This window comes from Corynebacterium accolens, assembly GCF_023520795.1.
Classification (GTDB): Bacteria; Actinomycetota; Actinomycetes; order Mycobacteriales; family Mycobacteriaceae; genus Corynebacterium; species Corynebacterium accolens.
The window spans coordinates 1,728,191-1,785,615 of the sequence record NZ_CP046605.1 but is presented as its reverse complement, the minus strand read 5'-3'; the positions used below and the strand labels follow the sequence as shown (position 1 = coordinate 1,785,615).

50 protein-coding genes, 2 tRNA genes, 1 other RNA gene and 1 CRISPR repeat array (1 of these 54 cut by a window edge) are annotated in these 57,425 nt (G+C 59.3%); of the genes, 33 read left to right on the top strand and 20 right to left on the bottom strand.

Features of this window, described 5'->3' with window-relative positions:
* Positions 1-15 precede the first annotated feature (15 nt).
* The 10 genes from casA (at position 16) to CACC_RS08445 (ending at position 13,306) form a co-directional block, all read left to right on the top strand.
* Entirely contained in the window at positions 16-1,761 is a 1,746-nt protein-coding gene (gene casA / locus CACC_RS08490; protein WP_005278169.1) for a type I-E CRISPR-associated protein Cse1/CasA, read from the top strand.
* A complete protein-coding gene (casB, locus tag CACC_RS08485) occupies positions 1,754-2,425 on the top strand; it encodes a type I-E CRISPR-associated protein Cse2/CasB (RefSeq protein WP_005278170.1) in 672 nt (223 codons plus the stop codon). The genes casA and casB overlap by 8 nt, the downstream gene beginning before the upstream one ends.
* A 35-nt stretch (positions 2,426-2,460) precedes the next feature.
* Positions 2,461-3,603, top strand: a complete 1,143-nt coding sequence (gene cas7e / locus CACC_RS08480) for a type I-E CRISPR-associated protein Cas7/Cse4/CasC (protein ID WP_005278171.1) — start codon at positions 2,461-2,463, stop codon at positions 3,601-3,603.
* Positions 3,604-3,616: 13 nt separating this feature from the next.
* On the top strand, positions 3,617-4,333 hold the full coding sequence (cas5e, locus tag CACC_RS08475; protein WP_035108424.1) for a type I-E CRISPR-associated protein Cas5/CasD: 717 nt from the start codon (positions 3,617-3,619) through the stop codon (positions 4,331-4,333).
* On the top strand, positions 4,330-5,028 hold the full coding sequence (gene cas6e / locus CACC_RS08470; protein ID WP_081445472.1) for a type I-E CRISPR-associated protein Cas6/Cse3/CasE: 699 nt from the start codon (positions 4,330-4,332) through the stop codon (positions 5,026-5,028). The genes cas5e and cas6e overlap by 4 nt, the downstream gene beginning before the upstream one ends.
* A 47-nt stretch (positions 5,029-5,075) precedes the next feature.
* Entirely contained in the window at positions 5,076-5,966 is an 891-nt protein-coding gene (gene cas1e / locus CACC_RS08465; RefSeq protein ID WP_005278176.1) for a type I-E CRISPR-associated endonuclease Cas1e, read from the top strand.
* Entirely contained in the window at positions 5,963-6,319 is a 357-nt protein-coding gene (cas2e, locus tag CACC_RS08460; RefSeq protein WP_050755822.1) for a type I-E CRISPR-associated endoribonuclease Cas2e, read from the top strand. The genes cas1e and cas2e overlap by 4 nt, the downstream gene beginning before the upstream one ends.
* Positions 6,320-6,408: 89 nt before the next feature.
* A CRISPR array of direct repeats spans positions 6,409-12,355; the repeat unit is 28 nt; unit sequence GTGCTCCCCGCGTGAGCGGGGATGAGCC.
* Positions 12,356-12,443: 88 nt separating this feature from the next.
* Positions 12,444-12,593: a hypothetical protein gene (locus tag CACC_RS08455; protein WP_005284058.1), complete on the top strand. Its 150-nt coding sequence runs from the start codon at positions 12,444-12,446 to the stop codon at positions 12,591-12,593.
* 87 nt (positions 12,594-12,680) lie between these two features.
* Entirely contained in the window at positions 12,681-12,839 is a 159-nt protein-coding gene (locus CACC_RS08450; protein WP_167530822.1) for a hypothetical protein, read from the top strand.
* A gap of 393 nt (positions 12,840-13,232) precedes the next feature.
* Positions 13,233-13,306, top strand: a tRNA-Ile gene (locus CACC_RS08445).
* A gap of 42 nt (positions 13,307-13,348) precedes the next feature.
* On the opposite strand, the gene CACC_RS08440 is transcribed toward CACC_RS08445, so the two are convergent.
* A complete protein-coding gene (locus CACC_RS08440; RefSeq protein ID WP_005278197.1) occupies positions 13,349-13,900 on the bottom strand; it encodes a hypothetical protein in 552 nt (183 codons plus the stop codon).
* Between the two features lie 111 nt (positions 13,901-14,011).
* On the opposite strand from CACC_RS08440, the gene CACC_RS08435 reads away from it, so the two are divergent.
* From CACC_RS08435 to CACC_RS08415, 5 genes are all read left to right on the top strand, one after another.
* Entirely contained in the window at positions 14,012-15,067 is a 1,056-nt protein-coding gene (locus CACC_RS08435; protein WP_034658255.1) for a trimeric intracellular cation channel family protein, read from the top strand.
* 101 nt (positions 15,068-15,168) lie between these two features.
* On the top strand, positions 15,169-16,767 hold the full coding sequence (locus tag CACC_RS08430; RefSeq protein ID WP_005278199.1) for a mechanosensitive ion channel family protein: 1,599 nt from the start codon (positions 15,169-15,171) through the stop codon (positions 16,765-16,767).
* A gap of 171 nt (positions 16,768-16,938) precedes the next feature.
* Entirely contained in the window at positions 16,939-18,030 is a 1,092-nt protein-coding gene (locus tag CACC_RS08425) for an alkene reductase (RefSeq protein WP_035108426.1), read from the top strand.
* Positions 18,031-18,242: 212 nt separating this feature from the next.
* Positions 18,243-19,037, top strand: a complete 795-nt coding sequence (locus tag CACC_RS08420; protein ID WP_035108427.1) for a serine hydrolase domain-containing protein — start codon at positions 18,243-18,245, stop codon at positions 19,035-19,037.
* A gap of 817 nt (positions 19,038-19,854) precedes the next feature.
* The gene (locus CACC_RS08415; protein ID WP_005278204.1) at positions 19,855-20,271 is read left to right on the top strand and encodes a hypothetical protein; all 417 of its coding nucleotides are present in this window, start codon (positions 19,855-19,857) and stop codon (positions 20,269-20,271) included.
* Between the two features lie 76 nt (positions 20,272-20,347).
* Here CACC_RS08415 and CACC_RS08410 read toward each other — a convergent pair whose 3' ends face one another.
* From CACC_RS08410 to aceE, 3 genes are all read right to left on the bottom strand, one after another.
* Complete coding sequence (locus tag CACC_RS08410) at positions 20,348-21,136, bottom strand: HAD-IIA family hydrolase (RefSeq protein ID WP_005278205.1); 789 nt, start codon at positions 21,134-21,136, stop codon at positions 20,348-20,350.
* Positions 21,133-21,432 (bottom strand): acyl carrier protein, encoded by a 300-nt coding sequence (locus tag CACC_RS08405; protein ID WP_005278206.1) that lies wholly within the window; start codon positions 21,430-21,432, stop codon positions 21,133-21,135. The genes CACC_RS08410 and CACC_RS08405 overlap by 4 nt, the downstream gene beginning before the upstream one ends.
* A 153-nt stretch (positions 21,433-21,585) precedes the next feature.
* Positions 21,586-24,330 (bottom strand): pyruvate dehydrogenase (acetyl-transferring), homodimeric type, encoded by a 2,745-nt coding sequence (gene aceE / locus CACC_RS08400; protein WP_005278207.1) that lies wholly within the window; start codon positions 24,328-24,330, stop codon positions 21,586-21,588.
* 358 nt (positions 24,331-24,688) lie between these two features.
* On the opposite strand from aceE, the gene CACC_RS08395 reads away from it, so the two are divergent.
* Positions 24,689-25,087 carry a DUF3052 domain-containing protein gene (locus tag CACC_RS08395; RefSeq protein WP_005278208.1) on the top strand — a complete coding sequence of 133 codons (399 nt, stop codon included), beginning with the start codon at positions 24,689-24,691 and terminating at the stop codon, positions 25,085-25,087.
* Positions 25,088-25,154: 67 nt separating this feature from the next.
* A tRNA-Val gene (locus CACC_RS08390) sits at positions 25,155-25,230 on the top strand.
* Between the two features lie 106 nt (positions 25,231-25,336).
* On the opposite strand, the gene CACC_RS08385 is transcribed toward CACC_RS08390, so the two are convergent.
* Together CACC_RS08385 and CACC_RS08380 are read right to left on the bottom strand one after the other, a co-directional pair.
* Positions 25,337-26,308: an SURF1 family cytochrome oxidase biogenesis protein gene (locus tag CACC_RS08385; protein ID WP_005278209.1), complete on the bottom strand. Its 972-nt coding sequence runs from the start codon at positions 26,306-26,308 to the stop codon at positions 25,337-25,339.
* Positions 26,309-26,318: 10 nt separating this feature from the next.
* The gene (locus CACC_RS08380) at positions 26,319-26,810 is read right to left on the bottom strand and encodes a low molecular weight protein-tyrosine-phosphatase (protein WP_005278211.1); all 492 of its coding nucleotides are present in this window, start codon (positions 26,808-26,810) and stop codon (positions 26,319-26,321) included.
* 93 nt (positions 26,811-26,903) lie between these two features.
* Here CACC_RS08380 and CACC_RS08375 point away from each other — a divergent pair, with 93 nt between their 5' ends.
* The 5 genes from CACC_RS08375 (at position 26,904) to rnpB (ending at position 31,880) form a co-directional block, all read left to right on the top strand.
* Positions 26,904-28,046 carry a Nif3-like dinuclear metal center hexameric protein gene (locus CACC_RS08375; RefSeq protein ID WP_005278215.1) on the top strand — a complete coding sequence of 381 codons (1,143 nt, stop codon included), beginning with the start codon at positions 26,904-26,906 and terminating at the stop codon, positions 28,044-28,046.
* Positions 28,047-28,766, top strand: a complete 720-nt coding sequence (locus CACC_RS08370) for a zinc ribbon domain-containing protein (protein WP_005278217.1) — start codon at positions 28,047-28,049, stop codon at positions 28,764-28,766.
* Positions 28,763-29,959, top strand: coding sequence for a bifunctional RNase H/acid phosphatase (locus CACC_RS08365; RefSeq protein ID WP_005278218.1), 1,197 nt, complete (start codon positions 28,763-28,765; stop codon positions 29,957-29,959). The genes CACC_RS08370 and CACC_RS08365 overlap by 4 nt, the downstream gene beginning before the upstream one ends.
* A 332-nt stretch (positions 29,960-30,291) precedes the next feature.
* Positions 30,292-31,356, top strand: coding sequence for an alcohol dehydrogenase AdhP (adhP, locus tag CACC_RS08360; RefSeq protein WP_005278221.1), 1,065 nt, complete (start codon positions 30,292-30,294; stop codon positions 31,354-31,356).
* Positions 31,357-31,424: 68 nt separating this feature from the next.
* Positions 31,425-31,880: RNase P RNA component class A (gene rnpB, locus CACC_RS08355), an RNA gene on the top strand.
* 3 nt (positions 31,881-31,883) lie between these two features.
* Here rnpB and CACC_RS08350 read toward each other — a convergent pair.
* The gene (locus CACC_RS08350; RefSeq protein ID WP_005278225.1) at positions 31,884-33,158 is read right to left on the bottom strand and encodes a galactokinase family protein; all 1,275 of its coding nucleotides are present in this window, start codon (positions 33,156-33,158) and stop codon (positions 31,884-31,886) included.
* 251 nt (positions 33,159-33,409) lie between these two features.
* On the opposite strand from CACC_RS08350, the gene CACC_RS08345 reads away from it, so the two are divergent.
* A complete protein-coding gene (locus CACC_RS08345; protein WP_005278227.1) occupies positions 33,410-33,604 on the top strand; it encodes a hypothetical protein in 195 nt (64 codons plus the stop codon).
* A 69-nt stretch (positions 33,605-33,673) separates the two neighbouring features.
* Here CACC_RS08345 and CACC_RS08340 read toward each other — a convergent pair whose 3' ends face one another.
* Positions 33,674-35,431, bottom strand: coding sequence for a CYTH and CHAD domain-containing protein (locus CACC_RS08340; RefSeq protein WP_005278229.1), 1,758 nt, complete (start codon positions 35,429-35,431; stop codon positions 33,674-33,676).
* 174 nt (positions 35,432-35,605) lie between these two features.
* Entirely contained in the window at positions 35,606-36,646 is a 1,041-nt protein-coding gene (locus tag CACC_RS08335; protein ID WP_005278233.1) for a DUF2786 domain-containing protein, read from the bottom strand.
* Between the two features lie 195 nt (positions 36,647-36,841).
* Here CACC_RS08335 and CACC_RS08330 point away from each other — a divergent pair, with 195 nt between their 5' ends.
* From CACC_RS08330 to CACC_RS08310, 5 genes are all read left to right on the top strand, one after another.
* Entirely contained in the window at positions 36,842-38,179 is a 1,338-nt protein-coding gene (locus tag CACC_RS08330; RefSeq protein WP_005278236.1) for a glutamine synthetase family protein, read from the top strand.
* Positions 38,180-38,186: 7 nt separating this feature from the next.
* Entirely contained in the window at positions 38,187-41,246 is a 3,060-nt protein-coding gene (locus CACC_RS08325; protein ID WP_005278238.1) for a bifunctional [glutamine synthetase] adenylyltransferase/[glutamine synthetase]-adenylyl-L-tyrosine phosphorylase, read from the top strand.
* A gap of 96 nt (positions 41,247-41,342) precedes the next feature.
* Positions 41,343-41,705 (top strand): hypothetical protein, encoded by a 363-nt coding sequence (locus tag CACC_RS08320; protein WP_005278240.1) that lies wholly within the window; start codon positions 41,343-41,345, stop codon positions 41,703-41,705.
* A gap of 1 nt (position 41,706) precedes the next feature.
* The gene (locus CACC_RS08315; RefSeq protein WP_005278242.1) at positions 41,707-42,174 is read left to right on the top strand and encodes a hypothetical protein; all 468 of its coding nucleotides are present in this window, start codon (positions 41,707-41,709) and stop codon (positions 42,172-42,174) included.
* 403 nt (positions 42,175-42,577) lie between these two features.
* Positions 42,578-43,339 carry an AAA family ATPase gene (locus CACC_RS08310; protein ID WP_005278254.1) on the top strand — a complete coding sequence of 254 codons (762 nt, stop codon included), beginning with the start codon at positions 42,578-42,580 and terminating at the stop codon, positions 43,337-43,339.
* 4 nt (positions 43,340-43,343) lie between these two features.
* On the opposite strand, the gene CACC_RS08305 is transcribed toward CACC_RS08310, so the two are convergent.
* The gene (locus CACC_RS08305; protein WP_005278265.1) at positions 43,344-44,651 is read right to left on the bottom strand and encodes an MFS transporter; all 1,308 of its coding nucleotides are present in this window, start codon (positions 44,649-44,651) and stop codon (positions 43,344-43,346) included.
* 38 nt (positions 44,652-44,689) lie between these two features.
* Here CACC_RS08305 and thrC point away from each other — a divergent pair, with 38 nt between their 5' ends.
* Genes thrC through CACC_RS08285 form a run of 4 tightly spaced genes read left to right on the top strand, consistent with a single transcriptional unit; the run spans position 44,690 to position 47,682 of the window.
* A complete protein-coding gene (gene thrC, locus CACC_RS08300; RefSeq protein ID WP_005278277.1) occupies positions 44,690-46,132 on the top strand; it encodes a threonine synthase in 1,443 nt (480 codons plus the stop codon).
* Positions 46,133-46,139: 7 nt separating this feature from the next.
* Positions 46,140-46,286 (top strand): hypothetical protein, encoded by a 147-nt coding sequence (locus CACC_RS08295; RefSeq protein ID WP_005278279.1) that lies wholly within the window; start codon positions 46,140-46,142, stop codon positions 46,284-46,286.
* Positions 46,261-47,106 (top strand): trypsin-like serine protease, encoded by an 846-nt coding sequence (locus tag CACC_RS08290; RefSeq protein ID WP_244262141.1) that lies wholly within the window; start codon positions 46,261-46,263, stop codon positions 47,104-47,106. The genes CACC_RS08295 and CACC_RS08290 overlap by 26 nt, the downstream gene beginning before the upstream one ends.
* A gap of 30 nt (positions 47,107-47,136) precedes the next feature.
* On the top strand, positions 47,137-47,682 hold the full coding sequence (locus CACC_RS08285) for an NUDIX hydrolase (RefSeq protein WP_005278283.1): 546 nt from the start codon (positions 47,137-47,139) through the stop codon (positions 47,680-47,682).
* On the opposite strand, the gene CACC_RS08280 is transcribed toward CACC_RS08285, so the two are convergent.
* From CACC_RS08280 to glnA, 4 genes are all read right to left on the bottom strand, one after another.
* A complete protein-coding gene (locus CACC_RS08280; RefSeq protein ID WP_005278284.1) occupies positions 47,679-48,053 on the bottom strand; it encodes a hypothetical protein in 375 nt (124 codons plus the stop codon). The genes CACC_RS08285 and CACC_RS08280 overlap by 4 nt on opposite strands.
* 30 nt (positions 48,054-48,083) lie before the next feature.
* Positions 48,084-49,028, bottom strand: a complete 945-nt coding sequence (locus CACC_RS08275; protein WP_005278286.1) for a TDT family transporter — start codon at positions 49,026-49,028, stop codon at positions 48,084-48,086.
* A 150-nt stretch (positions 49,029-49,178) separates the two neighbouring features.
* Positions 49,179-49,856: a hypothetical protein gene (locus CACC_RS08270; RefSeq protein ID WP_155802713.1), complete on the bottom strand. Its 678-nt coding sequence runs from the start codon at positions 49,854-49,856 to the stop codon at positions 49,179-49,181.
* 150 nt (positions 49,857-50,006) lie between these two features.
* A complete protein-coding gene (glnA, locus tag CACC_RS08265) occupies positions 50,007-51,440 on the bottom strand; it encodes a type I glutamate--ammonia ligase (protein ID WP_005278291.1) in 1,434 nt (477 codons plus the stop codon).
* 118 nt (positions 51,441-51,558) lie between these two features.
* On the opposite strand from glnA, the gene CACC_RS08260 reads away from it, so the two are divergent.
* On the top strand, positions 51,559-52,032 hold the full coding sequence (locus tag CACC_RS08260; RefSeq protein ID WP_005278294.1) for an RDD family protein: 474 nt from the start codon (positions 51,559-51,561) through the stop codon (positions 52,030-52,032).
* A 153-nt stretch (positions 52,033-52,185) separates the two neighbouring features.
* Here CACC_RS08260 and CACC_RS08255 read toward each other — a convergent pair whose 3' ends face one another.
* The 6 genes from CACC_RS08255 to gcvP all read right to left on the bottom strand — a co-directional run.
* Positions 52,186-52,971 carry a DUF4191 domain-containing protein gene (locus CACC_RS08255; protein WP_005278297.1) on the bottom strand — a complete coding sequence of 262 codons (786 nt, stop codon included), beginning with the start codon at positions 52,969-52,971 and terminating at the stop codon, positions 52,186-52,188.
* Between the two features lie 82 nt (positions 52,972-53,053).
* On the bottom strand, positions 53,054-54,118 hold the full coding sequence (gene lipA, locus CACC_RS08250; protein ID WP_005278301.1) for a lipoyl synthase: 1,065 nt from the start codon (positions 54,116-54,118) through the stop codon (positions 53,054-53,056).
* Positions 54,119-54,254: 136 nt separating this feature from the next.
* Complete coding sequence (gene lipB, locus CACC_RS08245; protein ID WP_005278305.1) at positions 54,255-55,058, bottom strand: lipoyl(octanoyl) transferase LipB; 804 nt, start codon at positions 55,056-55,058, stop codon at positions 54,255-54,257.
* Between the two features lie 103 nt (positions 55,059-55,161).
* The gene (gene gcvH / locus CACC_RS08240; protein ID WP_005278306.1) at positions 55,162-55,554 is read right to left on the bottom strand and encodes a glycine cleavage system protein GcvH; all 393 of its coding nucleotides are present in this window, start codon (positions 55,552-55,554) and stop codon (positions 55,162-55,164) included.
* 45 nt (positions 55,555-55,599) lie between these two features.
* A complete protein-coding gene (gene gcvT, locus CACC_RS08235; protein ID WP_005278308.1) occupies positions 55,600-56,712 on the bottom strand; it encodes a glycine cleavage system aminomethyltransferase GcvT in 1,113 nt (370 codons plus the stop codon).
* A 2-nt stretch (positions 56,713-56,714) separates the two neighbouring features.
* A protein-coding gene (gene gcvP / locus CACC_RS08230; protein ID WP_035108429.1) for an aminomethyl-transferring glycine dehydrogenase crosses the window boundary here: on the bottom strand, positions 56,715-57,425 show its 3' end. 2,133 nt of this gene lie beyond the right edge of the window; 711 of the gene's 2,844 nt are visible here — the last part of the coding sequence; its start codon lies off the right edge, out of view; its stop codon occupies positions 56,715-56,717.

Here is a 57,425-nt window from a genome sequence, read left to right as displayed (position 1 = left end):
AGGAGGCGAAAGATAATGACTGATACAGAAACCTTTAACCTGCTCGATGAGCCATGGATTTTGTGCATGGACAGTGCGGACAATCGCAAGGCGTTGAGCATCCGGGACATATTTTCTGGACAGGGCGATGCCCATAAAATTGTGGGCGATTCACCGACCCAGGATTATGCGGTCATAAGGCTGTTATTGGCTATATTTTGGCGTGCTCATGCGCAAGAATTAGCGGAAGCAGCAGGCGGAAGGCGGAAACGCGCCAGCTTTGACTGGGGCGAATGGTTCGCGGAAAAGCGTGAAGAATTGTGCGAGACGAAGCGGGACCAAGTTGTTTTAGATTATCTTGATGCCTTTAGAGACCGATTCGATTTACTTTCTGACACCGTTCCCTTCATGCAGGTGGCAGATCTTCACTCGAAGAATATGGAAACACGGCCCATAGTCCACATCGTTCCGGAAGCGGCTGATGATCATTTCACCATGCGCACAGCTAAAGGGCGACAATCGGTTTCCTTTGCTGAAGCAGCCCGTTGGCTCGTTCACTTGCAAGCTTATGATTACTCCGGCATTAAAACCGGCGCGGTAGGGGACCCCCGAGTGAAAGGCGGAAAAGGTTATCCCATCGGCACCGGTTGGACTGGTCGAACGGGCGGAACTTTAGTACTTGGAACTGAAGGCCTCCTAGAAACACTTTTGCTTAATACTCCTATGGCAGCTGTTATGACGGAGCAGGGAACTAACCCAATTGAGCTGGATAAACCGGTATGGGAAAGAGAACCTGATACCGCTGCGCAGCGCCGTGGATCGGATGACAAGCTTGGTGCTGTGCCCCAAGGAGCGGCTGATTTGGCAACTTGGCAGGCACGACGAGTGCGCCTAGTAGCTGAAGAAGGCCAGATTACTCGTGTCCTCGTATCGAATGGTGATCGCATTCCGGATGCGGGAAAGAATGTCATGGGTGATCCCATGACGCCGTATCGGTATAGCCCTAACCAGTCGAAGGCCGGCCAAGATGCTTACTACGCGCGTCCCTACGATTCCACTCAGACTATGTGGCGCGCACTTGATGCGTTGGTTGCTGTCGAAGACGACCCAGGTTTCGACCAAAAAAAGGCAAAAGCTCCGAAGAGACCCGCCAATCTCAGCAATCTCGCTGCGCTTGACGTTGATGGATACCTAAACCAAAGCGCCTTTGATATTGCCTTGGTTTCGATGGAATACGGACCGCAGGAATCTTCAGTAGCCACCACTTTCAGCACCACGATCGGGCTTCCCCTAGTGGTATTGCGCGAAGATGATCTCGGCAGGCAAGCGCGTAACGCTGTCCGCACTGCCGCCCAAAAGACCTATGAAACAGCCGTGAGCTTGGGCTGGTTTGAAGGTCAACTGCGGGTAGCCGCGGGCGATGATTATGAATTCGGCGTTAAGTCTAAGGACAGGTTTTATGCCCAGTTGGAGCCGGAGTTTATTGCGTGGATGCAGACCATTTCTGCTGAAAATGCAGACAGCGCTCAAATCAACTGGCAGGAACGAGTTCGAACAGTAGCTGTCTCTCACGCAATGGAACTGCTGCGCGGCGCCGGGATGAAGGCGATCGTTGGCAGGGAAGTAGATACAGGAGAAGACGGAAAGGGCCGAATCGTCTCAGCTGGATCCCTTTTCCAGCAGCTACAGCGGCGTTTTGATAAGAACCTGCCGTTAACAGGCAAGTCCACACGAAATCAGAGTCCTAGCTCACCTATGAAGGAAGGTGTTGCCCATGCATGACACCAGTCATCCGCAGGCAGGAACTACTGCGGAGTACACGGGCCCGCGTTTGCGAACCTCCGTGGCGCGTACCGCAGAGGCGCTGCAGAATGATTATTTGCATTCGCCACAGCACAATAAACAAGCGCGAGCACGCGCAGTCCTAGCCCAATTGCGAAAGTATTCTGCGGTACGTCTTGAACAACACCCCGTGGCACTTGAAGAGGTCCTCCTTTTATTGGAGCCTGCATTGAGTGAACAAGAGATGGGAAAGGGTGCCGCACCGTCCGCATCAGAGCTCGCGGCCTTTCAAGCCATGACGATGCTAGGTATCCATCTACAAAGCGCTAGCACTGAAGCACATATTAAAGGCCAAAGCTTCGCACGGGCCTGCGGTCGTTTCTATGCGCACAGTCAGTCACAATCCACGAAACCGCGGTTTGATGCGATGCTCGTATCTTCCGATGAGGCTTCCCGCCTTATACATATTCGTTCCTTGGTAACGCTATTGCGCGGGGAAAATTTGGGGTTTGACTACGGTGCATTTGCTCAGGACCTGCGGGTTCTAGGCAGCAAAAACGCTACTCAAAAAGCTCATACACAGCGACAAGGCGTGCTATTGAAATGGGCACGTGACTTCGCACTCGGTTCTTATGCGTCTTCTCAGACCGAACCGACTTCTTAAAATCAATTTTCATATTCTAGAAAGGAATTTTCGCAATGGCTTTGACCATCGATATCCACGCTCTGCAGACTCTTCCGCCTTCTCTGATCAATCGTGACGACACCGGGGCGCCTAAGTCTGCCGTTTACGGCGGCGTACCGCGTCAGCGAGTCTCTTCACAGGCATGGAAGCGTGCAATCCGCAAGTACTTTGAATCTGAAATCGACCCTGAATCCGTGGGTGACCGGTCGAAGCGGCTTCCAGAGAAGATCGCACGTAAGGTTCAAGAACACGAAGGCTGGGATGCGGAGCGAGCTCAAAAGGAAGTTGCTGAGCTTTTCAAAGCTGCAGGAATTAAGACGGAAGTGGACGCGAAGCGTATCAAGGCGCTGAAAGATTCCGAGGAAACCACCGAAGAAGAACTAGCAGCAGCGCAGTATCCGCAGACCAAATACTTGTTGTTCTTGAGCCCGCACCAGATTGAACGTGCCGCAGAGGCGATTATTGCGGCCGACGGTGAAAAGATTAAGAAGAAAGATGCACTGGAGATCCTTGATACCCAGCACTCGGTAGATATGGCGCTGTTTGGGCGCATGGTTGCCGATGATGCTGCGTATAACGTCGATGCTGCGGTACAAGTCGCGCACGCACTGGGAATTCACGCCAGCGCTCCTGAATTCGACTATTTCACCGCGGTCGATGACTTGGCCGAGGAAGGCGAAGAAACTGGTGCAGGCATGATTGGCACTGTACAAATGATGTCTTCTACCTTGTACCGCTATGCCACGGTGAATCTAGATGGATTGACGCAGAATCTCGACTCGGCAGAAAACGCAAAGCAAGCCGCAGTGAATTTCGTTGATGCATTCATCAAGTCTATGCCCACGGGCAAAATCAATACCTTTGCCAACCAAACAATGCCTGAGCTCATCTATATCGCAGTTCGCGATACCCGCCCGGTGAGCCTAGTTACGGCCTTCGAAGAACCAGTAGAGCCAACCGCCGGTCAGAGCTTGCGCGTCGCCGGTGCCGAAGCATTGGCGAAAGAAGAAACCGAGTTTGAAGAAAACTATGGGCTGCAGCCTAAGGCAGCCTTTGTGGTTGGGTTGAGCGAGGCCCGTCAGGCTTTCGCACAAATCGCTGACGAAGTGACGCTGCCAGAGCTTTCGCAGCGTTTGTCTTCCGCGCTTTCGGAGTAGGAGGCTTAAAACGATGACAGCATCATTGTTGTTGCTGCTTAAAGGGCCGATGCAGTCGTGGGGAACGGAATCTCGCTACGCTACCCGTGCAACTTCGTCCTTGCCCTCAAAGTCAGGAGTTCTTGGCATGCTAGCCGCAGCTGAAGGACGCAGGCGCGATGAAGATATGGCTGACTTGGCTGGACTCAAGTTCGCGGTGCGCGTCGATCAATCCGGTAGCCTTTTGCGGGATTATCAAACCGCGCAAAACTGGCAAAAGGATCCGCAGGCATCCGCAAAACTCATTACCCGCTATTTCCTATCAGATGCCGCATTCGTTGCGGCAATCGAAAGTGAGGATCGCGAGCAACTCGAGAATTTTGCAGAGAATCTAAACCGGCCGGTATTTCCGCTCTATTTGGGCCGGCGTTCGTGCCCGGCTCCGCCCAATGTGGTGCTTGGTGTGGTTGAAAAGCCTGCGGTTACGGCATTACAAGAGCACGGCACGTGGCACGCTACCAAGGAGTATATGAAATCCAGTGGTGGGGAAGTATCGCTGCCGATTTACCGGGACTCCCTCCCAGGAGAATCCGGCGTGGCTTGCCAGGATGTACCGAACTCTTTTGATCCGCAGCACCGCAAGTATTCATGGCGCACCGTGGTGCAAAAGGAATTTGCGGATGTGGACAACCCCTTAGATAGCGCAGAGCGGCGCCCGGATCCGTTTTTGGAGGCGGTGATGAATGTATGAGTACGTTAACCAAAATTCTTATCAATCCTCAGCGGCGTCAAGGGCGAAAGCTACTTGCTAATCCACAAGCAATGCACGCGGCGGTCGCCGCATCATTTCCACCGGATGTGGATCAAGAGTCTGGGCGTATTCTATGGCGCCTTGATGAAGGCGCTCATCACCACTCCCTCTATGTGGTGGGGCCTGAAAAGCCAACTGACCATGTGATTGTGGAACAAGCAGGGTGGGATACACGGCCGGGGCAATCGGTTGAGTATGACCGTCTGCTGAATTCACTCACTAAGGGGCAAAGATGGATCTTTGAACTGGTAGCCAACCCAACGTATTCGCAAGCTAATGGAGGCAAGCGAGGAAAAGTGAAGGCTCATGTGTCTGTGGAACACCAGTTGGAGTGGTTGTATCGACGAGCAGAAAATGCCGGATTTGAACTAGCCCCCCGAGCAGGGGATGATGTCAGCGATGATGAGCGTTCTCGGTGGTCCGTGGAAGAAGAAACCGCGATTATTGAGCGAAAAACGTTGGATTTCCGGAAAGGAAATGGCAATAGGCGTGTGCGTATCGCCACAGCCCGATACCGCGGAACCTTGGAGGTCAAAGATCCTGAGGCTCTTCGGCACACCCTTACTCATGGGATAGGAAGAGCTCGTGGTTATGGTTGTGGCTTAATGACCCTAGCCCGGCCGATGGGGTCCTGATGTCAAATCCGAGCGAAGTCCCTGTCACTCGCCAAGCTTTGTCCCGGATGGGAGACCGAATCAGTTTCCTGTACGCCGAGCGCTGCGTGATCAATCGAGATGGTAATTCTCTAACGATCACGGACCAGCGCGGCGTCGCACATGTGCCAGCCACGCAGTTGGCGGCACTGCTGCTTGGTCCAGGAACGAGGATTACTTACGCGGGCATGGCTTTGCTTGGCGATGCCGGGGTTACCACCCTCTGGGTAGGTGAGCGCGGCGTTAGGTACTATGCGCACGGTCGGCCCCCAGCGAAATCGTCCCGCATGGCTGAAATTCATGCGCAGGTAGTGTCTCACCAGCGGAAGCGTTTGGACGTGGCTCGCAGAATGTATGCCATGCGGTTTCCAGGAGAAGACGTTTCTCAGCTGACGATGTCCCAGCTGCGTGGCCGCGAAGGTGCACGCATGAAGCGAATCTATGCGGCTGAAGCCGAGCGTAGTGGAGTCTATTGGAATCGGAGGTCTTATGATCCCAATGATTTCGATTCTTCTGACCCAATTAACCAGGCTCTGACTGCGGGCAGCGCCGCGCTATATGGAGTTGCTCATGCTGTCGTTGCAGCGCTCGGCTTCATTCCTGCCTTGGGGATAGTACATACAGGCACCGATAGGTCATTTGTCTACGACATTGCTGACCTTTACAAAGCAGAGATTTCTATCCCAGCGGCATTCGATGCTGTCGCAGCACAACAGGGTAATCCCTCTGTGGAAGTGCGTCGCTTCGTGCGGGATCAAGTTGTCTCACGTCGCCTCATGCCGCGGATGGTTCAAGACCTTAAAGCACTTTTTGATGTTCCTGATGACGAGCTTGTCAGTGACGCCGAGTTAATGCTGTGGAGTGAACTTGAAGTCATCGCTTCTGGTCTTAACTGGGCAGAAGAGGAAACGTTGTCATGATGGTGCTGGTTATTACTGCTTGTCCCGCTGGACTACGCGGCGATCTGTCCAAGTGGCTCATTGAACTGACTCCCGGTGTATTCGTGGGACGTCCCTCTGCTCGTATACGAGATTTGCTCTGGGATCGCACAACCGAGCTTTGTAAAGATGGCCGCGCACTTTTGGTGTATTCAGCCGCGAATGAGCAGGGAATGGAGTTCAAGACTCACAGACATCATTGGGAACCTACGGATTTTGACGGGATTACCTTGATGACGCGACCGACTAAGTCTAGGCAACCACAGCGAAGGACTGGATGGTCTCAAGCCCGACGTAACCGTATTTCTTATAAGAAACAGAAGGGAGGATATTAGACCGCGTGGAGCTTCGAGGGTAGCTTTCCCCAAAATACAAGTCGTATGTAAAATACGTTTAAGGCTCGAATTTCTGCTGTTCAGCAAGTGTGCTCCCCGCGTGAGCGGGGATGAGCCTTGCCGTTTTGGCCATCGTCATGCCTCACTTTGGTGCTCCCCGCGTGAGCGGGGATGAGCCCTTCGAACTCATCCTCACCCACGACCAACGCTTGTGCTCCCCGCGTGAGCGGGGATGAGCCCGACGAAAAGGCCCCCGCCCCGTGTAGGGTGGGGTGCTCCCCGCGTGAGCGGGGATGAGCCGTAGATATTGTCGATACCGCTACCGGCCGCTTTGTGCTCCCCGCGTGAGCGGGGATGAGCCGCTACTGGGGTTCGACTCCCCGGCAGGCCACTGGTGCTCCCCGCGTGAGCGGGGATGAGCCCCAAAAAAGACGGCGCCTACAAAGACACCATCGGTGCTCCCCGCGTGAGCGGGGATGAGCCCCAGCCCAAAACACAATAGCCCGACTAGCAGGCGTGCTCCCCGCGTGAGCGGGGATGAGCCGCCGCCCGCCGCTCCGGCCTCTCCGAATCATGGGTGCTCCCCGCGTGAGCGGGGATGAGCCCGGCGTGGAATCATTCAGCGAGATGGGCACTAGGTGCTCCCCGCGTGAGCGGGGATGAGCCCGCCGGATTTGCGGACGGTTCGCTACAGCAATTGTGCTCCCCGCGTGAGCGGGGATGAGCCCCGACGTAGATGCGCTGAAATTCCTCATCAACAGTGCTCCCCGCGTGAGCGGGGATGAGCCCCTCAATTGCTTGTAGAGGGCCGCACCATGGCCGTGCTCCCCGCGTGAGCGGGGATGAGCCCCCAAGCAAAAATAGCCACATTCCCAGACCACGGTGCTCCCCGCGTGAGCGGGGATGAGCCCTCGACCAAGCTGTCAGGGACGCCGGGTGTTCCGTGCTCCCCGCGTGAGCGGGGATGAGCCGTCAGCGCCCGGCACAGCACCATAGGCGTCGGCGTGCTCCCCGCGTGAGCGGGGATGAGCCCCGCCTGGTGCTTGTGACCCTAGCCGATAGGTAGTGCTCCCCGCGTGAGCGGGGATGAGCCCCCGCGCCGCGTCAGCACACTTCCAGACCGAATGTGCTCCCCGCGTGAGCGGGGATGAGCCCCGCGCCGAGCCCGGTGTAGATGACAGCTGGGAGTGCTCCCCGCGTGAGCGGGGATGAGCCGTTGCTGGACGAGTAAGGGGATAATGAATGTTTGTGTGCTCCCCGCGTGAGCGGGGATGAGCCCCTCGGCCAATTCGGCCTGCTGCGTATCCCCTTGTGCTCCCCGCGTGAGCGGGGATGAGCCCCAGCCCACCAGCACCCACATCGTCACCATCAGGTGCTCCCCGCGTGAGCGGGGATGAGCCCGCACCGCCCCCGCCGCCGGATTCCAGCGCCCCGTGCTCCCCGCGTGAGCGGGGATGAGCCTCTAAGAAACATGCTCGCGGGGCCAGTATCATCGTGCTCCCCGCGTGAGCGGGGATGAGCCCCCGCGTTGCCTTCCCCGCCACTACCAATAGTCGTGCTCCCCGCGTGAGCGGGGATGAGCCGTCAGCCGGCGCCACGGCAGGCCAAAAGGCATCGTGCTCCCCGCGTGAGCGGGGATGAGCCGCACACAATTTCCTTCCCACCAGTAGTAGGTGAGTGCTCCCCGCGTGAGCGGGGATGAGCCCTACAGCCCGGCGACAAACGCACCGTCACCAACGTGCTCCCCGCGTGAGCGGGGATGAGCCGCAGCTGCAGAATCGTGCCAGCCACGGCCGCGAGTGCTCCCCGCGTGAGCGGGGATGAGCCGGCCGTTTAAGCCTGCTATCGCCGCAGGGGTGAGTGCTCCCCGCGTGAGCGGGGATGAGCCGAATCTAGCGCCCCTGCTTCACGTTGATGTGAAGTGCTCCCCGCGTGAGCGGGGATGAGCCCTGACTGCCCACATGAAGTGAATGCCGATACCCGTGCTCCCCGCGTGAGCGGGGATGAGCCGTCCGTGAGCTCAATCAATCTACCCGTGATGCCGTGCTCCCCGCGTGAGCGGGGATGAGCCTCAATGAGCTTTTCGCGCAATTCCTCCAGCGTGGTGCTCCCCGCGTGAGCGGGGATGAGCCGCCACGCGTACAAGGCCAGAGCGCGGGAATCGCGTGCTCCCCGCGTGAGCGGGGATGAGCCCTCGCAGCCACGTTCCGAGACCGGTGGTTTCGGGTGCTCCCCGCGTGAGCGGGGATGAGCCGCGATGCTGGACGAGCATCGTGAGGCGCGGCGTGTGCTCCCCGCGTGAGCGGGGATGAGCCGTGACCTTCCTGCCGGGCATTGTTCCGCATCGTGTGCTCCCCGCGTGAGCGGGGATGAGCCGTGGTGGACATCGCAGCGTGCCCATATGTATCGGTGCTCCCCGCGTGAGCGGGGATGAGCCCGGCTCCTCCATCACGCTGGACTATTCAGAGGCGTGCTCCCCGCGTGAGCGGGGATGAGCCCAGCAGCCCAATACTTCCGGCGGGTAGTCTCCAGTGCTCCCCGCGTGAGCGGGGATGAGCCGACCAGGCAGTCCCCGGTGGTCACTACTCGTGCGTGCTCCCCGCGTGAGCGGGGATGAGCCGAAATGTGCACAACATATCGCATATAAAGCTTGGTGCTCCCCGCGTGAGCGGGGATGAGCCCGGCGCGGACTACGCGCCACTAGAATCGCCGTGGTGCTCCCCGCGTGAGCGGGGATGAGCCCAATTCTTTCAGCGGAACGCGCCGGTCTCGATGTGCTCCCCGCGTGAGCGGGGATGAGCCCGTTCTTCCCCTCCTCCATGGTGTACGGGTTCAGTGCTCCCCGCGTGAGCGGGGATGAGCCCCGGCGTCAATATCCGCGATGGCAAACGCATTCGTGCTCCCCGCGTGAGCGGGGATGAGCCCACCCGCAGGCCAACAGTTTCAGTACTCGAGGTGTGCTCCCCGCGTGAGCGGGGATGAGCCGTCGCAGGAGTCCTTAAAATCACGCGCAAAACCGTGCTCCCCGCGTGAGCGGGGATGAGCCGATTTTTCGGATGTCGCCGCGGTCATCTTCGATGTGCTCCCCGCGTGAGCGGGGATGAGCCCTACTCCAGCAAGCCCGCGAACACAGCGGCCTAGTGCTCCCCGCGTGAGCGGGGATGAGCCGACCCGCAAAACCACCAAGACCACTGAGGAGATGTGCTCCCCGCGTGAGCGGGGATGAGCCCGCTGCGAATCGGTTAGGGCGTAGGCACCGGTCGTGCTCCCCGCGTGAGCGGGGATGAGCCGTTACGTATCTACCCAGGCGCAGGGCCTGATGGGTGCTCCCCGCGTGAGCGGGGATGAGCCCGGGCTCGCGATTGCATTCGGGTGATAGAGCGCGTGCTCCCCGCGTGAGCGGGGATGAGCCCCTCGGCCAATTCGGCCTGTTGGCCATCCTCCCGTGCTCCCCGCGTGAGCGGGGATGAGCCCGGCCACCAAGAGTGCTGTTAAGCACACCACCGGTGCTCCCCGCGTGAGCGGGGATGAGCCCGAGACTAATCGCACTATCCGCAATTCCATCAAGTGCTCCCCGCGTGAGCGGGGATGAGCCGTTTTCCTCATTGTCCAGGCCCGCGGTGGTGTTGTGCTCCCCGCGTGAGCGGGGATGAGCCCCACGATTGGGCGCGCAAGGCGTTTGCTACAGAGTGCTCCCCGCGTGAGCGGGGATGAGCCGCTCGACCGCGTTCATTTCGAGCTGACCCACCGGTGCTCCCCGCGTGAGCGGGGATGAGCCCCGAAGAGGAAGCACACACCATGAACGAGACTAGTGCTCCCCGCGTGAGCGGGGATGAGCCTCAGTACCCGCAGCAGACTAACCCCCAGCAGCAGTGCTCCCCGCGTGAGCGGGGATGAGCCGCGCATCCGAAAGCGAAGAGTCCTAGTCATGGCGTGCTCCCCGCGTGAGCGGGGATGAGCCCCGAAGAGGAAGCACACACCATGAACGAGACTAGTGCTCCCCGCGTGAGCGGGGATGAGCCCCCGGCTGGACACCTGTAGGCAAGGCAATTTCCGTGCTCCCCGCGTGAGCGGGGATGAGCCTCAGCCCGCGCCGCTGGTGACCTAGGACAAAAAGTGCTCCCCGCGTGAGCGGGGATGAGCCCCAGATTCCATTCATTACGTGGAGACTCCTCCAGTGCTCCCCGCGTGAGCGGGGATGAGCCCGCACACCACTTAAGCGCACCCCGATGAAACGCGTGCTCCCCGCGTGAGCGGGGATGAGCCCCGCAGCACCACTCCCATTACCACCACCGATGGGTGCTCCCCGCGTGAGCGGGGATGAGCCCCGAGGAAAGCTGAATAATCCGCCAGTGCCCGCGTGCTCCCCGCGTGAGCGGGGATGAGCCCCGCAGCAGAATGGTTCACCTGGCTCGAAGAGGGTGCTCCCCGCGTGAGCGGGGATGAGCCGCGCACGATTCCTCCCCACCAGTAGTAGGTGAAGTGCTCCCCGCGTGAGCGGGGATGAGCCACGCGGGCGACGATGACACCATCGGTCTAGCCCCGTGCTCCCCGCGTGAGCGGGGATGAGCCCCCCCACCTCCGAGGACTGCCACGCCGAAATCGGTGCTCCCCGCGTGAGCGGGGATGAGCCCACCTTGTCTGCGAGGTGCTTTTCATCCGCCTTGTGCTCCCCGCGTGAGCGGGGATGAGCCCCGGCCCGGGCTGACGAGGTATGTCTAATCCCCGTGCTCCCCGCGTGAGCGGGGATGAGCCCAGCAACGGTTAATGCTGGGTCAAGCACGCGCTGTGCTCCCCGCGTGAGCGGGGATGAGCCCGCCTAATGCGCTACCACACCTACACCCCTCCGGTGCTCCCCGCGTGAGCGGGGATGAGCCGGCACGCCCGACCGGCAAACTGAACCTCAGAGCGTGCTCCCCGCGTGAGCGGGGATGAGCCGTCCAATCGCAGGAAGCGCAGGATACCGTAAAGGTGCTCCCCGCGTGAGCGGGGATGAGCCGCGTGGGGATCTAATCATCCAGTGGGATGAAGGGTGCTCCCCGCGTGAGCGGGGATGAGCCGGTGACGTGGTTGACCGCAATGAATACCGCGCCGTGCTCCCCGCGTGAGCGGGGATGAGCCCCCAAGCCGCCGAAATCGTCCTCGTAGACAACAGTGCTCCCCGCGTGAGCGGGGATGAGCCCTCGTCACCGCGATGGACGATAAGGGCAATCCGGTGCTCCCCGCGTGAGCGGGGATGAGCCGGGCGGCCGCCGGTGGAGTATCGACGTGTATGCGTGCTCCCCGCGTGAGCGGGGATGAGCCTGATGGCAAAACCGTCACCACCTGCGCCAGAAGGTGCTCCCCGCGTGAGCGGGGATGAGCCTGATGGCAAAACCGTCACCACCTGCGCCAGAAGGTGCTCCCCGCGTGAGCGGGGATGAGCCCATTCTCGTTATCCGTGCGCCAGTACTCTGCCCGTGCTCCCCGCGTGAGCGGGGATGAGCCCCCGCCCAAGGAAGACGCGCCGGAAGCCCCGACGTGCTCCCCGCGTGAGCGGGGATGAGCCGCTCTCGTGAGATTCCTCTAATACCAGTGCCAGGTGCTCCCCGCGTGAGCGGGGATGAGCCCGCGGTCGCCGCTCGACTGTCACAGAACGACATGTGCTCCCCGCGTGAGCGGGGATGAGCCCGCGGTCGCCGCTCGACTGTCACAGAACGACATGTGCTCCCCGCGTGAGCGGGGATGAGCCGAACACGCCGTTAAGCACGAGAAAGCCCTTGAAGTGCTCCCCGCGTGAGCGGGGATGAGCCCGCCGTCCATGCAGCCGGGCGCATCGGACAGCAGTGCTCCCCGCGTGAGCGGGGATGAGCCTACGACGGGTGCATCGGCCGGAATCATCTTCTCGTGCTCCCCGCGTGAGCGGGGATGAGCCCGACGCCCGTACCCTGGGGGAGTGACCCGACTCGTGCTCCCCGCGTGAGCGGGGATGAGCCGTGCGGGCGGTGAGCACGAGCACCAGGTCCGCCGTGCTCCCCGCGTGAGCGGGGATGAGCCCCATGCTGCTCGCAATCTTGCCCACTGACAGCAGTACTCTCCCCTTGAGCGGGGAGGCCGCCCTCAAAGTACAGAAAGGAACCAAAAGATGACAATCGTCGTCGCGCTTATCAGCGCATCATTCATCATCACTAAAGCACCAGCATGGGCTACTACCACTGCGCTAGTAGCCATGATCGTTTGCTTAGCTCTGGACACACGCGAGCAATGGCTAGAAAGAAAAAATCATGCAGCTTAAAATCATTGGCGCAGGCACAGAGAAAGGTGCTCCTCGCATGAGCACGGATGAGCCTACCAACCCTCGAAAGGACTTATCATGGACATCATGTCTAAAATTTCAAGCGCACTAATAGTGATCGCCGTGCTTATCGCGCTTACTCTAGGGGATACCCCAATATTCTGGGTAGTCATGTCCCTCACTGCGGTTACGCTCACAGTTGAGACCGTCCAACTCGTGCAGAAGTGGCGGAAAAACGCAGCCTAAAATTGTTGGCCTAGATACTGGTGATGAATGCGCGCTCCCCGCGTGAGCGGGGATGAGCCGTCTTGGATGACATATATGGGAACGCCGACATCGTGCTCCCCGCGTGAGCGGGGATAATTTTTTCTTGATTTAATGCCTCAAATTTCCTGCTACCCAATAATCAAAACATCGAAAGGACATCCAACAACGACGAGCAGCACTTCGGCTATGAGGGGCAGAATTCAACTTCGCTGAGGCTCTAACGTGGGTTCCAGTCGCAGCACGGACATCCACTGTTGGGCGTCGCGCACTCAACTGGGGTTATTCTATGAGGGGCCGAGAATTGGTCTTTTGGGAGCTATTGACTAATCTTTTGGGAGCGGAGTGTCGTAATATACGACATGGCATCCGTGTGGGGCTATAGCTCAGTCGGTTAGAGCTCCGGACTCATAATCCGTCGGTCCCGGGTTCGAGCCCCGGTGGCCCCACGGTAGAAGGAGGCGTCGGCAAGCAATGCTGGCGCCTCCTTTTTAGTATTCGGTGCGCACGCGCTCGGAGAAAATCGGCCTGGCGGTCAGCTCGATGCGGGTGCCGATATTCTCGTCTTCTTGGGACCTGCAATGGACGGATTTTTGATTCGTGGCCATGATGCAGTGGAGATCGTAGCTCTCACCAGAGCTCGGGTTCTTTACAGTAATGTCGCTCTGCCAGGCTGCAGTAACGGTTGGATCAGGAGTTTCGAGCCTGTATGTGGCATCCATTGCGTGCTTATAAATGTCCAGGGCAAAGGCGCAATCGGTGGCGTCGTCGGCGATGATTTGTGCGTAATCGCGAATGCCGCACATGCCGTCTACCTGCGCAGCGAGTGCGGAATCATCGTCTTTCTCCGCTTTCTGCGGCTTGGAAAGCTTGGCAGTTGCGGAAGGCGCGGAATCGGTATCGAAGTCGGCATCGGCAAGCGCACCGCTGTCTGAATTGGTGCTGTGCGGGCTGGTATCGGTGAAATTGGGCTCGTCGTCAGCGGGGGCGGACGAGCACCCAACCAGCAGGAGCGCCGGCAAGAGCGAGAGAATCTTTTTCATGCGGAATATTGGGGGGAGATAGGAGGGCCGTAGAACAGGAAAAGTGTAGCACCGCAGCGCATGTGGGCAGGCGAATTGCGCGCGGGTGAGCAGTGCAGTCTAATAAACGGCATGACAGAAGTAGATCCGCTCATTGAATCCCTCTATCGCTGGTCCGATGTCAGCGGTGTATTGCTGATGGGAATTATCGGCGGCACCATTGCGCGCAAGCGCGGGTACGACATCATCGGGTTTTTCTTCATCGCGATGTTTTCTTCCCTGGGCGGGGGCATGGTGCGCGATGTACTTATTAATCGCGGCACCGTGGCGGCGATGAGCGAGCCGGAGTACCTGTACCTGGCGTTTACTGGCGCGTTGATTGCGCGCTTTGTCTACTTTAAGGGCAAGACCTGGGATTATATCCAGGCGCATGGCGATGCCGTGGTTTCCGGCCTATGGGCCGGCACCGGCGCCGTGAAGGCCATTACCTATGGGCTTCCGCCGATTCCGTGCATCATGATGGGTGTGTTTACCGCTACTGGCGGTTCCATGATTCGTGATATTGCTATGGGGCGCGAGCCCGCGGTCTTTGGCGATAATCAGCCGACGGTAATTCCGGCCATCGCTTGTGCGGTGATCGTGCTGGTGGGAAACCACTTCGATATGTTGGCCGTCGGCATGATCGTGGGGCCATTGGTGTCTATTTTCTTGGCGCTGCTGGGCATTTGGGCCGGTTGGCGCGTGCCCGCGAAACAGGAGTGGGCGCCGATTAATGATACGGCTGCGCAGGTTAAGGCGCTGGCGAAAAAGGCTGAGAATAAGAGCCGCGCGGTCGGGCGCAAGCTGGAGCCGCACCGCGTGCGCTCTTGGCGCCACCGGCAGATGGAAGAGGCGCTGCAGCGGCGCATCGAAAAGGAAGTGCGTTCCGGCAAGCGCCGCCAGGATGCGGCGGAAGAGGCCAGCGAGTTTTTGCAGTCCTTTGAATCGGACGTCGATCAGTTCAGCTCGGCGCCAGCGGAGTCCGAGGACATGGACTTTGGCGTGGACTTCAGCGGCGATTCCTATGAGGAAGAGGAGCAGACCTCAAGCGAGGAATCCCAGCGGCTGCTCGATACGATTTTGGAAGATGACAAGCTTACTGATGAGCTGATTGATCGCCTGATGGACCGCTACCAATCGCGCGACTAGGTTTCTAAGCAGCTGCTTTCCGATGCCCCCTAAATTCCGGGTCTGGATTTCTGGCAGAAAACTGGCATCAATTTTTCAGCTAGGTGCCATATCCTAGAACCATGAACTTGAGGTACTTCTTTTTTGAGCTGTGGGGCCTCATCGTTGACCACGGCTTGCCGCTCATCGCATTCGTGATAATCGGCATTCTCCTGCCCCGCATGGGGCGCCTAGCCATCCGGATTATTGAACATAATTTGGATGAGCAAGAAGAATCCACGAAGGCGCGGCTGGCGCTGACCGGCGCATTGGTCTACATCGTCCAGGCGGTTGCGTACTTCCTATTGGTCGCGGCCGCGCTGACTAATCTCGGCGTTCCGGCGCTGGGCGCTGCGGTGCCTGCGACGATAGTGTCTGCCGCGGTAGGTTTTGGCGCCCAGTCCGTGATTTCGGATTTCCTCTCCGGATTTTTCATCCTTACGGAAAAGCAGTTCGGCGTGGGAGACTACGTCTCCTTTGCCGGCATCCCAGGGGTAGAAGGCGATGTGGTGACGCTGACCCTGCGCACCACGAAGGTGCGCACCCCAAGCGGCGAGTTGGTGACCATCCCCAATAGCTCCGCCGGCGTGGTGACCAACTATTCTAAGGAATGGTCCCGCGCGGTGGTCAATATCAATGTCCCGGTGCATGAGGGCGAGTCCCTGCCGGAGATTACGAGTCGCGTCAAAGAGATTTCGGGGCACGCTATTGAAGCCCCTGAGATCTCCGTCGACGTCGCCGGCGAGCTCACAGTCCTTCCCGCTACGCAATTGGTCAGCCCGCAGGTAGCCGGCCAGCCGTGGCAGGTGGGCTACCGCATCATGGTGACGGTGAATCCCGCCCGCCAGTGGTCCGTGGAGCGCGCCATCCGCTCGGCGCTGCTCTCGGAATTCTGGGATCACTACGGTTCCGCCATCGACTTTGATGAACTGCAGGAACAGAAAAAGAAGAAACCTGCGGACCCAAAGCATGCCGCGGCGCAGTCAGCCAAAGACGCCTTGGACGCCGGGGAAGGTTCTCGTCCCAATACGCCAGTGGATGACCCCACGGTGGAAGAGGAACTGGTCCCAGAGGAAGTCGAGCTTGCTGAGACTAAGCTCGATGAACAAGCGGTCACGGATGAAGCCAGCGAAGAGGCTGCGGAAGACGATGAGAAATCGCGCCGGAAGATCTGGCGCACCATCCCGACCAGTACCCAATTCCAAAAGGTTTCCACCATCGGCGGGCGCGTGCGCGCCTCCACCACAGGCCTCGTGGCGGCCCTGCTTGTCGTTGGCCTGCTCATCCTCGCGGCAAGCAACCCAGAGGAAGGGGAAGCCGGCTGGCTGTCGCCGGACTATTGGAAGGATCGCGATACGCAATCCTCTTCTGAGGCTCCAACGGAATCTGGGGAGAATGTGCCTTCGGAAGACCCCCTTACTACCGGCGCTCCAACGGAACCGACGGACGCTGACTCAACGCCCACGACCACCAATACGCCGACCGTTCCTAGCTATCCCAGCCAGGCGCCCAACTCCACGCCTAATTCCGGGGACGGGCACGGTAGCAGTCAGGATGGGCCCGCTGACTCAAACGGCGATGCTGGCGATGGCCAGGGGAATGGAGATGGAGACTCCGGTGCAGACGGAAATAGCGGGGCGGCGAATAGCCAGCAGACCGCGATTCCTTCAGAACCCCACTAAGCATCCCCACTAGGAGCTCATAGACGCCGCCTCATAGTCCGAGGCGGTGTCTTTTTCATTGACCTTTAACGGGTGCGGTGACCTCTAGTTTCTTTATTATTTCTATCGCAGGTGGGGCAACAACAGAATAAAAGGTGGAACAAATTTCAACCGCGAGCTGTTTCAGTAGACATGACATCATTATTTACACCTTTGGAACTTGGCCGTTATACGTTGAATAACCGCGTGACCATGGCGCCGCTAACGCGTCAGCGTGCAGGTCACAGCGGTGTGCCCAGCGAGCTACACAAGAAGTACTATTCCCAGCGAGCTAGCGCCGGGCTCGTGGTGACGGAGGGAACCTTCCCCGCTTGGACCAACCGCGCGTTCCCGGGGCAGGCGGGCATCGTTGATGATGAGCAGGCAGCTGGTTGGAGCGAGGTAGCCAACGAAGTGCACGACAAGGGCGGCGTCTTGTTCATGCAAATCATGCATGGCGGCCGCACCAGCCACCCAGATCTCATTGATGGCGCCCAGGCAGAGGCCCCGAGCGCGCTGGATTGGGACGGCCAGGTTCGCGGCTTTGCCGGCAAGATGGATGCACCGGTACCGCGTGCACTAGAAGCCGATGAGCTTCCACGAATCGTTGAGGAATTCCGCGCCGCCGCACGCCGAGCCGTCGACGCGGGCGTTGATGGTGTAGAGATCCACAATGCGAATGGCTATCTGCTGCACGAATTCATGGCACCGTCTGCTAACCAGCGCGACGATGAATTTGGCGGCAGCCCCGAAAACCGGTGGCGCCTGCCAGAGATGGTGATCCGTGCCGTCGTGGATGAAATCGGTGCAGACCGCGTAGGTGTTCGTTTTTCTCCGGCCCACGTCGTACAGGGCATTGTCGAAGACGATGAGACAGACATGTTGGCCACCTACGGCGGCCTGCTGGACGCCATCGCCCCGCTGAACCTGGCTTATGTCTCCTTCTTGCACGCAGAGCCGGAAGGCGAGCTCATCTCGGCCTTGGCACAGAAGGCCCGCGCCAATGGCGAAACCAAGGTTTTGATGAATGACGGTTTTGGCACCGTGACCACTAAGGAAGATGCACAGCGCGAGCTGGACCTCGACTATGTGGATGCCATCGTGGTGGGCCGCCAGCTCATTGCTAACCCGGACTTGGTGCGCCGGTGGGAAGAGAACCTGGAGCTCAATGAGCCTGACCAGGCAACGTTCTACGTCGGCGGCGAGCGCGGCTACATTGATTACAAGACTGCCGCGGACCAGTAAATAGTCCGCGGCAGCTGTAGGGAGAGAGAAGGGGGAAGTAGAGAACGCGAGTGATAGGGAAGGGGCGAAATATCCTTGAAAAGAACCTTTCACTTTATATATCGATCGTGCACGCATAGATCGTTAACAAGCACTCGCTAATTTTTTAAAAACTACTTCCTTCTTCTCCCACCGCAGCCATGCCCATGCTTGGTCCCAGTAGGCTAGTGGGCATGAGCGAGTTAGAACTTTTACGCCAGTGGCCAGTAGACAATGTCGCCGGCGCGTTATTGAAATGCGGCGATGTCCTCGATGAGATAGGAGATGTTACCCGGGAATTTCCGGTGGCATCAGTAACCAAGCTCGTCTCCGCCTACGCCATTATGTTGGCGGTCGAAGAAGGCGCGGTAGAACTAGAGCAACCTGCTGGTCCCGAAGGCGCGACGCTAGAGCACTTGCTCGCGCACGCTTCAGGTGTGAAATTCGATTCGCGCGAGCAACAAAAGCCGGTAGGCGAGCGGCGCATCTATTCCTCTGCCGGTTATGAATGGGCCGCAGAGATTGTTGAAAAGGCCACCGGCATCGAGTTTGCGGAGTACCTGCGCGAAGGCGTGTGCGAGCCGCTTGGCATGTCCTCCACGCGCTTAGAGGGCTCGGCAGGGCACGGGCTGGTTTCTACCGTGCAGGATCTCGCGGCATTTTCGGCCGAGGTCCAGGACCCGCAGCTCCTGCACCCCAGCACCGTGGCCGATATGCGCCGCGTTCATTTCGGTGGCTTGCGCGGCATCGTGCCAGGCTACGGAAGCTTTAAGGATTGCACCTGGGGCCTTGGCTTTGAGATCCGCGGCGAGAAAGACCACTGGATGGGTGCCCTGCCTGCCGATGCCACCGGGCACTTCGGCATGTCCGGTACCTACCTCTGGCTGGCCGGCGACTACGCCATGGTCGCATTGACGGACCGAGAGTTTGGCGATTGGGCTAAACCGCTGTGGAATGAAACCAATACGAAGATCTGGCAGGCGCTGTAAGAGGCTCCTTCGAAGATTTCCCTTAATAGGAAAATGGGAAAAGCTCCCCATTCCAATGGAGTGGGGAGCTTAAGTTGTTCTATTTAGAACAGGGTCAGACCCGTGATCTGCTCGATGATCATAGCGCCGTAGGAGAGGACACTGGAAACGACGGACAGGAGACCGAGACCGAGATCGGTCAAAGAGGACAGACCAGACATGGTTGTACCTTTCTTTTTTGGGGATGGGTTCAAACCGGATTGTTTGAATTTATCTCAGTATAGGCATAGCTCAGGGATCGTGTCAAACTATTTCTTACCCTAAATTAAATTTATATTAACTGCCTGTTCGCGGGTGACGATCTGCTCCTGGAGAGGGTGAGATGCGGGTGTGGGTATATGGCGGCTGGCTACCCCCACAGGGGTCTTTGCGGGCAGGATTTTTCGGAGCTCTTCGTTCCTAGAGGGGTGGGGCGCGATTTTCTTCTGCGAGTGTTGAATGTGGGCATTGAGGTCACTGTTTCTGCTGGTAGCTGCCCCGTGCGTAATTCTTGTCAAGAAGTCGCTTCAGAAAAACAGTTTAAGCGAGAAAACCTCACAAATTTCACTGTTGTAACTCCAATTTCTTCGGACACTTTAATCACAGTCTGGACTTTGGGTTGAGGTTTAGAACTTGGGGGTTGAAGTGAAAGTTGAGGGTTGTAGAGGGTGGTGTGGCGCAGGAAAATTGGGTGCAGACGCAAAAGACAGTTCGTTGGGGAAGACGAAGCTCGTCTTGCACTGCGCCGCACGCCACGCGTGTGCATCGCAGTGGTGATTTGTCGAGGGAGATATCGGCTATGAATACTTGCGTCAATACAGTGCCGGTTGATCAACCGGCCTCCAACTACACGTGGCCCAGCCGCAATGGTGCGGCCGTCGTGGTCACTGGTGTGCTGAAAATTTCTGGGATGCCGCGTGCGTTGCGCCCAGAAGTAGAGCGTGCCATGGATCGGTGCATTCGCACCGAATCGGAGTTCATCGTCCCAGGCGATGACCCGCTGACCGCCCAGTGGTGCACTCGGTGGTACCGCGATGAGATCTCTATGGAGGCGCTCGTGCGCGGTGAGGCTACGGGCCCGGGAATGGATTCTGGTGTTGGCATCGGCTGCCACCAGGTGCTTACCGGAACCGAGGCGGAGCTTGCCGCGCTCGAGAGCGCGGTGTGCTACCTTGCGCAGCGCTATGGCTTTAGCGCCAACGTGCGCTTTAGCTAAGGCGCTCGAGCGAGTCGGCTCGAGCGCGGCCAAGTAAGCCAAGCCGCACGAGCTAGGTCGCGCGGCGGGGAACCGTTTAGGACTCCTCCTCGGCGAAGGGATCCATGATCTTATCGGGAATATCCGCAACCGATTTAAATACGGCGGTGGGGCGGTAAGGATAGCGGGAGATTTCGCGGTCATCGGAAATGCCGGAGCGCACCAGAATGGAGCGCATGCCGGCCTCTAGGCCCGCCTTGACATCGGTATCCATGCGGTCACCGATCATGACGGTGTTTTCAGAGTGCGCGCCGATGTGGTTAAGCGCCGAGCGCATCATCACCGGGTTGGGCTTTCCCACGTAGTAGGGTTCGCGGTGGGTAGCGGCGGTGATCAATGCGGCCACAGCACCGGTTGCCGGGAGCACACCTTCGGGAGCAGGCCCCGTAACATCCGGGTTGGTGGCGATGAAGCGGGCGCCATTGCGGATGAGGTTGATAGCGGTGGTAATCGCCTCAAAGGAGTAGGTGCGGGTTTCACCGAGGACCACGAAGTCTGCGTCATCATTTGTGAGGATCCAACCGGCCTCGTGCAGGGCAGTGGTCAGGCCGGATTCGCCCACGACGTAGGCCTTGCTGGAGCTGGCTTGGGTGGCCAGGAAGTTTGCCGTAGCCGTGGCGGAGGTCCAGATGCGCTCGGCCGGAATATCCAGGCCGGTATTGCGCAGCCGCGCCGCCAAGTCGCGCGGGGTGGACATGGAGTTATTGGTCAGCACCATGTACTCAATGTCATTATCTTTTAGCGCCTGAATAAATTTATCGGCGCCGGGGATCATTTCCCCTTCCTTGATGAGTACGCCGTCCATATCGGATAGGTAAGAAATCATTGGTGGTCCTCCAAATAGTCAGCGATATCGCCGATGGTCTCGCAGTTAAGCATTGTTTCCTCAGTAAGCCGCACCTTAAAGAGCTCTTCTACACGCACGGTGAGCTCTATATGCTCGAGGGACTCCACTCCGACATCGGAAAGCGCGCTGTCCCTGCCAAGTTCGGCCTCGGTTCCGGTGACTTTGATAATGAGGGCGATGAGCTCGCCCAGCGTATCCCGATCCGGGTCGTGGTCCTTATCTGGGTCAGAACCCTGAAACTTTGCCTGCAATTGGGCACTGAGGTCATTTGCCATAGTGCCCAGTGTAGTAGCGATTGGAGCGTGGCATTGGAGAAATAGGCGCACGCGGTACTGGGTAGGGGGAATAGGGCAAAAATAATAAAGGCGCTCCCAGCACAAAGCCGGAAGCGCCAGAATTAAATGCCCGTTGCGAAGGCGGGGGCGAAATTACTCGCCGCTATTAGGTGCAGTTGGGTCATCCAACTTCAGCTCGGATGCTGCCTTTTCCACAACGGAGCGTTCAATCTTGCCGTCGCGGGCAAGGCCATCGAGCACGGCGACGGCGATGGATTCCGCGTCGTTGTTGAAGAAGCGGCGGGCACCCTCGCGCGTATCGGAGAAGCCGAAGCCGTCTGCGCCCAAGGTGATGTAGGTACCTGGGACGTAGGGGCGGATCTGCTCCTGCAGCTCGGTGGTGAAGTCCGAGACGCCCACGAATGGACCCTCGAAGTCCTTGAGCTGGGAGGTAGCAAATGCCTCGGAAGGCTCCTCGCCCTTGCGCAGCGCTTCCTTATTGCGGCGAGCACCATCGCGGGCCAGCTCGTTCCAGGAGGTCACGGAGAACAGCGATGCCTTGACATCGTAGTCCTCAGCCAGCATCTCCTGTGCGCGAAGAGCCTCGTGCACGCCAACACCCGAGGCCAGGATATTGGCCGGGGTGGAACCCTTCTCGGCGGTATTGAAGTGGTAGATGCCCTTGTGCAGGCCCTCCACGTCCAAGTTCTCCGGCTCGGCCGGCTGGTGGACCGGCTCGTTGTACACGGTGAGGTAGTACATGACCGGCTCGTTGTCCTCGCCGTACATGCGCTCGATACCGCGGGCTACTAGGTGTGCAGCCTCGAAGCCGAAGGCCGGGTCATAAGAAATGACCGCAGGGTTGGTGGCTGCCAAGACAGGGGAGTGGCCATCCATGTGCTGCAGGCCCTCACCGGTCAGGGTGGTGCGGCCTGCGGTAGCGCCGATGATGAAGCCGCGGCCCATCTGGTCGCCGGCGGCCCAGAAGGCATCGCCAGTGCGCTGGAAGCCGAACATCGAGTAGAAGATGTACAGCGGGATCATGGCCTCGCCCTGGGTGGCATACGAGGTAGCGGCGGCGGTAAAGGATGCTGCCGCACCGGCCTCAGAAATGCCCTCGTGCATGATTTGGCCATCGGTGGCCTCGCGGTAGGACAACATCAGGTCGTGGTCCACCGGCACGTAGTTCTGGCCGCGCGGGTTCCAGATCTTCATGGTGGGGAACCAGGAGTCCATGCCGAAGGTACGAGCCTCATCCGGGATGATGGGCACGATGCGCTTGCCCAGTTCCTTATTGCGCATGACCTCCTTGAAGGTGCGCACCAAGGCCATGGTGGTAGCCACTTCCTGCTTGCCAGAGCCCTTGCGCACGGAGCGCAGCTTGTCCAAGGAAGGTGCTTCCAATGGGGTGAAGTCCGTGCGACGCTCAGGCAGGAAGCCGCCGAGTTCTTTACGGCGCTCCAGCATGTACTTGATCTCCGGGGAGTCCTTGCCCGGGTGGTAGTACGGCGGCAGGTAGGGATCCTTTTCCAGCTCTTCATCGGAGAAGGGGATTTCCTGCTTATCGCGGAAGTTCTTGAGATCCTCCAGCGTCAGCTTCTTCATCTGGTGGGTAGCGTTGCGGCCCTCGAAGTTGTGGCCCAAGCCGTAGCCCTTAATGGTGTGGGCCAAGATGACGGTCGGCTTGCCGGAGCCCTTGTTCTCTAGGGCGCGGGCGTACGCTGCGTAGACCTTGCGGTAGTCGTGGCCGCCGCGGCGCAGTGCCCAGATTTCGTCATCGGAGAGGTCTTCTACCAGCTTTGCGGTGCGCTCATCGCGGCCGAAGAAGTGCTCGCGCACATAAGCGCCGTCATTGGCCTTGAAGGTTTGGTAGTCACCGTCAGAGGTGGTGTTCATGACGTTGACGAGGGCACCTTCGGTGTCCTTGTCCAGCAGCTTGTCCCAGCCGCGGCCCCAAATGACCTTGATGACGTCCCAGCCGGCACCGCGGAAGAAGGACTCCAGCTCCTGGATGATCTGGGTATTACCGCGCACTGGGCCGTCGAGGCGCTGCAGGTTGCAGTTAATCACGAAGGTGAGGTTATCCAGCTCGTACAGCGCAGCGGTTTGCAGCAGGCCGCGGGACTCTGGCTCGTCCATCTCGCCATCGCCCAAGAAGGCCCAGACGTGCTGCTTGGAGGTGTCCTTGATGCCGCGGGTTTCCAGGTACTTATTAAAGCGTGCCTGGTAAATGGCGTTCATCGGGCCAATGCCCATGGACACGGTGGGGAACTCCCAGAACCATGGCATCAGGCGCGGGTGCGGGTAGGAGGGCAGACCCTTGCCTTCACCGAGGGAGACTTCCTGGCGGAAGCCGTCGAGGTCTTCCTCAGAGAGGCGGCCTTCCATGTAGGCGCGGGCGTACATGCCCGGGGAGGCGTGGCCCTGGAAGAAGACCTGATCGCCGCCTGAAGGATCGTCCTTACCCTTGAAGAAGTGGTTGAGGCCAACCTCGTACAGCGGGGCGGCACCCGCGTAGGTGGAGATGTGGCCGCCGACACCGATGCCGGGGCGCTGCGCGCGGTGCACCATGATGGCAGCGTTCCAGCGGATCCAGCGGCGGTAGCGCTTTTCTAGTTCTTCATCGCCAGGAAATTCCGGCTCCATGTTGGTGGGGATGGTGTTGACGAAGTCCGTCGACGTCAACGAGGGAAGCTCCACGCGCTTGGCGGTGGCGCGCTCCAGTAGGCGCAGCATCAGGTAACGCGCGCGCTCTTGGTCAGAATGGTCCAGCAGACCATCGAGGGAATCCATCCACTCGCGAGTTTCTTCTGGGTCGCTGTCGTGAAGGTACGATGCAACACCATCGCGGATAAGCGGGAAGTTGGAATCGCCCTTGGCGGGGTCCTTCTCGGCCATGTAAACCTCCTAATTAAGGGTCTGCAGAGTTTATCTCCTACGATACGCGTTCCCAGATCGCGAGTGGGAGTCTATCCCGGATAAAACGCCGCGCTTGCCGATGCACCCCCTACCACCTGCGGTTTGCTTCCCTCACCCGGTGTGCAAACGTGGGTAGTAGGTCCCTAAACGGCGCTAGTTCTCCCACAAAACAGGCGCCGGTGTGAGCAGAAAAGGGCCTGCAAATTGGGGGAAAGGGGTGCTATAGCAAGTAAAAGACGGCCTGGGACGTTAAACTACATGTAATAACACACGCCCTCTGTGCCAATCATGGGCCGGGCGTGAGTAAGAATTCACCGGATAAGGAAGGAAATGCATAGTGGCTGACGCTGCAGTCAAGCTCGGAATCAAGGAAGGGCAAATCGCTCTAGAGCTTGGTTGGGACGAGGATTGTGACAACACAATCTCTGAATCGATCGAAGCCGTACTCGGTGAGGATTTCCTCGAAGAGGAAAATGATGAGCTGTGCGATGTAGTCCTTCTCTGGTGGCGCGAGGAAGACGGCGACCTCGTGGACGGCCTGGTGGATGCCAGCCGCCCCCTCGCGGACAACGGCTCCGTCTGGTTGCTGACTCCGGGTGCCGGCAAGCCGGGCACCGTCGAGCCTGGTCTCATCTCCGAATCGGCGCAGCTAGCCGGTTTGGTGCAGACCAAAGCTGAGCGCTTTGGCGAGTGGCAGGGTTCCTGCCTGGTACAGCGGGGCTACACCAAAAAATAGCCTTCACCAGCTGATTTGTGTAGCTTCACAATCCTGCGCTACTGTACATAACAGCGCAAGGGCGCATGCGGCTTTAGCTCAGCTGGAAGAGCAATTGGTTTACACCCAATAGGTCGGGGGTTCGATCCCCTCAGGCCGCACCATTTTTCAAGTCTCGAGGCATCGTTTTTAAAACGGTGGCTCGAGATTTTTTGCATGCGTGGCCGAAAGCAGGCCCGAGACGGGCCCATAATCAGCCAACGAAGACGGCTAGTAGCGCTCGCGGCGGCGCTTTTTCAGCTTGGCGTAGTGGTCTGGCTTGGAATCGCCGTAGCGAGAGCGGTTGCGCAGCTCGGTGGCGAGAGGTGCGGGATCGGTGTTGGCATCGGTAGCGCCAGTGGCATCGGCATCGGCATCGGCATCGGCAGCCGTGCCAGGTTCGCCGTTGGAGGCGGGGGCATCGGCAAGCGATTCTGCGTCCGCATTGAGGGCCTGCATGGCGGCTTCTTCTTCGCGCAGGCGGCGGCGCTCGCGAATCTCGGACCAAATAAAGTAGCCCAATCCCAGCGGGGCCATGATGCCAAAGGCAATCCACTGGTAGCCGTAAGAAAGGTGGTTGCCGCGGTCGAGCTGCGGGATGGGCATGGCGTTGAGGACGCCCGGCTGGTCCTCGGAGAGCTGGATATAGTCTTGGCCTAAGTCAGCACCGATAAGCGAGCCCACCTGCTCGGTGTGGATGGAATAGACCTGCTGGTAGCCCTCCTGCGTGATGGGGGCGGTTTTGTGCTCGGCCTCATTTGAGCGCACCATGCCGGTAATCGTTACCTCCTCGGAGGGAGCGGGCGGAATATCCGGCACCGCATTGCCCTCCTCGGCGCTGACCCAACCGCGGTTAATCAGCATAGTCAGGCCCGCATCGGTGCGGAAAGGCACCAAGGATTGATAGGACGGGCCGGAACCGGCGGGGCGCAGGCGGAGTAGCACCTCATCCTCGGGCAGGTAGTGGCCCTTCAGAGTGGTGCGGGACCATTCATCGCCAGAGATGGCCCCATCATCGTCTACGACCTGGTCAATCGGCTGCGGATCGGCCTCGTAGGCGTGGGTGATGTTTTCATTGCGCTCCACAATGTCATCGTCCTTTCCCAACTGCCATGGGGCAAGGACACTAAAGGCCAGGTAGGAAAATGCCACCACGAAAAGCAGCATGAGTACCCAGCCAGGCTTGAGGAACGTCTTTAGCATGCCCCCAAGTCTAGTCGTGGTTCTCGCGAATCCAATCCAGCAGGCCGGGTACCGCGGCTTCGATATTCTTGCGCGCGGTTTCGAAGTCTTCTTCGGTGCCGTAGTAGGGGTCAGCGACCTCTGCGCCTTCCGGGGAATTGGGATCGAAGCTGCGCATCAGGCGGACCTTGTCAGAGTCGATGCCCAGATCGATGAGCGAATCATAGTGCCCGGAATCCATCGCGATGAAGAGATCGGCATTCATGTGCTCTTCGCCCAATTTGGATGCGCGGTGGGATGCCCCATCGTGCCCGGCGCGGCGCAGTTCTGCCACGGCCCGCTCATCCGCGCCTTGCCCCACGTGCCAGCCGCCGAGCCCGCAGGAATCCACGGTGGCGAGGAGATCGAGCATGTCATCTTCCATTTCATCGCGAACGATGATTTCGGCCATGGGCGAGCGGCAAATATTGCCGGTGCACACAAAGACGAGGTAGAGACCCGAGTGAGAAGAAGATTCAGTCATGCGAAAACCCTTTGCGCAGATAGTACTGTAGTGCGGGAGACAGGATATAGCACTAGCGTAATTTACAAGAATCGAGCATAAAGGAGTATCCCCATGTCTGCTGTGCGAGTGGACGATGTGCGCCGCGTTTTGGACAAGGCCTATCCGCCCCGTTTGGCCGAAAAGTGGGATGCCGTAGGCCTTATTTGCGGCGATCCCGCAGACGAGGTGCGCAACGTCGCCTTTGCTTTAGATTGCACCCAAGAGGTTGCGGACCGCGCGGTTGAGCTCGGCGCGGATATGTTGGTAGTCCACCACCCGCTGCTACTGCGCGGCGTGGACTCAGTGGCGGCCGATACGCCCAAGGGCAAGGTCGTACACACCCTGATTAAAAATGGCGTGGCGCTTTTTGCCGCCCACACCAACGCCGATAAGGCCCGGCCAGGGGTTAACGATAAGCTCGCGGAGCTCGTGGGCATTACTCCGGGTCGGCCCATCGTGCCGGAAGCCCCAGAGACCATCGATAAGTGGGGAGTGCATATTCCTGTAGGCAGTGCTGAGCAGGTAAAGCAGGCGCTTTTCGATGCCGGCGCGGGCCACATCGGCGCCTATTCCCACTGCTCCTTCGATATCGCGGGCAAAGGCCAATTCAAGCCGGAAGAGGGGGCGGACCCGGTAGAAGGGGACATCGGCAAGCTGCACCGCGGCGACGAGGTACGGGTGGAGTTTGTGGCTCCCTCCTCGCTGCGGTCCACGCTGATTGCGGCGCTGCACGAGGCGCACCCGTATGAGGTGCCCGCCTATGACATCGTGGAAACGGCCGGAAACGGCGACCTTGATACCGCGCTGGGCCTGGGGCGTGTGGGCGAGCTGCCCCGCGAGATGACCCTGCGGGAGTTTACGCAGCAGGTGGCCAATGCCCTGCCGGAGACCGCATGGGGCATCCGGGCCGCCGGGGACCCAGAACAGACCGTGCGCACCGTGGCGGTATCGTCCGGCGCCGGGGATTCCTTCCTTGCGGCTGCGGCAAAGCTGGGAGTCGATGTCTATGTTACCTCTGATCTGCGCCATCACCCGGTGGACGAACATTTGCGCGCCGGGGGACCGGCCGTCATCGATACAGCCCACTGGGCCAGCGAATTTCCCTGGACGGCGCAAGCAAGCGATATCGTAGAAGCAGCATTAGAACTAGATACGGAAATTATTAGCCTGCGTACTGATCCGTGGACTATCTCCGCGCACCCAAAGGAGTCATAAGTGAAACTATCGCAAGAACTACAGCCGGTACTGCTGGAATTGGCCAACCTGGAACGCTCGCAAGGCATTGGCGGGGAAAAAGAGCTGCCAGAAAAGGTCGAATACGACAAGGCGCAGCAGGAACACAAGCGCTTGCTCGATGCCTCCGGTTCCGCGCAGATGGCAGTCGATGACATGGAAAATGAAATCCTGCGCATCCAGGCCGATGAGCGCAAGCTGCGCCGGCGCGAACGCGATGACAAGGGCCAGCTCGGTGCCGAATTGGATACCGAAAAGCGCAAGGACATCGAGCACGATCTCTACGCCACCAAGTCCCGCATCGCGGATCTAATGAGTGAGCTACAAGAAGCCCACAACGAGATCCACGCGCTGCGCTCCAACTTGGACGTCCACGGCGCGCGCGTCTCGGATTCCGAGCGCAAGCTGGACATGCTGCGCCGCGCCGCCGACGCGGCGCAGGAGGCCGCGGAAAACCAGCCCGACCCCGCCGTGCGCATCGCGGATTTGCGCGAACAGCTGCCCTCCGATGTCCTCGAGGAATACGACGCGCAGCGGCAAGAAAACGGCGTCGGCGCCGCGCAGTTTAAGGCCAACCGGGCCTGCGGTGGCTGCTTTATCGTCTTGCCGCCCGCCGATAAAAACGCCGTGCGCAATGCGCCTGCCGATGAACTGCCGCAATGCAGCGACTGTGGTTCCTACCTGGTGCGCCTGGCATCATGAAGGTCATCATCTACGCCGATGGCGGCTCGCGCGGAAATCCCGGAATCGCAGGTTCTGGCACCGTCGTCTACGCCGCCGATGGTGAGACGGTGTTGCGCGAAATCGTCTATGTCGTCGGCAAGAAAGCCAGCAACAACGTCGCCGAATATCACGGGCTGTTGCGCGGGCTGGAAGCTGCAGTCGAGCTGGGCGCGGATGACGTCGACTTTTATATGGACTCCCGGCTGGTCGTCGAGCAGATGAACGGCCGCTGGAAGATCAAACACCCAGACATGAAGCAGCTGGGTGTACAGGCGCAGAAGCTCATGCAGCAGCTCGGAAGGGTGAACCTGAGCTGGGTGCGGCGAAACGACAACAAAGTAGCGGATGCACTGTCGAATGAGGCTATGGATGCTGCTGCCGCCGGCCACGCGCCGGGTGTGGTGGACTGCGGCGATGATTCTGGCGATGATTCTGACACTGGTGATACTGCCGCTGGCGCTGATGAACAGGCCGTGTCCGATACTTTTTCGGATGCTGGCGCTGCGAAAATTAGCACCGGCTCGCATGCCTCGTGGACGGGCGTGACCTGCCAGCCGACCACGTTGATTCTGGTGCGGCACGGGCAAACGACCTACTCCGCTGAGCACCGGTACTGCGGGCACAGCGATATTGAGCTGACCGAGACCGGCATGCAGCAAGCAGAAGCTTCGGCTGCCGCCGTGGCCGAACGCGGCGAGATTGATCTGGTGGTGTCCTCGCCACTGCAGCGCTGCCAGGTGACGGCGAAAAAGATCGCGGAAAAAACCGGTGCCCAGGTAGAAACGCACGACGCGTTGATCGAGGCAGATTTTGGCGACTGGGAGGGGCTGACCTTCCAACAGGCCCAGGATGACGATGCCGCGCTGCACGATGCCTGGATTACCGATGCGTCGCTAGCACCGCCAGCTGGGGAATCACTCGCACAGGTGCACCGCCGCGTACGGGAATTCCGAAAAGAACTCGTCGCCAAGCACCCCGGTAAAACGATCGCTGTGGTCAGTCACGTTAATCCGATTAAATCGTTGACCCGCCAGGCGTTGAATGCTGGGCCAGCGACGTTTAGTCACCTGTTTTTGGATCTTGCCAGCATTGGCGTCGTCAAGTTTTATGACGAGAACTCGCCGGTGGCATCGGCGGTACTCAGCGTGAACGAAACCGCGCACCTGCGCTGACGGTGATGTGAACTTAGTTTTTACGCAGCTAGTACCGGGAACTCGATAAGCAGCGGCTACAGTTTTTGCCGCTGCCTTTCTTTCGCTTACTGCCTCCACCGTGTGCACCGTGTTCGGCTTGTACTAACCCCTCGTTGGTGAGCCTTATAAGCCGCCGAGGGCGTTAGGTGCAGCCACTCTTGATGGCAGGACAGGTGCGCAGCGAAATGAAAACAATACCCAATAAGTGATTTGCTTCACATTTTATTATTTTGTTTCTATACTGAAATTCGGCAGTTTGCTCATTAACCAGAGCTCATTGCTTGAGCTCACCAACCAGAGGAGGAGAAGCAATGACTACACCAACCAGAACCGCACAGTCCACACAACCACCGAAGGAATTCACGGCAGCAGTCGTGGAAGAATTCGGCCCTAATGTCACCGTCCGTGCAGAAAAACTCCCAGAACCCGGCGAGCACCAAGCACTCGTGAAACTCGAGGCATCCGGGATTTGTCACACCGACCTGCACGCTGCAGAAGGTGACTGGCCCGTAAAACCAGAACCACCGTTTATCCCCGGACACGAGGGAGTAGGGCGCGTCGTCAAGCTTGGGCCGGGTGAACAGTTCGTGAACGAAGGCGACCTTGTCGGCAACGCCTGGCTCTGGTCGACGTGCGGCGAATGTGAATCCTGCTTAACTGGCTGGGAAACCCGCTGCGTGAAAGCAGAGTACGGCGGCTATACCGTCGACGGAAGCTTCGGCGAATATATGCTCGTTGACACACGCTACTGCGCACGCATCCCGGAAGGTAGCGACCCGGTAGAAGTCGCACCGATCCTATGTGCAGGCGTGACCGTATACAAAGGTCTGAAAATGACCGAGACCAAGCCCGGTCAATATGTCGTCATCTCCGGTATCGGCGGCCTGGGGCACCTGGCGGTGCAATACGCCGACGCGATGGGCATGCGGGTTATCGCCGTTGATATTTCCGATTCCAAGCTGGAGCTGGCCAAGCGCCACGGCGCAGAATTTACCGTGAACGCCAGCGAAGTTGACCCGGTACAGGCGGTGCAGGACTTTACTGACGGTGGCAGCCACGGAGTGCTGGTGACTGCGGTGCACCCGGATGCTTTCGGGCAAGCCATCGAGATGGCTAAACGCGGCGGAACCATCGTGTTCAATGGCCTGCCATCAGGGGAATTCCCGGCGTCCATCTTCGACATCGTGCTGAAGGGGCTGACAATTCGTGGCTCGCTCGTCGGCACGCGTCAAGACCTGGCCGAGGCCATTGATTTTTATGCGCGCGGCAAGGTGAAACCAGATGTCACCGAATGCAGCATTCACGATGTCAACGACGTGTTCAAACAGCTGCACGACGGCAGCATCGATGGACGAAAAGTCATCCGTTACGACTAAGCGCCTTGCAGAGTGTTCCAGCAGATTTGCACAGGTGCGCGGCTATCGACGAAGATGGAGCGGGTGAATGAGCCGGCCGGGCGATCGCGGCTGACAAACTGTGCTGACAGCTGGTGGGCGCAAGTGAAAGTCGAGGAAAGTCCGGACTCCACAGAGCACGGTGGTTGCTAACGGCAACCCGGGGTGACCCGCGGGCAAGTGCAACAGAAAGTAGACCGCCTTGTGCCTCCACTTGCGTTTCGGCTCAAGTTGGGGACACAAGGTAAGGGTGAAACGGTGCGTTAAGAGCGCACCAGCATCGTCAGTGATGGCGGTGGCTGGGTAAACCCCACCGGGAGCAAGGCATCACGGCCCTGCCACGTTGCAGGGCCCGATCAGGCGTTTTAAGGCTGCTCGCCCGAGCCTGAAGGTAGCTGCTGGAACCAACTGGCAACGGTTGGTCTAGATGGATGTTCGCCGCGCGGCGTTCCGCTTAATGGGGCGCTGCGGTTAGACAGAATCCGGCTTATAGGCCGGCTCATTCGCCCTTAATCTTCTACCTTGGCGGGCTCGCCAGCGGCCAGCTTCACCAGCAGGAAGCCATCATCTGCCAGATCTGCCGCGAAGTTTTCCGCGCGGTTGCTGGGGACATAGGCAATAACAGCGCTAGATAGCCCCGCATGCGCCGAGCGCGCGGCCACCGCGCCGCGGACCGTGACCAGCTCCGCGAGCTTTTCTGCGGAATCGAAACCATAAATATTGGTCAGCGAGGCCTGCGACTGCAAGACAATGGGGAAAAGCTCGTTGCGGCGGTGCGAGCGCAGGTAGCGCACGAAGTGCTCCACGCGGGAGGTCTCTTCCTCATAAAATGCCATCCACTCAGTAGCCGCATTGATGCTGGGGCGGCCCTCCTCGCCGTAGACCTTGTGCACCGCCTTGAGCCACTCCACCACGCGCTGTTGTGCATCGGGCAATAAGCGCAGCGACTCCGTGCCGAAGGAATGGCAGGCATCATCGATAAACTGCTGGCGCTGGCGGATAGCGTCAATTGCCTGTGACTGTTCTTCCGCAGTGTTCCCGGGCACCGCCACGGTGAAGGCCACCACGTCTTGGTCCACGACGTGGGGCGCGTGGGTGACCGAGCCATCGGCATAGTCGATGATGCAGACACCGTCGCCACTGCTGCGCAGCGCGGCGGTGTGGCGCGCGCGAAGGGCGGGCTTATGGGCAAAGGTGGTCACCGCCTGGGTGCAGACATCCGCAACGCGCACGCGCAAGGGCGCGTCGAGGTTATCGGTTGGGCCCATTAAGGCAAGCGCTACGGCAACATCCGCCGCCGATGCGGCGCCTAAGCCGATATCGTTGGGGATATCGCTCACGATGGTGATATCCGCCCCAGCCGTCTCCCTGGACAGTAACTGGCGGTTGACCATGGTGTGCACGATGCCGCCGATGCGCGCGGCCAGCCCACCTTCTGGTGCGGGCGGGATGACCGGCTGCCCCTCTGAGTCCGTCGTGGGTTGTTGCGCCGCAGCGAGCGCAGCTACCTCCTGCAGGCCAATGGAATCGTGTGCAGGCTCCCCGATTGCCGGCACGTAGTGGACGGAAACGATGCCATCCTTGCGCGAACTGACGGCCGCCGCCGCGCGGAGATCCGACAGGCTTGCGGCGACGATGCCCCCATAATGATCGATATGCTCACCAATGAGCGGCCAGGTCGCGGGCGCGCTGGCGACATGGGTGGGCTCCGTTTCCACGATAGAGGCGTGTTGTTGTGCAACGCGCTCAGCAATAGGGGATTTAGGCGTCGACCACAGTGGCATGAAGGCAAAAGCTCCTTTTCCAATTCGGCGGATAAAAATCACGCGGCTACGTGGCGCGGGCTAGCGCCATGGACAAAGTAGCCGATAAAGCGGCTCCCTTGCTCTGCTTGACGGTGCAAGGGAGGCATGAAAAGAAATACTGCCCTCATATTCTAGCGGGCGCGTGTTTTCATGCATGGGTAGTGTGGGCACCAACCACAGGCGGGCGGCGCACACGTGCTGTCCAAAGTATATAGACGAAAGGGACTACCGTGGCGACTACAGCAGATGAGAAGTGGTATTACGACCCTTCCACCAAGGAAGTCAGCAAGGGCAAAGTATTCGGCTGGGAAAACCGCATGGGACCCTATGGCACCCGCGAGGAGGCCGAGCACGCCATAGAAATTGCGCGCGCTCGCACCAAGGCCGCCGATGCCGCAGATAAAGAAGATGATGGCTGGGACTAGTTTATTTCCCAACCATCACCTGGCAGCTACCAATGCGGCCTAACGCGCCACAACTGGTGTCACGGCCCGTTACTTCTTCAGCTTTTTGCGCAGCGGCTTAAATGCGGCCTTGATGTCCTTGAAAGACTCGTTGTAATCATCCAAGGCGGCCAGGCCGATGGCGCGTTCGCGCTGGTACAGCAGGCCGTAACCAAAGGTATCTTCCCCGCGGCGGTGCGCGTTCTGGGATAGCTCGAGCAATTTATCCCGCGAGGTAACCGAGTCTTGGAAATCCCCCAAGACCGATTGCATCTTTTTGCAGGCCTTGTACAGGCGCTTGGTCTTTAGCTTCGTTGCTGAACCAGCTGCCTCTGCTGCGTAACGCAACTTCTTGGCCGCCTTGCGCATATCGTGGAAATAATCCTCGCGCTCGTGCAGTGAAAGCTCCGCGTTATCCCAGTTCTCCACTGCCTTCTTGTGTCGCTTGACCAGCTTCTTATAGGCCTTTTCTAGGTGGCGTGCCATAACGGCATCGACGTCCTCGGCCTCCGCATCGCCGGTGGAAGGTGACTTTTCCGTCTTCTTTTCAGCGGTCGGTTCTTCCTCTGCGGGGTGCGTTTCCGCGGATTCTTCGGCTGAATTATCGGTTGCATCTCCGGGCGCTTTCTCAGTCGCGTCCACGGCAGCGGAATCGTCATCACCGTCGGCATCTTCTGCGGATTGAGAACCGGCAGTAGGGGGATCTGCCAATAGGCGGTCGAGGGACTCGAGCAATTCGAGGTATTCTTCAGAATTTAGCGCGGCGATAACCCTGCGGTGCGCCCGCCGGTAGGCCGTTCCCATATCGCGGGAGATGTGTTCGCGGGTGGCAGCATCCAAGGTATCGGAGTCCTCGGACTCCAAGAGCTCTTGCCAGCGCTCTTCCACAACCTCTGCATCGCGGGCTACGCCCAAAATGCTGGCGAGCTCTTTGAGATCGGCTTCGATCTTCTCAATCTGTGGGCCGACGACAATGCCGTGAAAAGTCTGCAGGTGGCTGCGCAGCTCGCGGGTGGCCACGCGCATCTGGTGCACCGAGTCCCACTCATCGCGGCGAACGCGCGGATCGTAATCAATGAGCTTGTCCCGGTTGGCTTGCAGCGCTGTAATCACTGCGGCTGCTGGGGAATCCTCATCAACGTCTGGGGTAATGAGCGCGGGCGGTAGGGGAGCATTGTTGTAGGAATCTCCCAAGGCCGACTTCAACTTAGACGGAGACGAAGAAACGCGAGCCCCAGCGCCGATGAGAAGGGAGGTGGCGCGGCGAATGAAGTGGCTTCCCGCTTCGGTGCCTGGAAGCTCACCGGCAAGCTCTACCTCCCATTCGCGCCAGGATTGCTGCTGCCCGCCGGGCAGGAAGGAAAAGGCGGTGACGTGGTCATCGCAGAATTCCGCGACCGGATTATTGTGTTCGTCTGCAAGCAGCATCTCGGTGCGGTTATTATCCACCTGCGCAATGGGGTTTAACTCGTTGTGACGAACGATGGAACGCACCTGCCGTACCAGCTCTTGGGGCACCTCGTACTTGCCGTCTACCGGTTCTCCCAGCTCGGCATGGATCTCGGTCCGGCCACCCTCGCTGGGGATCTTGATGTGCCAGCCATCGTCATTGCCGCCGGTGCGGCGGCGTAAGGTGATTTTGGCGTGCGTTAGGCGCAAATCTTCCGTGTCGTAATAGATGGCGGATAGAGCGTGGTGGCGCGTTTCTGCAATATGGTCAACGGATTCGAGTCGAGTGAGTTCAGGTAGTTGAGTCGATTCTGCTACGGCGAATTTCGCTTCTACTTCCAGGAAAGTCTGTGTTGACATTCACATACCCTTAAGCTTTTACAACAATTAATTTCACCTGTGATCCTACCCGTGACGCGCAGCGACCGCCTGAAAAATTTCGCAGCGTTTGCTGTGCGCACTGGTAGAAATGCGCAGCCGACACCTTGGGCTGAAAGCGGGTAGAAGAAGCCGCGGGGTGAGGGGCTGCCGGTATTAAGAATCGATGCCAGTGGCAGGCCCACCCAAGTGAGACTTATCCGCGGCCGTGATGCCATCAGTGATGCCATGCAGGCTATTCATGGATAGCGAGGATGTGGTCAGGTTGGGAAATAGGCGGTCTCGGGTTTCCTCAGCATGATCGGTGCGCGCTTGGAGCGCAGGTAGCGTCTGAGTGGCGATGAGTTCTGCGTGGTGGCTGCAATAGGGAGATTCATCGAGTTTTTCTTCGATCCCGTCTTCATTGGCCAGCTCCAGCAGCTCCCCGATCCGGGCGGCATAGGAAAGCCGAAAGCTCCGGCGATAGGACGCGGTGGTCTGTGTCGCGCGTGCAAACTCGGCACCCTCGCTATTGCGCATGTACCAATCGCATTGGCGGTTCAGCGAGGAGAACAGATCGGCACAGTGGGCGGCGTCTTCGGGCGCGCCGATGATGCAGGCAAGGCCCTTTTCGTGGATGAGGAGGGTGGTGCACCCATTGGCATTGGCGATGGTGCCTAACAAGGTGACCTGGTGTTTGATATATGGCGGGTGAACGTGCACGCGGTGGGAAATGAGGCGGGGCTGGTCCACGGTTAAGAGATCTTCGATGCGGTATTTCTGCTGCAGCGACTGGGCCTTAGAAATAAGCACCTCTGCCTCTTCTGCAAAGGACGTGGACTCGGCCTTGCGCAATAGCCCCAAAACCTTGTGGCGGATTTTATCCTGCTTATCGCTAGAGTCACCAGCCTGGCTCAACTCGCCGCCTGCTAAAAGTTCGGTATCGCGCAAACGCGGCAGGTGCACCAGCTCTTTCATGATGGCGCGCATTTTATCGGGGGGAATGAAACTTTCTTGCGGTGCTTCTAATTGCAGCCACGCTTTGCGCAGCGCGGGTGAGGTGATGCGGGCAGGTACGTGCGGGCTAGCGCGGTAGATGAGGGGATAGGAATAAGCGCCCAGGACGTGGCGTAAATCGTCCGGGGACCACCCGTATTGGGCGGCAGTAACTATGGCATCGATAACGCTGGCAGAAAGTTCATCAACGTGGGAGGTCATACTAGTTTCTTCCTTTAGAAAGGTTGTACAGGTGTTCGCTTGCCCCACTAGCAAAGCACGTGCGCGCAGCCGTACCTGCTCCTATAACCCCCGCTAGCTACCCCCTGAATACTCTGGCGACCTGCGAATCTGACCATGTGGAAATTGACTAATGAACTGCACACTGCCTAGCGGTGAGCCGGTAAGGTTTAGGGCATGAATAGCCAACACGAATTCGTCTTACGCACCGTTGAGGAACGCGATATCCGCTTTATCCGCTTGTGGTTTACGGATATCATGGGCGCCCTCAAATCCGTAGTGATGAGCCCCTCCGAACTCGAATCCGCCTTTGAGGAGGGGATTGGCTTTGATGGTTCTTCGGTAGAGGGATTTTCCCGCATCTCGGAATCAGACACCATTGCGCTGCCGGATCCCTCCACCTTCCAAATCCTGCCCTTTGATGACAACGAGCCGGACCTACAAACGGCGCGCATGTTCTGCGATATTGCGCAGCCAGACGGCCAGCCCTCCGTGGTAGATCCGCGCCATATCCTGCGCCGCCAGGTCACCGAGGCTGCCAACGATGGTTTTACCTGCATGGCCTCGCCAGAAATCGAGTTCTACCTGCTGGAACACAGCAAGGAACTGACAGACCTGGTCCCCACCGATAATGGCGGGTACTTCGATCAGGCGACGCACGATACCGCGCCGCTCTTTCGCCGCCGCGCTATGTTGGCATTGGAATCGCTCGGCATCGCCACCGAATTTAGCCACCACGAAACCGCGCCGGGCCAGCAGGAAATCGATCTCCGCCATGCCGACGTGCTGACCATGGCGGATAATATTATGACCTTCCGGCGGGTGATTAAGCAGGTTGCCACGGATTCCAATGTGCGGGCAACGTTTATGCCCAAGCCCTTTGAGGATCTCCCGGGCTCCGGAATGCATACGCACTTTAGCCTTTTTGAAGGCCAGTCCAATGCCTTCCACGATCCGGACGATGAATTTTCGCTCTCGCGCACCGCTAAGCAATTCATCGCCGGAATTTTGGAGCACTCCACGGAGATGAGCCCCATTATCAACCAGTGGCCCAACTCCTATAAGAGGCTGATGTTTGGCAATGAAGCACCGGGTTCGGCCACCTGGGGCGTGCAGAACCGCTCCGCCCTGGTGCGCGTACCAACGTATCGCCTGACCAAGGAGGAATCGCGCCGGGTGGAAATCCGGTCCATCGATGCTTCCATGAACCCATACTTGGGTTATGCGGTCATTCTCGCAGCCGGGCTGCGAGGCATCCGGGAAGGCTACGAATTAGACGAGCCCGCGGAAGACGATGTCCACCAGCTCACCCACCGCGAACGCCGCGCCATGGGGTATAAGGATCTGCCCTCCAGCATGGACCAGGCCCTGCGCGAGTTCGAAAAGTCCGAATTTATGGCGGAGGTCTTGGGCGAGCACGTCTTCGAGTTCTTCTTGCGCGCCAAATGGGAAGAATGGCGCGATTACCAGCGCCAAATTACCACAGTCGAGCTGCGCAACAACCTGAACTTCTAGGAGAATAATGCGTCCTGCCACGGTGCCTTCGCCGGCGTCGCTGGGCCTTAGCCGGTCCCATGCCGCACAAGACTTAGAACAACTGGGATGGAATAATCCGGAGTCCGTTGATCTCTTATGGACGCTGGCTGCGGTCGGTGATCCAGATTTGGCGCTTAATAACCTCGTGCGCATTTACGAGCAGGCCCCGGAGCTCGATGCGGAAATCCGCAGCAACGAGCAAGTGCGGGTGCGCCTTCTCGCGCTCTTGGGTGCGTCGACGGCGTTCGGGGATCACCTCGCCGCCCACCCGGAGCTGTGGGAGGAGCTGAAAAAGCCCCTCCCAGAGCCAGAAGAGATGCTGACTAGCCTGCTTGAAACGGTGGGGGCGCAGCCGGCAACGTTCGCTGCAGAGCTCGATGCTCCTGATCCAGCGAGGGACGATCTCAGTGCGCCGGGTACGTACCGCGCGAGCGAGGGCGAGCATAAAAAGGAGATGCGGACCCAGTACCGCACGCTGATGATGCGGCTTGCCGCGCACGATGTGGCGGGAACCTTCCACTCCCGCAAGGGGCAATCCCGCCCGCAGCCGGAGGTAAGCTTCCGGCAGGTCACCACGCTGACGACTGCGCTTGCCGATGCCGCCCTTACCGCCTCCCTTGCCGTTGCGGTGCGCAAGATCTACGGCGATGATCCGCTCGATGCGCAGCTTGCGGTCATGGCGATGGGCAAGTGCGGTGCCGGCGAGCTCAACTACATTTCCGATGTGGACGTTATCTTCGTCGGCAGCGAGGCAACGCCCAAGGCCACCAGGCTAGCTGCGGAGTTTAACCGGATTGGTTCCACGACATTTTTTGATGTCGATGCGAACCTGCGGCCGGAGGGTAAGTCTGGGGCGCTGGTGCGCACGCTGGATTCGCACGTGACCTACTACCGTCGGTGGGCAGAAACCTGGGAATTCCAGGCCCTGCTCAAGGCGCGGGCGATGACCGGCTACCTGCCGCTGGGGCAGGACTATCTGGAACAGATTCGGCCGATGGTGTGGACGGCCTCGCAGCGCGATTCCTTCGTGGAAGACGTCCAAGCCATGCGCCGGCGCGTATTGGACAATGTGCCGGATGAGCTCAAACATCGCGAGCTCAAGCTGGGCGTCGGTGGGCTGCGCGATATTGAATTCGCGGTGCAATTGCTGCAATTGGTGCACGGTCGCTCCGATGAATCCCTGCGCGCGTTGTCGACGGTAGATGCCCTCGATGCGCTTATCTCTGCAGGCTACGTGGGCCGCGAAGACGGCACGCAGCTCATCGAGGCCTATGAATTCTTGCGCCTTTTAGAACACCGCCTGCAATTGGAGCGCTTCCGCCGCACGCACACCCTGCCGGCAGACGATGATGAAGCGGGCCTGAACTGGCTCGCGGTGATTTCCGGATTCTCCCCGCAGGGCACAAAGTCTGCGGTGCAGGGCATGTTGGCGCATTTGCGCCGCATCAGGATGCGCATTTCCGAGTTGCACTCGCGCCTGTTTTATCGCCCACTTCTCAATTCCGTGGTGACCATGTCCGCCGATGAGCTCAAACTTTCGCCCGAGGCGGCAAAGCTACAGCTTGCGGCATTGGGCTATAGCTCGCCGGATCGCGCCTTCGAGCACCTGACCTCCCTGGCGTCCGGGACGTCGCGCAAGGCACGCATTCAAGCCATCTTGTTGCCCCCCTTGATGGAGTGGTTGGCAGACACCGCGGACCCGGATATGGGGTTGCTCAATTACCGCAAGCTCTCAGAGGCCGCCCGGGATAAGTCGTGGTTCCTGCGGATTTTGCGGGATGAGGGGATCGTCGGCCAGCGCTTAATGCATATTCTGGGAACCTCGCCATTTACCGCGGACCTTATCATCAGCGCCCCGGATTCGGTAAAGCAGCTTTCCGATGGCGCGACCGGCCCCAAGTTGCTCGAAACCAAGCCTGAGCAGGTATCTAAGGCGCTGGTTAATTCCAGCAAACGCCATGCGCACCCGGATAAGGCGGTGGCGGTCGCGCGCTCGCTGCGCAGGGTGGAGCTGGCGCGCATCGCCAGCGGCGATCTCTTAGGGATCATCCCCGTTGAGCAGGTGTGCCAAGAGCTGTCGACTATCTGGAACGCCGTTCTGGAAGCCGCCCTGCGCGCGGAGGTGCGGGCATGGCGGAACGACCACGAGGATGCGGAACCGCCGGCGCGCATTGCGGTGATTGGCATGGGCCGGCTCGGCGGCCGTGAGCTTGGGTTCGGTTCCGATGCGGATGTCCTTTTCGTGGCAGAGCCTGACGCAGCAGACGATGAAGGCGAGGCCATGCGGTGGGCCATCGGGATCGTCGATAAGCTGCGCCGCCGCCTTGCCAAGCCCTCTGGGGATCCTCCCTTGGACGTTGACTTGGGCCTGCGCCCGGAGGGGCGTTCGGGTGCTGTGGTGCGCAGCATTGCCTCCTACAAGCGCTATTACCGCGAGTGGGGCGAGGCCTGGGAAATGCAGGCGTTGCTGCGCGCGGCCTTCATCGCCGGGGATGAGGAAGTGGGCGAGCGCTTTATGGAGATGATCGATGAATACCGCTACCCGGATAGCGGCGCGAGCCAATCCACCATTCGCGCCATCCGGCGCATGAAGGCTCGCGTGGATAATGAGCGCCTGCCGCGGGGAGCTGATCGCACCACCCACACGAAGCTGGGGCGCGGGGCGCTGACCGATATTGAGTGGACGGTGCAGCTGCTGATTATGATGCACGGGCACGAGCATCCAGAGCTGCGCCAACCAGGGACCCTGCCGGTGCTCGATGCGCTGGAAGAAAGCGGCGTCTTAAGCACCGCGCAAACCAGCGACCTGCGAGATGCGTGGTTGATGGCAACGGATGCCCGCAACGCATTGGTGCTGGTGCGCGGCAAGCGGGTGGATCAATTGCCAGGTCCTGGCCCACAATTGGCCCAGGTAGCTGGCGCGGCCGGGTGGACGCCGGAGAATAACCAGGATTTCCTGGATACGTACCTGAAATTGACCCGGCACGCGCGCAAGGTGGTCGATGAAGTCTTTTGGGGAGAGGAGGAATCCTTCGAGCATTCTTAAAGTTGCCGCATAACTTGGTCTATACAGCGCTCATTCCCTTAACTTTTGAAGTATCGGGCCCTAAAGTAGGAACAAGTTAGAGAAAGGATCTTTGGTATGTCATTTCAGCTGCAGCTTGATGTGGACTCCGCCACCGTTGGAGAATTGGCCGCCTTGCTTTCCGCCGCTCGCGCGGCAGGGGTACGCGATGATGACGTTCTAAAATTAGATGGCTCCACCTTGACCATCGCGGTATCGGCCCCGCAGACGGGTGCGTCCCGCGCCGGGCAGAACCTCGATGCATCGCATCGCCAAGACGACCTTGATCGTGAGGGCGGTGCGGACTCCCGCTCGCGCGGGCGCGGCGACGGCATTGGGGAGGCCACGATCCGCTCGCTCATCGATATCTTGAATGAACGCGGCACTGGCAATTCCTCGCGCGGTAATGGATACGGATTCTTCGGGGGAAGTTCGGATTAACATGGCTAAATCACCGGAAGCCCACCGCAGGAAGCTTATCTACCTTTGGGGTTGTATCGCCGTGGCGGCAATTATCGCCGTCGTCGTTGGCACGTGGGCAACCAGCCGCCATCAGCCGCCTAAAGGGACGATGACCGTGGGCGATGCCGTAGCCGGGGGAGTGGTACAGGAAGAAGCGCCCGCTCAGGTTAATGGTGCAGTAGGAGGCGATGCGTCTTCAGAGGCCAATCGGGTGATGTCGCTGGCGAAGGCGTTGGGCATTCCCCTGGAATCGGTGCCGCGCGATATTACCCAGAATAAATCCGGAAAGTCTGATGTCCGGCAGTATCTCGAGCGCGAATTAAAGAGCGCCGTGGCCTCTGGTGAGCTGGATGAAGACGATGAAAAGGCCATCATCGGCGCCTTTGAAAAGGGGATTGTCATCCCTGCCAGCGATGGCATCGTGGCCGAAAGCGCCCCGGCGAATTAGACCAGGCCGTGGCCACGGATTGCCTGCGAACGGCCCCAAGAAGTTTCAGGAAACCGGCAGACTGACGGCATGGCCTTAACAGCTCGTCTCCCTAGAGTTATCCCATAACGAAACGGTAACGAATAATGGTGTTCGTTACCGAGGGACTGGAGGAGACGATGACAATAAGCAATAGATTATCTACAACCTTGGCGGTGGCCGCAGCCATAGTATTTCCTATTAGCGGGGGATTGGCGATTGCCTTTGCGGTGAATACGGTTCCAGCAGAGACCATTGCCCAAGCCGCAACCGGGGATCCATTAATCCTGCACCTCAAGTCCGCACTCGAGGTAGCAACAGCACTAGCGAAGAGATAGCGTGCATACCCCAACTGTGCACCGCCGCTGCTGCTAAAGTGCCAGGCATGTTGGTTGATGCCATTCGCCTGAAATCCATGCCGCGAGATTATCGCCGCAGCCTGCCTGCCTTCGATTACCTAGGGGATTTAAGGCGCTTTTCCTTTACCCGCCCGGTGACGATTTTCGTTGGCGATAACGGCATAGGAAAATCCAGCCTCTTGGCCGCCATGGCAACGGATCTTGGGTGCTCTCCCAAGGGCGGCCGGATGGGGGATCCGGAAGCAATCTTGCCAGTAAGCCCGGTGGCTTGTGAGTGCACGGAGCTTATCCAGCGCGCCTATTTCCTGCGGGCGGAAACCCATGAATACCTGCTATCGCGCGAGCAATCCCCCGAGGAAACCGGCGGGCGTTCCACCCTGCCCACCCAGGTGGATGTGCAGGCCCGCTCGCACGGCGAGTCCGTCTTCGATGTGCTCTATGAGCGAGTTGACGGCGCTGGGGTCTATATTCTGGATGAACCAGAATCGGGATTGTCCGTCGTCCGGCAATTGGCATTGATAGCGGAAATCGCCCAGGCCGTTGACCGCGGTGCGCAGGTATTTATCGCCACGCATTCACCCATCCTATTAGGCTGCCCCAATGCCGATATCGTGGAATTAAATGACACCGGCTTTCAGCGCATTTCCTTTGACGAGGCCGAGGCCGTGGCCGCTACCAGGGAGTTCCTCGAGGACCCTGAGGGGACTATCAACTTTATCTTGGACCCAGACGCAGAAGATGCAGAGGCGGCCGACACCGCGGTGGACGAGGCCGAAAGGCCCGAATAGACCGCTAGGTTACTTCTACGATCCGCACGGATGGCCCCGCGTAGCCGCCGCGCCGGCGCAGGATGTGGGTGATGACGACACCAGCCATGCCGCACAGCCATACGGCGAGGACGGCGAGGGCGGCGGAGGTGAAATCGGGCATAGAGTAATTGGGGGCATCGGCAGAGTGATCCAAGACCATGCCGAATAATTGCGCGCCCAACATGCCGGAGGTAAACCCGCCCATATTACCCAAGCCGGTAGCGGTGGCCACGACAGAGCGGTCCATGTTCTCGCGGATGATGTCGAAGCCATAATTCGACGTCGGCGTGCACAGCGCCAAGATAAAGGAGACCACGGTGATGGCCGCCAGACCCCCGCCGGTGCCGAAGGCGAAGAATAGTACCCAGGTCAGCACGTGCAGGCACACGAACCCGAGCGCGACCCATGGGCGGATATTCTGCGCGCGGGAGGAAATCCGGCCGTGTAAGGGCCCGACCAGAACCAAAAATACGGCCAAGAGGGTCAGCACGAGGCTGGCCTTGCCCTTGGATAGTTCCATGCCTTGGGTCATCATGGGCATGCCCCACAGCATGACAAAGACAATCAGCGGCAACATGCCGCTGTAGTGAATAAAGTATGCTTGCCAGGCGATGGGCGAGGTAAAGACCGCCTTTAAGCGGGCACCGATGCTGCTGCCCTGGGAATTGGGCGGTTCTTTTTCTAAAGGGATAACCCCGAGCTTCTCTGGGGAGTCAGCGACCGCGACGGCGGCGGCAATGGCAACGAGGATGCCTACTGCGCCCAAGGTCACGAACGCCGCGGTCCATCCCGCAGTTCCTAGCAACCAGAGGAAGGGGACGGCGGAAATGAATTGGCCCATCTGGCCAATGGAGGAGGTCACCTGGGTAAACATCGGTGTGCGGTGCAGCGGGAACCAGTAAGGCAGGATGCGCATCACCGATAAGAAGCCCGTGGCATCGCCGGCGCCGATGAGCACGCGTGCGAAGATAGCTACCCCGTAATTGCTGGTAAAGCCGAGTATGACCTGGCCAACGCCCATAATGACCGCGCCCACCACGAGCAGGATGCGGGGGCCAAATTTATCGATCAGCATGCCGGTGGGGATCTGCGCGATGGCATAAACGCCCAATTGCACGGAGGTAAATACCGCGATGCGCCCGGCATCGACGTCGAAGCGCTCGATGGCATCAAGGCCGGCGACGCCGAAGGAAGACCGCCCGGTAATGGCTACGAGGTAGACCGCTATTGCCGCGATCCAAATCATTAACGCCTGGGTTGTGATAACTTCTCTGGGATTTGGCTGCGACATGGCTGATACCTTACGCGTTAACTACTAGGATTCATCTTGTGAAGTATATTTCGACCCGTGATACCACCGGCCAGCCCGCATCCTTTACGGATATCCTTTTAGGAGGGCTCGCGCCCGATGGCGGCCTTTACCTGCCTGAAACCTACCCGCAACTAGATTCCGCCACGTTGGATGCGTGGCGCGATGTGGTGAAAACCAACGGCTATGCCGCCCTTGCGGCCGAGGTCATCAAGCTGTTTATCGATGATATTCCAGACGAGGATCTGGATAAAATCGCAGCCCGGGCATATACCAACCCGAAGTTTGCCTCCCCAGAGATCGTGCCGGTCACTGAGCTTGGCGATGCCCTCTTTATCGGCCACCTGTCCGAGGGCCCCACCGCTGCATTTAAAGATATGGCCATGCAGCTTTTGGGCGAGCTTTTTGAATACGAGCTTGCCCGCCGCGGGGAGACGCTGAATATTTTGGGCGCTACCTCTGGCGATACCGGCTCTTCTGCTGAGTACGCCATGCGCGGGCGCGACGGCATCCGCGTTTTCATGTTGACCCCAGCCGGGCGCATGACCGCCTTCCAGCAGGCCCAAATGTTTGGCCTGGATGATCCGAATATCTTCAATATCGCCCTCGACGGTGTCTTTGATGATTGCCAGGACGTGGTAAAGGCCGTCTCCAGCGATGCGGAATTTAAGGCCAACTACCGCATCGGCGCGGTCAACTCCATTAACTGGGCGCGCCTGCTAGCCCAGGTGGTTTACTATATTTCCTGCTGGATCAAGGTCACCGATACTAACGAGCAGAAGGTATCCTTTAGCGTTCCTACCGGTAACTTCGGCGATATCTGCGCTGGTCACATCGCGCGCAGCATGGGCCTTCCCATCGATCGCCTCATCGTGGCGACGAATGAGAATGACGTCTTGGATGAGTTCTTCCGCACCGGCAACTACCGCCCGCGTCCGGCCGCGGAAACCATGGCCACCTCGTCGCCGTCTATGGATATTTCCCGCGCCTCGAACTTCGAGCGCTTCGCCTTCGATCTTTTAGGCCGCGATGCTGCCCGCGTTGCGGATCTCTTTGGCACCAAGGTCAAAGAAGGCGGGTTTAACCTGGAAGAAGAGCTCATCACGGCCGCGCGTGAAGACTACGGTTTCTTTTCCGGTTCCTCCACCCACGATGATCGGCTCGCCACCATCAAGGACGTCCACGAGCGCTATGGTTACCTGGCGGATCCGCACACGGCCGATGGCATCAAGGTGGCGCGTGCGGCCCAAAAAGAGGGCGTGACGACGCCCATTATCTGCCTGGAAACGGCACTGCCGGTAAAATTCAGCGAAACCATTACCGAGGCCATCGGGAGCGCGCCGCAGCCACCGGAGCGTTTCGCTGACATCCTAGATGCGGAGCGCCACGTGGCGGATCTGCCCAACGATGCCGCAGCGGTCAAGGACTTTATTACCTCGAGCATCAAGAACACGGAGGTGTAGCAACCACATGGCATTAGAAAACTTCGCCGGGCCGGAGCACTATACCGAATTCGATCCGGAAAAATTCATCCGCGACTTAAAAGCACAAGCAGAGGCGGATAAGGAAGAACAGGACAAGGACTCTGCAGGTGACGCGGGTACGGATAGTCAGTAGCCTGCTGGCAGCAGCAGGGCTGTTTATGGTGGCATCGTGTAGCACCGATGCCACCCAGCAGCAGGATGGGGTGGTTGCACAATCCACCGACACGCCACCGCCGGCGCCGCCGAACGAGTTTTATGAGCCCGCGGTGGTGCCGGTGCCCCCAGGCGCCGCGCTGAACTTAACCACGAGTGACCCGCAGCCGGGCGAGTACTTTAACTTCCAGTCCTGCACCGCGGCGTGGTCCTTCGCGCTTGCCGATGGCCGCACCATCGCCGTGACGGCCTCCCATTGCGGCAAACCTGGCGATAAGGTCTGGGCCGGAACCCAAGAGGGCGATTTCGCCTACCCAGCCGATCCAGTAGGCGAGGTGATCTATTCGGACTTCTTTGCCGAGGAGACCAATCACTTAGACGTTGCCTTCATCGAGCTGTACCGCGATGCGCAGTACTTCACCCCAGGCGAGGTAGCCACCACCGTAGCCACGCAGCTGGACAAGCTGCCGGACGCGGTATGCAAGCTGGGCAGTTCTACCATCGTGACCTGCGGGAACGTGAAAAACGCGGTGGATTCCACACAACTGAATTACCAGGGCCTAGAACACGATTCCAACGCCGCCCTGGCGGAGATGTGCAGCGCGGTCGGGGATTCCGGCGGGCCCGTTTACGGCGATGTGGATGGCCGGCAGACCATCGTGGGGCTGGTCTCTGGAATCACCGAGCCTTTGGACGAGGGGCATAGCTGCGAAGACACGCAACAAAACATCGACGTGGCCTTTACCACCGCACCGGATATCCAGGAATTGGCACTGAAGGTCCTCGGCCCCGTGGCATAGGATCAGGCACAATTGGCTACGCTAGGTGGTATGCCAACGCCTGATTATATTGTGAAGCTGCGCGAATCCATCGGCCACGATCAGATCTTCGTCCCCGCGTGCAGCGCCATCATTCTCCGCGATGTACCAACCGGTGCGGCCCTGTGGGAGGTGCCGTCCGTACTGCTAGTCAAGCGTGCCGATAATGCCGTGTGGACCCCGGTCGAAGGCATCTGCGAGCCGGGCGAGGAGATTACCACCACCGCCTTGCGCGAGGTCAAGGAAGAGGTAGGCCTCGATGCCAAGGTGGAAGCGCTCCTCGGTGTTGGCCAATCCGGTCCGGTGACCTATCCCAATGGCGATGAATGCATGTTCATGAGCACCGCGCTGCGCCTATCTGTCGCCGACGGCGCCGAGCCCGTCATCAGCGATGAAGAAAATACCGAAGCGCAGTGGTTCTCGGTGGCCCACCTCCCGGATAGCGTGTCGCGCCGCCATCGCCTGATGATCGCGGATGCCGTGGCGCACCTCAAGCACCCGCAAGGCTTTTCTCCCCGCATGGGCTGGATGAAGCGCAGCGAGCAGCCCGGGCTCTAGCGCGTTTCCTCCGCGCCTATGAGCAGTCGCTTTAACTCCTGCGCGCTGTTCGCTACGACCAGCTCCTGAGCGATGGACTCCTGAGCATCCGCCGCGTCTATATCGGATCCGCAGCAAATGACCGTGGCATCGATAGTCATCAGCAGCTTTCCCCGCCGCGCGAGCTCAAAAAATAGCTCGCAATTTTCTGGACCCCATTCCCAGGCAGTGCCATAGAAATCCTGGGCGCCCTCGCCAAGCCAGGAGGTTTCAAGCGCTAGGCCTGCTCGGTATAAAAAGATTCCGTCGCGCCGCAATCCGGCGAGCACCTCCCGCACCCCGTCAAGGTCCGCGGCATCCCAGGCGATGAAGGTAATAGGCGAAGAGCTCATGGCTCGATGATAGACGAGGGAAGACACCTCCTAGTGAGTCAGTTCTTTGCGCGTGCGGCCCTCCCAGATCCAGCCTAAGAAACGCGCTGAGCACAGGCACCAGTGCGCGATAAGGAGCAGGGGAATGCTCAGCGCGATAACGTCAAGCCATTCTGAACCATTGACCAATGCGGTCTGGTGCCCGCCCATGCTCACGGTGCCAGGCGGAAAGGTGCACGCCCACCACGCAGGGGAATAGGGAACCCAGCGGGCTGCTTGCGGATAAAAGTTCACCATCGCATACAGCGATAACGGGATGGCGATGGCGAGCGCGATAAGCCCGTAGTACACGGAGACACTGCCGGGGTAGAGGATCTGCATTGCGGTGGTAGATTGCCCAACCACGCCCAGTGGCACCCACGCGGTGGCGGATTTTCCATCGCTAAAATCCACTTTGCCGTGCCACGCCGCCCAGTAGACGTAGACAAATACCGGGACTGCCGTCAGCAAAGACATAGCGAAGAGCGCGGTGCCCATGATGTGGTAAATCTGCCCGTAATCGCGGGCCAACCACCCGGCTACCGATGCCGAAATCATTGGCCCAACCAAGGGGAGACCCCAGGTAAAGCGCGGCTCTCCATCGAAGCGGGTGAGCTGAATGCCCCACGTGATGACGGTGACGGGACCACCCACCCAAAAGCCGACGAGGCGGAATATTCCAATGCCCGTCAACCCCGATAATGCCGCACCAAGCGCGAGGACGCCGATGAAAAACATTGACCATTCCGCCATGGTGGTCCGCTCAAATCGAGGACTGCGGTAGCGGGCGTAACCGGCAGTTAGCACGACGAATATGGCGCATGCAAGTGCAGCAAATACTCCAGCGGCAACGAGCATGTCTTCTTCAACCAACATGCGTGAGACGATGGAGGTGCCCATGAGGCTGCCGGCCCATGCAGGACCAGGAGGGGGAAGTTGGCGGATTTTATCAGTCACTATCCAGATTCTAATTTCATCCGAAGCCTCATACTAAGACTGCGCTACTTTTTACCTGGTGAAAACCCTCATGTGTGCTGCAGAGAGCGTCCAGCCTCAAAGTGGGCTACGACTATGACGAGGCCCTCAACTGGAAGCACGGAAGAAACGCTAGCTTCGCTCAGCCCGGCATTCCTCCTCTGATTTTCCAGACTCAATACAGTTGTGCCAATCAATCTGTCCCTGCACCCATGGCGAGGGCGTGCGCACCTCTGGTTTATTTAAGGCGCATTCTGGATAAGGGCGAACGCTGCCGTCGGTGAATTGGGCAAAGCCATTTTCCCAGCACGAGTTAAAAACGGCGTCCTCAGGAGCATCGGGGTAACCGTTTGTGGTGGCATTACCGGTAGGTGGTGTGGTGTCTTCCATTCCTAATTCTTCGGCTGTCTGGGAGTACCACTCATCACTAACTGCCTGGAATTTTTGGTTGGCGCCGTTGTAATCGTACGGGCCGTCGCACGCACCTGGGGCTACATTGCCCCAGGTTACCTGGGTGGTATTGCAATAGTAGTAACTGCCATTGTCTGGATTGAGGTAGACACCATGGCCGTTAATGTTTGGCTGTGCCACCGTTAGCTGGTCTGGGCTTACGGTTGGTCGCGGCTCGGCGCTCATCGTTTCCTCGGACGAGGGCTTCTCACTTGATTGTGTCGTACTGCTTGAAGTGGAGGAGTGAGTGCTGGAGGTGGCTTCAGAAGTGGTGCTATCGGTGGGCGCCGCTTCTTCAGTGCTACTGGAGCACCCAGCAAGAATAAGGGTTGCTGTCAAAAGAGGGAATAGCTTGTTCATGGTGTTGTCTTTCGATAGAGAGATTGGCTGGCCTAATAGGGAAGGGCGGAGAAAAGGGTGAAGATAGCGCAGTGCCAAAAGAAGGCAGCCACCTAACTAATGCTTAGGTGGCTGCCTTCTATCCGGAGCTAGCTGAGAACTACCGGCGATTTAGCAGTCGAAGTAGAGCTCGAACTCCTGCGGGGTGGGACGCAGGCGCACGGGGTTGATCTCGTTTTCGTACTTGTAGTTGATGTAAGTCTCGAGGAGATCCTCGGTAAAGACATCGCCCTCGGTCAGGAAGTCCATGTCTTCCTTCAGCGCCTCCAGGGAGGCCTCCAAGGAGGTTGGTGCCTGTGGGATGGACTCGGCCTCTGCTGGCGGCAGCTCGTAGAGGTCCTTATCCACTGGGGCGTGCGGCTCGATGCGGTTCTTCACGCCATCCACACCGGCCATCATCATGGCGGCAAAGGCCAGGTATGGGTTGCTGGATGGGTCCGGAGCGCGGAACTCGATGCGCTTAGCCTTCGGGTTGGAACCGGTGATCGGGATGCGGATCGCAGCCGAACGGTTGCGCTGGGAGTACACCAGGTTGATAGGCGCCTCGAAGCCAGGAACCAAGCGGTGGTAGGAGTTCAGCGTTGGGTTGGTAAAGGCGAGCACGGCGCCTGCGTGGTGGAGGATGCCGCCGATGAAGTAGCGGGCGATATCGGAAAGCCCTGCGTAGCCAGCCTCATCGTGGAAGAGGGGCTCGCCATCCTTCCACAGGGACATGTGGGCGTGCATGCCGGAACCATTATCGCCGGCCAGCGGCTTAGGCATGAAGGTCGCGGTCTTGCCCCACTCCTGGGCGGTGCGCTTGACCACGTACTTGAAGGTCTGGATGTCATCGCCGGCGTGCAGTAGGGAGTTGAAGCGGTAGTTGATCTCGTTTTGTGCCGCGCCCACCTCGTGGTGGAAACGCTCGATCTCAAATCCGACCTCTTGCAGGTTGGCCACGATGTCATCGCGGACCTCGCTGTGCTTATCGTACGGCGGGGTGGGGAAGTAGCCACCCTTTACGCGGGTCTTGTAACCGGTATTGGGGGTGCCGTCCAGGTTGGTCTCGTTATCGCGGTTCCACCAGCCTTCATCGGAGTCCACCTCATAGAAACCGTGCTGCATATCGGTGCCAAAACGTACGGAATCGAAGAGGTAGAACTCGGCCTCGGCGCCGAAGTTGCAGGTATCGGCGATGCCCGTGGACTGCAAGTATTCCTCGGCCTTGCGGGCGATATTGCGCGAGTCACGGGTAAAGGGCTCAAAGGTAAAAGGATCATGGACGAAGAACTTGATATTCAGGGTCTTCGCCGAACGGAAGGGATCGATATGCGCGGTGGCCGGATCCGGCAGCAGCGTCATATCGGATTCCTCAATGGTGGTAAACCCACGAATGGAAGAACCATCAAAGGCCAAGCCATTTTCGGCATCTTCTTCAGTAAATTCGCTGGCAGGGATGGAAAAGTGGTGCTCGGTGCCGGGGACGTCCGTAAAGCGGACATCCACGAACTTTACGTCCTCATCCTGAATATATTGGACGATGTCCTGCACTGTCTCGAAAGACAAGATTGCCTCCTGTTTGTTGGCCGATGAATTATCTGCCTATAGCCTACTAGTTTTATCCGGCCGGCATGGCCAATAGCCTCGTTTCACTTCTGAGTGAGGGGCAACTAAATTGGTGAGCATGGCAGACAAGCGCACGTGGCTCGATGGGCCCAATATTCCGGGCGAATATGACGATGCAGGAACCCCCGGACGGTGGCCCGGTGAAAACCTGGGCCTGCCGGAATCCGGACCCGGATCCATGGCGTCGGTAGGCCGCCGCGCAGGCGCCGTGGCCATTGACTGGATCATTTGCATGCTCTTGGCCAACGTCATCCACATGGTCACCACGCAGCTTGGCGGCGTGTCCTTTTTGGGCTACGCGCTCTGGGCATTAATGGGCATCGTATGTGGCTGGCTATTCGCACGCACTCCCGGAATGCTCATCCTTGGTATGGGCGTGGCCCGCCTGGATGTGCCTGGCGCGCAGGTGGGGCTCTGGCGCGCGGCAGTGCGCACGCTGCTGACCGGCGTCATCTTCCCGGCCGCCATGGTGGATGCGGACGGGCGCGGCATGCACGACCGTGCGACGGGCACCATCGTTATTAACTCTTAGCGGCGCGCGGGGATAAGTCCTGCGCACCGTATAGCCACGAAAACCACGACAGTCCCTGCAACCTTTCCCAATCGGGTGGTTGCAGGGACTGTTTGTGTTGTAGAGCAAGGCGAGAGCCGAAAGCCTAGCCAAGGCGAAGGGCTAACGGTGTGTTTAGCCCTTGCCCTTGCGTTGTTGCGCGCGGCGCATGCGGCGGTTCATGCCGGACATGTTCTGTGCCTGCTGCGGCATTGGGCCCTTGGGCATGCCCGGCATCGTCCCAGGCATCGAGTCCATGGCCTCAATGCGGCGGATATTGTCGTAGGTGGCGTTCTTATTGTAGTTGCGCGGCAGCTTCATGAGGCGGTTGCGCAGCTTGGATACCGGCACCTCGTCTTCGCCGGTGCCGACGTAGACTTCATAGACCGGCACGCCGCCGGCAATCTTGTCCACGCGCTTTTTCAGCTGGTTAAGGGTGGGGCGAAGGCGGTTCTTATTGCCCTCGCACACGAAGATGACGCCCGCATTGCCGATGACCCGGTGGATAAGGTCCTGCTGGCGGGTGGCGGCGATGCCGGACTTTACGGACCACACGATGCCGACGGTATTGCGCAGCTGCTGCTCCAAGGCCCAACCGGCGGCGCCGGGCTGGTCTTCGACGCGCTTGTACATATCGCGTTCCAAGCGGCGGGTAAACAGGAACATCGCCAAAAGCGCGCCCAAACCCAAGCCGATAATCAGCATGAACCACTGGCCATTAAAGAGCGTGCCAATGAGGAAGAATAATAGGCCGACGCCGAGGAAGGCGGCCAGCATGATAGGGATGAGCGCCTTATCCTGCTTGCGCTGCAAATTGAATGCCTGCCACAACTGTGACCAGGTTTGCTTACGCTTTTGGCGCTTGGCCGCGCGTTCTTGCTTCTTGGCAGCTTTCAGGGCTGCTTTGTCATCTTTCGCCATGGTTCCTACTTTAAAGGTCAGGTGACATAAATGTTAAACGGCCCCCGCAGATGGCGAGGGCCGAATAAGAATATTCCGAGGTTTAGCGCACGGTTGCCGCGACCGAATTAGCATTGGCCGGAGTCTTGGCCATGCGGGTGGTCACCGGGGTTTCCTTGGAGGGGCCGTACTTATCCAGCAAAGTGGATGCCTCCTGGGCGGTAGCGCCCTGGGACGTTTCCTTCAGGTGCTGGAGGTTTTCCGGCAATTCCAGGCCGCGCTTTTCCATGGCCTGCACGTACAGGCGGCCGGCGCGGTAGGAGGAGCGAACCAGCGGGCCGGACATGACGCCGCCGAAGCCCAGTTCCTTGGCCAGCTTGGAGTGGGCCACGAATTCCTCCGGGCGCACCCAGCGCTCGATGGGGTGGAAGCGCGGGCCGGGGCGCAGGTACTGGGTGATGGTGATGATGTCACAGCCAGCCTCGCGCAGGTCGCGCAGTGCTTCCTCGACTTCGTCCTCGGTCTCGCCCATGCCCAAAATCAGGTTGGACTTGGTAATAAGGCCGTAGTCGTGGGCCTGGCGGATGACATCGAGGGAGCGCTCGTAGCGGAAGGCCGGGCGGATGCGCTTGAAGATGCGCGGCACGGTCTCCAGGTTGTGCGCGAAGACCTCCGGTTGTGCCTCAAAGACCTCTTCGAGCAGGTCTGGCTTGCCAGAGAAATCCGGGGTGAGGTTCTCCACGCCGGTGTGCGGGTTGAGCTCGTGGATCTTGCGCACGATCTCCGCATATAGCCACGCGCCCTCATCTGGGAGGTCATCGCGGGTCACACCGGTAATGGTGGTGTAGTTAAGGTCCATTTCCTGGATGTTTTCGGCCACGCGGCGCGGCTCGTCGCGGTCAAGCGGCTCCGGCTTGCCGGTAGCGATATCGCAGAAGTCGCAACGGCGGGTGCACTTATCGCCGCCGATGAGGAAGGTCGCCTCGCGGGATTCCCAGCATTCGTGGATATTCGGACAACCGGCTTCTTGGCAGACGGTGTGCAGGGAAGCGCCGGCCACGCGGGACTTCATGTCCTCATAGCCCGGTCCGGTGCGTACCTGGTTGCGGATCCACCGCGGCTTTTGTTCGATGGGCGACTCCGCATTTTTCTTTTCAATGCGGAGCATCTTGCGTCCTTCAGGCTTTACAGTCACAAATACTCACTTTATCGATCAAAGATGGTGATGGCTAATAGCTCTTCTAGGTTCAAGGCGCGCGGGCGCACAACTATTCCACGCTAGCCCCAAACTAGGGCCACCGGGCTTAAGCCTGCGCTTGCCGACGCCGCTCCCGCGCCTTCTCATTCGCAATCTTCGTGGGATCGGGCGCGGAACCGAAACTGTGGTCGGCGACGATGAGTCGGCCCGAGAGGGCATCATCAAGCGCCCGCAAAAGCGGCTTAGCGGCTTTCTCCATCGTGACCTCGCGGCCGAGTTCTAGCGACAGCGTGGTGATATCTGCATCATCGATGCCACAGGCCACGATGTGATCGTAATACTCCAGCGTATTGCTGCAGTTAAGTGCGAGGCCGTGCATGGTCACCCCGCGGGTAATGCGGATTCCCAGCGCCGCAATCTTGCGATCGCGCTGCGAGGCGGAAGGATCTTTAGCCTGGGTGGTAGAAGGAACCCACACCCCAGAGCGGCCGTCGATGCGGCCTGCGGTAGTCACGCCCAGCTCGCGCACCGCCTGGATGGTGGCCTCCTCGAGGCGGCGGACATAATCGACAACATCGACAGGTTCCGCCAGCTTGATGATGGGGTAGAGCACCAACTGCCCCTCGCCATGCCAAGTAATGCGCCCGCCGCGGTCCACGGTGATAACCGGCAGATCGTTATCCGGCATGTCCTCAGGCTGCGTGCGCTTGCCCGCGGTGTAGATATTGGGGTGTTCGACCACTAAGACCACATCGTCCTGCGTGCCCTGCGCGCGCGCCGCCGCCACCTCTGCCTGATAATCCCACGCCTCTTGGTAATCCATGCGGCCCAAGTGGCGTATTTCAAGAGGATTGTCCGAGGCGCGAATGGAGCGTTCAGCGGGAAAGAAAGGATCGCGTGGTGCAGTCATAATCTCTAGTGTCGTCTTCTTTGGTGGGGAAAAGCAAAGCGGGAGAATGCCATGGCATCCTCCCGCCTTATTTTATGTTCGAGGGTGTCGAACGAACCGCCTTTTAGTCCAGGCCGTTAGCGGAGGCGTATTCGTCAGCCTCCATGAGCTCGCCTGCTTCATCCACCTCGACCTCAAAGAGCCAGCCTTCACCGAAGGGGTCGTTGTTGATGACGGCGTAGTCATCGTGCACGGCATCGTTGACGGCCTTCACGGTGCCGGTGACCGGGGAGAACAGGTCAGACACGGACTTGGTGGATTCGACCTCGCCACAGGAATCGCCGGCGGTGACGGTATCGCCAACCTCAGGCAGCTCTGCGAAGACGACCTCACCCAGGCGGTCTGCGGCCACGGAGGTGATACCGATGCGAACGGTCTTGCCTTCCACGGCGTCCTTGGCGGCGTTTACCCATTCGTGGTCTTCGGAGTAGGAAAAGTCTTGGGGCAGGTTAGACATGATATGGAGTCCTTTCGGGCTGAATATTTAGGGTATGCGGGTGGCTTACTTATCGCGCTTGTAGAACGGCAACGCGGTTACCTCAAAAGGATAACGCTTGCCGCGGATTTCTACTTCGACCGCGGTGCCCGGTTCGAGCTCCGCGCTGGTATCGAGCAGCGCAATGGCCACTGGGTGGCCGAGCGTGGGGGAGGGCTGGCCAGAGGTGACGGTGCCGACCTTGGTGTCATTGAGGAAGACCTCGGCGCCGGCGCGCGCGGCGCGGCGCTGATCCGAGGTGAGCCCGGAGATAACGACCTGTGGGCCTTCCTCGGCGCGCTTGCGGATGACCTCTGCACCGACGAAGTCCGCTTCCTTTTTGGCAAAGGCGCGCGACATGCCCGCCTCTACCGGGGTGATATCGCGGGAGAGCTCGTTGCCGTAGAGCGGCATGCCGGCCTCCAGGCGCAGCGAATCGCGCGCGGCTAGGCCACACGGCTTGATGTCATATTCCGCGCCCGCCTTGAGCAATTCTTCCCACAGCTGCGGGGCATCGGAGTTATAAACGATGAGCTCGAAGCCATCCTCACCGGTATAACCGGTGCGCGCGATGATGGCGAAGGTGCGCGCCACCTTGCCCATCGTGGCGGCGTAGTAGCCCAGCTCGTAGACGGCCTCTTGCTTATTGTCCTCTACCAGCGGGACGAGGATCTCCGCGGCCTTGGGGCCCTGTACGGCGATCATGGCAACATCGCGGGACTCGTTTTTGAGCTCAACGTCAAAACCCTCGGCGCGCTTATTAAGTTCGTCCCAGACGGTATCGGCATTGCCAGCATTCGGCACGACGAGGAACTTTTCTTCCTCGAAGCGATAGGAAATCAGGTCATCGATGATGCCGCCGTCTTCAGCGGTGATCATGGAGTACTTGGCCTTGCCCACCTTCAGCGAATCCAGGTTCGAGATGAAGGAGTAGGACAAGAACTTGCCGGCATCGGGCCCATTGACCCAGATTTCTCCCATGTGGGAGAGATCAAACAGGCCGGCGCTGGTGCGAACGGCGCGGTGTTCTTCCAGTTCGCTGTTGTACTTCAGCGGCATATTCCACGGCCCAAAGGCCGTGAAGGTAGCGCCGAGTTCCTCGTGCTTGGCATTGAGCGGGGAGGTTAGAAGTTCGGTCATTGTTACTCCTCGGAATCGTCGATCTCGAATGCTTCTGGCGGCGGGCAGCTGCACACCAGGTTGCGGTCGCCGTAAGCCTCATCGAGGCGGCGAACCGGTGGGAAATACTTGTAGCTATGCAATAGGGACTTCACCGGCCACGCGGCCTTGTCGCGGCCGAAGGAGTACTCCCAGTTATCGGTAGCCACCGACTCAGCCGTAAACGGTGCGTGGTGGATGACGGAGTCCTCATAGGCCGCCTCACCGTCGATGATCTCCTGGATTTCGGCGCGGATGGTGCGCATGGCTTCGACGAAGCGATCCAGCTCGCCCTTGTCTTCAGACTCGGTGGGCTCAATCATCAAGGTGCCGGCCACGGGGAAGGCCAGGGTGGGGGCATGGAAGCCGAAGTCGATGAGGCGCTTGGCCACATCGGCGGCGGTGACCCCGGAGGCATCGGTAAGCTCGCGCAAATCGATGATGCACTCGTGCGCCACCAAGCCCTCGTTGCCGGTGTAGAGGACAGGGAAGTACTCGTTGAGCGAGGCCGCCAGGTAGTTTGCGCCCAATACGGCGTGGCCGGATGCGGCGGCAAGGCCCTCGGCACCGGTCATGGCCAGGTAAGCCCACGAAATGGGCAGGACGCCGGCGGAGCCGTACTTGCTGCCGGTAATGGGAACACCCTGGCCTACCGGGGTTTCCGCGGTGGCGTCAAGCTCAGGGGACGCGGCATC

What these genes read in the sequence shown, in the direction of transcription:
- casA (WP_005278169.1), top strand. Translation starts at nt 16, where the DNA reads ATGACTGATACAGAAACCTTTAACCTGCTCGATGAGCCATGGATTTTG.
- casB (WP_005278170.1), top strand. Translation starts at nt 1,754, where the DNA reads ATGCATGACACCAGTCATCCGCAGGCAGGAACTACTGCGGAGTACACG.
- cas7e (WP_005278171.1), top strand. Translation starts at nt 2,461, where the DNA reads ATGGCTTTGACCATCGATATCCACGCTCTGCAGACTCTTCCGCCTTCT.
- cas5e (WP_035108424.1), top strand. Translation starts at nt 3,617, where the DNA reads ATGACAGCATCATTGTTGTTGCTGCTTAAAGGGCCGATGCAGTCGTGG.
- cas6e (WP_081445472.1), top strand. Translation starts at nt 4,330, where the DNA reads ATGAGTACGTTAACCAAAATTCTTATCAATCCTCAGCGGCGTCAAGGG.
- cas1e (WP_005278176.1), top strand. Translation starts at nt 5,076, where the DNA reads ATGGGAGACCGAATCAGTTTCCTGTACGCCGAGCGCTGCGTGATCAAT.
- cas2e (WP_050755822.1), top strand. Translation starts at nt 5,963, where the DNA reads ATGATGGTGCTGGTTATTACTGCTTGTCCCGCTGGACTACGCGGCGAT.
- CACC_RS08455 (WP_005284058.1), top strand. Translation starts at nt 12,444, where the DNA reads ATGACAATCGTCGTCGCGCTTATCAGCGCATCATTCATCATCACTAAA.
- CACC_RS08450 (WP_167530822.1), top strand. Translation starts at nt 12,681, where the DNA reads ATGTCTAAAATTTCAAGCGCACTAATAGTGATCGCCGTGCTTATCGCG.
- CACC_RS08440 (WP_005278197.1), bottom strand. Translation starts at nt 13,900, where the DNA reads ATGAAAAAGATTCTCTCGCTCTTGCCGGCGCTCCTGCTGGTTGGGTGC.
- CACC_RS08435 (WP_034658255.1), top strand. Translation starts at nt 14,012, where the DNA reads ATGACAGAAGTAGATCCGCTCATTGAATCCCTCTATCGCTGGTCCGAT.
- CACC_RS08430 (WP_005278199.1), top strand. Translation starts at nt 15,169, where the DNA reads ATGAACTTGAGGTACTTCTTTTTTGAGCTGTGGGGCCTCATCGTTGAC.
- CACC_RS08425 (WP_035108426.1), top strand. Translation starts at nt 16,939, where the DNA reads ATGACATCATTATTTACACCTTTGGAACTTGGCCGTTATACGTTGAAT.
- CACC_RS08420 (WP_035108427.1), top strand. Translation starts at nt 18,243, where the DNA reads ATGAGCGAGTTAGAACTTTTACGCCAGTGGCCAGTAGACAATGTCGCC.
- CACC_RS08415 (WP_005278204.1), top strand. Translation starts at nt 19,855, where the DNA reads ATGAATACTTGCGTCAATACAGTGCCGGTTGATCAACCGGCCTCCAAC.
- CACC_RS08410 (WP_005278205.1), bottom strand. Translation starts at nt 21,136, where the DNA reads ATGATTTCTTACCTATCCGATATGGACGGCGTACTCATCAAGGAAGGG.
- CACC_RS08405 (WP_005278206.1), bottom strand. Translation starts at nt 21,432, where the DNA reads ATGGCAAATGACCTCAGTGCCCAATTGCAGGCAAAGTTTCAGGGTTCT.
- aceE (WP_005278207.1), bottom strand. Translation starts at nt 24,330, where the DNA reads ATGGCCGAGAAGGACCCCGCCAAGGGCGATTCCAACTTCCCGCTTATC.
- CACC_RS08385 (WP_005278209.1), bottom strand. Translation starts at nt 26,308, where the DNA reads ATGCTAAAGACGTTCCTCAAGCCTGGCTGGGTACTCATGCTGCTTTTC.
- CACC_RS08380 (WP_005278211.1), bottom strand. Translation starts at nt 26,810, where the DNA reads ATGACTGAATCTTCTTCTCACTCGGGTCTCTACCTCGTCTTTGTGTGC.
- CACC_RS08375 (WP_005278215.1), top strand. Translation starts at nt 26,904, where the DNA reads ATGTCTGCTGTGCGAGTGGACGATGTGCGCCGCGTTTTGGACAAGGCC.
- CACC_RS08365 (WP_005278218.1), top strand. Translation starts at nt 28,763, where the DNA reads ATGAAGGTCATCATCTACGCCGATGGCGGCTCGCGCGGAAATCCCGGA.
- adhP (WP_005278221.1), top strand. Translation starts at nt 30,292, where the DNA reads ATGACTACACCAACCAGAACCGCACAGTCCACACAACCACCGAAGGAA.
- CACC_RS08350 (WP_005278225.1), bottom strand. Translation starts at nt 33,158, where the DNA reads ATGCCACTGTGGTCGACGCCTAAATCCCCTATTGCTGAGCGCGTTGCA.
- CACC_RS08340 (WP_005278229.1), bottom strand. Translation starts at nt 35,431, where the DNA reads ATGTCAACACAGACTTTCCTGGAAGTAGAAGCGAAATTCGCCGTAGCA.
- CACC_RS08335 (WP_005278233.1), bottom strand. Translation starts at nt 36,646, where the DNA reads ATGACCTCCCACGTTGATGAACTTTCTGCCAGCGTTATCGATGCCATA.
- CACC_RS08330 (WP_005278236.1), top strand. Translation starts at nt 36,842, where the DNA reads ATGAATAGCCAACACGAATTCGTCTTACGCACCGTTGAGGAACGCGAT.
- CACC_RS08325 (WP_005278238.1), top strand. Translation starts at nt 38,187, where the DNA reads ATGCGTCCTGCCACGGTGCCTTCGCCGGCGTCGCTGGGCCTTAGCCGG.
- CACC_RS08320 (WP_005278240.1), top strand. Translation starts at nt 41,343, where the DNA reads ATGTCATTTCAGCTGCAGCTTGATGTGGACTCCGCCACCGTTGGAGAA.
- CACC_RS08315 (WP_005278242.1), top strand. Translation starts at nt 41,707, where the DNA reads ATGGCTAAATCACCGGAAGCCCACCGCAGGAAGCTTATCTACCTTTGG.
- CACC_RS08310 (WP_005278254.1), top strand. Translation starts at nt 42,578, where the DNA reads ATGTTGGTTGATGCCATTCGCCTGAAATCCATGCCGCGAGATTATCGC.
- CACC_RS08305 (WP_005278265.1), bottom strand. Translation starts at nt 44,651, where the DNA reads ATGTCGCAGCCAAATCCCAGAGAAGTTATCACAACCCAGGCGTTAATG.
- CACC_RS08295 (WP_005278279.1), top strand. Translation starts at nt 46,140, where the DNA reads ATGGCATTAGAAAACTTCGCCGGGCCGGAGCACTATACCGAATTCGAT.
- CACC_RS08285 (WP_005278283.1), top strand. Translation starts at nt 47,137, where the DNA reads ATGCCAACGCCTGATTATATTGTGAAGCTGCGCGAATCCATCGGCCAC.
- CACC_RS08280 (WP_005278284.1), bottom strand. Translation starts at nt 48,053, where the DNA reads ATGAGCTCTTCGCCTATTACCTTCATCGCCTGGGATGCCGCGGACCTT.
- CACC_RS08270 (WP_155802713.1), bottom strand. Translation starts at nt 49,856, where the DNA reads ATGAACAAGCTATTCCCTCTTTTGACAGCAACCCTTATTCTTGCTGGG.
- CACC_RS08260 (WP_005278294.1), top strand. Translation starts at nt 51,559, where the DNA reads ATGGCAGACAAGCGCACGTGGCTCGATGGGCCCAATATTCCGGGCGAA.
- CACC_RS08255 (WP_005278297.1), bottom strand. Translation starts at nt 52,971, where the DNA reads ATGGCGAAAGATGACAAAGCAGCCCTGAAAGCTGCCAAGAAGCAAGAA.
- lipA (WP_005278301.1), bottom strand. Translation starts at nt 54,118, where the DNA reads ATGCTCCGCATTGAAAAGAAAAATGCGGAGTCGCCCATCGAACAAAAG.
- lipB (WP_005278305.1), bottom strand. Translation starts at nt 55,058, where the DNA reads ATGACTGCACCACGCGATCCTTTCTTTCCCGCTGAACGCTCCATTCGC.
- gcvH (WP_005278306.1), bottom strand. Translation starts at nt 55,554, where the DNA reads ATGTCTAACCTGCCCCAAGACTTTTCCTACTCCGAAGACCACGAATGG.
- gcvT (WP_005278308.1), bottom strand. Translation starts at nt 56,712, where the DNA reads ATGACCGAACTTCTAACCTCCCCGCTCAATGCCAAGCACGAGGAACTC.